The organism is Chryseobacterium sp. PvR013, from assembly GCF_017833095.1.
Lineage (GTDB): Bacteria > Bacteroidota > Bacteroidia > Flavobacteriales > Weeksellaceae > Chryseobacterium > Chryseobacterium culicis_A.
The window spans coordinates 2076171-2133841 of record NZ_JAFIBT010000001.1 but is presented as its reverse complement, the minus strand read 5'-3'; the positions used below and the strand labels follow the sequence as shown (position 1 = coordinate 2133841).

General features: G+C 37.2%; 39 protein-coding genes and 1 pseudogene (1 of these 40 only partly in view). 27 read left to right on the top strand and 13 right to left on the bottom strand.

What is annotated here, in order from left to right; genetic code table 11:
- Positions 1-88: 88 nt before the first annotated feature.
- The 9 genes and pseudogenes from JOE44_RS09375 (at position 89) to JOE44_RS09335 (ending at position 10118) form a co-directional block, all read left to right on the top strand.
- The gene (locus JOE44_RS09375) at positions 89-1093 is read left to right on the top strand and encodes a glycosyltransferase (RefSeq protein ID WP_209785352.1); all 1005 of its coding nucleotides are present in this window, start codon (positions 89-91) and stop codon (positions 1091-1093) included.
- A gap of 787 nt (positions 1094-1880) precedes the next feature.
- Positions 1881-2252, top strand: coding sequence for a hypothetical protein (locus JOE44_RS09370; protein WP_209785351.1), 372 nt, complete (start codon positions 1881-1883; stop codon positions 2250-2252).
- A 20-nt stretch (positions 2253-2272) separates the two neighbouring features.
- Positions 2273-5617 carry a DUF6443 domain-containing protein gene (locus tag JOE44_RS09365; protein WP_209785350.1) on the top strand — a complete coding sequence of 1115 codons (3345 nt, stop codon included), beginning with the start codon at positions 2273-2275 and terminating at the stop codon, positions 5615-5617.
- Entirely contained in the window at positions 5614-6456 is an 843-nt protein-coding gene (locus tag JOE44_RS09360) for a hypothetical protein (RefSeq protein WP_209785349.1), read from the top strand. The genes JOE44_RS09365 and JOE44_RS09360 overlap by 4 nt, the downstream gene beginning before the upstream one ends.
- A gap of 488 nt (positions 6457-6944) precedes the next feature.
- Positions 6945-7550 (top strand): hypothetical protein, encoded by a 606-nt coding sequence (locus tag JOE44_RS25145; protein ID WP_245169749.1) that lies wholly within the window; start codon positions 6945-6947, stop codon positions 7548-7550.
- A 5-nt stretch (positions 7551-7555) separates the two neighbouring features.
- Complete coding sequence (locus tag JOE44_RS09350; protein WP_209785348.1) at positions 7556-8227, top strand: hypothetical protein; 672 nt, start codon at positions 7556-7558, stop codon at positions 8225-8227.
- Between the two features lie 92 nt (positions 8228-8319).
- Positions 8320-8598 (top strand): annotated as a pseudogene (locus JOE44_RS25260) (RHS repeat-associated core domain-containing protein); the annotation flags it as partial.
- Between the two features lie 93 nt (positions 8599-8691).
- On the top strand, positions 8692-9312 hold the full coding sequence (locus JOE44_RS09340; RefSeq protein ID WP_209785347.1) for a hypothetical protein: 621 nt from the start codon (positions 8692-8694) through the stop codon (positions 9310-9312).
- 2 nt (positions 9313-9314) lie between these two features.
- Positions 9315-10118 carry a hypothetical protein gene (locus JOE44_RS09335; protein ID WP_209785346.1) on the top strand — a complete coding sequence of 268 codons (804 nt, stop codon included), beginning with the start codon at positions 9315-9317 and terminating at the stop codon, positions 10116-10118.
- 284 nt (positions 10119-10402) lie between these two features.
- On the opposite strand, the gene JOE44_RS09330 is transcribed toward JOE44_RS09335, so the two are convergent.
- Complete coding sequence (locus tag JOE44_RS09330) at positions 10403-11632, bottom strand: aminotransferase class I/II-fold pyridoxal phosphate-dependent enzyme (RefSeq protein ID WP_209785345.1); 1230 nt, start codon at positions 11630-11632, stop codon at positions 10403-10405.
- A gap of 157 nt (positions 11633-11789) precedes the next feature.
- On the opposite strand from JOE44_RS09330, the gene JOE44_RS09325 reads away from it, so the two are divergent.
- Positions 11790-12248, top strand: a complete 459-nt coding sequence (locus tag JOE44_RS09325) for an Lrp/AsnC family transcriptional regulator (RefSeq protein ID WP_105684683.1) — start codon at positions 11790-11792, stop codon at positions 12246-12248.
- A gap of 24 nt (positions 12249-12272) precedes the next feature.
- Here the strand turns inward: JOE44_RS09325 and JOE44_RS09320 are convergent, their stop codons facing one another.
- The 4 genes from JOE44_RS09320 to JOE44_RS09305 form a co-directional block, all read right to left on the bottom strand.
- Positions 12273-13364, bottom strand: a complete 1092-nt coding sequence (locus tag JOE44_RS09320) for a serine hydrolase (RefSeq protein ID WP_209785344.1) — start codon at positions 13362-13364, stop codon at positions 12273-12275.
- Positions 13365-13534: 170 nt separating this feature from the next.
- Positions 13535-14563, bottom strand: a complete 1029-nt coding sequence (locus JOE44_RS09315) for a bestrophin family ion channel (RefSeq protein ID WP_209785343.1) — start codon at positions 14561-14563, stop codon at positions 13535-13537.
- Positions 14564-14770: 207 nt separating this feature from the next.
- Positions 14771-16843: an alpha-ketoacid dehydrogenase subunit alpha/beta gene (locus JOE44_RS09310; RefSeq protein WP_209785342.1), complete on the bottom strand. Its 2073-nt coding sequence runs from the start codon at positions 16841-16843 to the stop codon at positions 14771-14773.
- A 75-nt stretch (positions 16844-16918) separates the two neighbouring features.
- Positions 16919-19060, bottom strand: a complete 2142-nt coding sequence (locus JOE44_RS09305) for a S8 family peptidase (protein WP_209785341.1) — start codon at positions 19058-19060, stop codon at positions 16919-16921.
- 260 nt (positions 19061-19320) lie between these two features.
- On the opposite strand from JOE44_RS09305, the gene dnaE reads away from it, so the two are divergent.
- The 3 genes from dnaE to JOE44_RS09290 all read left to right on the top strand — a co-directional run bounded on the left by dnaE (position 19321) and on the right by JOE44_RS09290 (position 30114).
- Complete coding sequence (gene dnaE, locus JOE44_RS09300) at positions 19321-23988, top strand: DNA polymerase III subunit alpha (RefSeq protein WP_209785340.1); 4668 nt, start codon at positions 19321-19323, stop codon at positions 23986-23988.
- 348 nt (positions 23989-24336) lie between these two features.
- The gene (locus JOE44_RS09295; protein WP_209785339.1) at positions 24337-27615 is read left to right on the top strand and encodes a fibronectin type III domain-containing protein; all 3279 of its coding nucleotides are present in this window, start codon (positions 24337-24339) and stop codon (positions 27613-27615) included.
- A gap of 174 nt (positions 27616-27789) precedes the next feature.
- Positions 27790-30114 carry a GEVED domain-containing protein gene (locus JOE44_RS09290; RefSeq protein WP_209785338.1) on the top strand — a complete coding sequence of 775 codons (2325 nt, stop codon included), beginning with the start codon at positions 27790-27792 and terminating at the stop codon, positions 30112-30114.
- A 172-nt stretch (positions 30115-30286) separates the two neighbouring features.
- Here JOE44_RS09290 and JOE44_RS09285 read toward each other — a convergent pair whose 3' ends face one another.
- Both JOE44_RS09285 and JOE44_RS09280 read right to left on the bottom strand, forming a co-directional pair.
- Positions 30287-30445, bottom strand: coding sequence for a hypothetical protein (locus tag JOE44_RS09285; protein WP_165791728.1), 159 nt, complete (start codon positions 30443-30445; stop codon positions 30287-30289).
- Between the two features lie 42 nt (positions 30446-30487).
- Positions 30488-31315 carry an ion transporter gene (locus tag JOE44_RS09280; protein WP_209785337.1) on the bottom strand — a complete coding sequence of 276 codons (828 nt, stop codon included), beginning with the start codon at positions 31313-31315 and terminating at the stop codon, positions 30488-30490.
- A gap of 250 nt (positions 31316-31565) precedes the next feature.
- Here JOE44_RS09280 and JOE44_RS09275 point away from each other — a divergent pair, with 250 nt between their 5' ends.
- From JOE44_RS09275 to JOE44_RS09265, 3 genes are all read left to right on the top strand, one after another.
- On the top strand, positions 31566-32414 hold the full coding sequence (locus JOE44_RS09275; protein ID WP_245169748.1) for a hypothetical protein: 849 nt from the start codon (positions 31566-31568) through the stop codon (positions 32412-32414).
- Between the two features lie 130 nt (positions 32415-32544).
- Positions 32545-33642: a Nif3-like dinuclear metal center hexameric protein gene (locus JOE44_RS09270; protein ID WP_209785335.1), complete on the top strand. Its 1098-nt coding sequence runs from the start codon at positions 32545-32547 to the stop codon at positions 33640-33642.
- A gap of 2 nt (positions 33643-33644) precedes the next feature.
- On the top strand, positions 33645-34421 hold the full coding sequence (locus tag JOE44_RS09265) for a hypothetical protein (protein WP_209785334.1): 777 nt from the start codon (positions 33645-33647) through the stop codon (positions 34419-34421).
- 321 nt (positions 34422-34742) lie between these two features.
- On the opposite strand, the gene JOE44_RS09260 is transcribed toward JOE44_RS09265, so the two are convergent.
- Positions 34743-36521 carry a long-chain fatty acid--CoA ligase gene (locus tag JOE44_RS09260; RefSeq protein WP_209785333.1) on the bottom strand — a complete coding sequence of 593 codons (1779 nt, stop codon included), beginning with the start codon at positions 36519-36521 and terminating at the stop codon, positions 34743-34745.
- Between the two features lie 357 nt (positions 36522-36878).
- On the opposite strand from JOE44_RS09260, the gene JOE44_RS09255 reads away from it, so the two are divergent.
- The gene (locus JOE44_RS09255) at positions 36879-38018 is read left to right on the top strand and encodes an acyl-CoA dehydrogenase family protein (RefSeq protein WP_209785332.1); all 1140 of its coding nucleotides are present in this window, start codon (positions 36879-36881) and stop codon (positions 38016-38018) included.
- Positions 38019-38040: 22 nt separating this feature from the next.
- Positions 38041-38406 (top strand): hypothetical protein, encoded by a 366-nt coding sequence (locus tag JOE44_RS09250; protein ID WP_105684698.1) that lies wholly within the window; start codon positions 38041-38043, stop codon positions 38404-38406.
- A 268-nt stretch (positions 38407-38674) separates the two neighbouring features.
- Here JOE44_RS09250 and JOE44_RS09245 read toward each other — a convergent pair whose 3' ends face one another.
- The 4 genes from JOE44_RS09245 to JOE44_RS09230 form a co-directional block, all read right to left on the bottom strand.
- Positions 38675-39619 carry a DUF4349 domain-containing protein gene (locus tag JOE44_RS09245; RefSeq protein ID WP_209785331.1) on the bottom strand — a complete coding sequence of 315 codons (945 nt, stop codon included), beginning with the start codon at positions 39617-39619 and terminating at the stop codon, positions 38675-38677.
- A 362-nt stretch (positions 39620-39981) separates the two neighbouring features.
- On the bottom strand, positions 39982-41577 hold the full coding sequence (locus JOE44_RS09240) for a peptide chain release factor 3 (protein WP_209785330.1): 1596 nt from the start codon (positions 41575-41577) through the stop codon (positions 39982-39984).
- A gap of 150 nt (positions 41578-41727) precedes the next feature.
- Positions 41728-42438, bottom strand: coding sequence for a hypothetical protein (locus JOE44_RS09235; RefSeq protein WP_209785329.1), 711 nt, complete (start codon positions 42436-42438; stop codon positions 41728-41730).
- 1 nt (position 42439) lies between these two features.
- On the bottom strand, positions 42440-43144 hold the full coding sequence (locus tag JOE44_RS09230; RefSeq protein WP_209785328.1) for a hypothetical protein: 705 nt from the start codon (positions 43142-43144) through the stop codon (positions 42440-42442).
- A gap of 108 nt (positions 43145-43252) precedes the next feature.
- Here JOE44_RS09230 and JOE44_RS09225 point away from each other — a divergent pair, with 108 nt between their 5' ends.
- The 8 genes from JOE44_RS09225 to JOE44_RS09190 all read left to right on the top strand — a co-directional run bounded on the left by JOE44_RS09225 (position 43253) and on the right by JOE44_RS09190 (position 55994).
- A complete protein-coding gene (locus JOE44_RS09225; protein WP_209785327.1) occupies positions 43253-44083 on the top strand; it encodes a type II CAAX endopeptidase family protein in 831 nt (276 codons plus the stop codon).
- Between the two features lie 34 nt (positions 44084-44117).
- Positions 44118-44699 (top strand): RdgB/HAM1 family non-canonical purine NTP pyrophosphatase, encoded by a 582-nt coding sequence (rdgB, locus tag JOE44_RS09220; RefSeq protein ID WP_209789153.1) that lies wholly within the window; start codon positions 44118-44120, stop codon positions 44697-44699.
- A 68-nt stretch (positions 44700-44767) separates the two neighbouring features.
- Positions 44768-45682 (top strand): ribonuclease Z, encoded by a 915-nt coding sequence (locus tag JOE44_RS09215; RefSeq protein WP_209785326.1) that lies wholly within the window; start codon positions 44768-44770, stop codon positions 45680-45682.
- Positions 45683-45692: 10 nt separating this feature from the next.
- Entirely contained in the window at positions 45693-46460 is a 768-nt protein-coding gene (locus tag JOE44_RS09210; protein WP_209789151.1) for a TIGR02757 family protein, read from the top strand.
- Between the two features lie 11 nt (positions 46461-46471).
- Positions 46472-47029: a DUF1003 domain-containing protein gene (locus JOE44_RS09205; RefSeq protein WP_209785324.1), complete on the top strand. Its 558-nt coding sequence runs from the start codon at positions 46472-46474 to the stop codon at positions 47027-47029.
- 204 nt (positions 47030-47233) lie between these two features.
- A complete protein-coding gene (locus JOE44_RS09200; RefSeq protein ID WP_209785323.1) occupies positions 47234-49594 on the top strand; it encodes a choice-of-anchor L domain-containing protein in 2361 nt (786 codons plus the stop codon).
- A gap of 168 nt (positions 49595-49762) precedes the next feature.
- Positions 49763-53347, top strand: a complete 3585-nt coding sequence (locus JOE44_RS09195) for a choice-of-anchor L domain-containing protein (protein ID WP_209785322.1) — start codon at positions 49763-49765, stop codon at positions 53345-53347.
- A gap of 289 nt (positions 53348-53636) precedes the next feature.
- Entirely contained in the window at positions 53637-55994 is a 2358-nt protein-coding gene (locus JOE44_RS09190; protein ID WP_209785321.1) for a choice-of-anchor L domain-containing protein, read from the top strand.
- A gap of 126 nt (positions 55995-56120) precedes the next feature.
- Here the strand turns inward: JOE44_RS09190 and rsmA are convergent, their stop codons facing one another.
- Positions 56121-56891 carry a 16S rRNA (adenine(1518)-N(6)/adenine(1519)-N(6))-dimethyltransferase RsmA gene (rsmA, locus tag JOE44_RS09185; RefSeq protein ID WP_105684709.1) on the bottom strand — a complete coding sequence of 257 codons (771 nt, stop codon included), beginning with the start codon at positions 56889-56891 and terminating at the stop codon, positions 56121-56123.
- Positions 56892-56982: 91 nt separating this feature from the next.
- Here rsmA and JOE44_RS09180 point away from each other — a divergent pair, with 91 nt between their 5' ends.
- On the top strand, positions 56983-57671 hold the 5' portion of the coding sequence (locus JOE44_RS09180; protein ID WP_034695324.1) for a permease-like cell division protein FtsX. It continues 211 nt past the right edge of the window; the window shows 689 of its 900 coding nt (coding positions 1-689); it begins with the start codon at positions 56983-56985; its stop codon lies off the right edge, out of view.

The window sequence follows — 57671 nt, the reverse complement described above, 5'->3', positions numbered from 1 at the left end:
AAAATAGAACTTCGTTAATTTCTCTGAATAAGCTGTTAAACTGTTTGTAGGTTGTTCTGCGAATAAGTAATTTTGAAAAATTTTCAATTTGAAGCCTACTATTTCCATTGTCGTTGCCATTTACAACCGAAAAGACGAACTTTTTGAGCTGCTGACTTCTCTTACCCAACAGACGGATAAGGAGTTTGAGATCATTATTGTAGATGACGGTTCTCTGATCGACCTGAAGCCAACCATCAAAAACTTTGAACAAGGGCTGGATATTAAATATTTCAGAAAGGATAATTCAGGACCTGGACTGACAAGAAATTATGGTGCAGCAAGAGCAGCCCATGAATGGCTGGTTTTTGTAGACAGTGATGTCATTGTTGAAAAAGATTATATTGAACATATTAAAAACGATATCCTGACGATTCCCTGTGATGCGTTTGGAGGAGCAGATAAGGCTCATAAAGGATTCAATCTGATGCAGAAGGCTATTTCCTATTCCATGACTTCTGTTTTTACTACAGGAGGAATCAGGGGAAGTAAGAAAGCCGTTTCTAAATTTCAGCCCAGAAGTTTTAATATGGGCGTGAAAAAGGCTGTTTTTCAAAAAGTAGGCGGATTTTCTGAAATGAGAATAGGAGAGGATCCGGATTTGTCTATGACACTTTGGGAAAACGGTTTTACCACTGTTTTTTTTGATGATATTGCAGTATATCATAAGCGCAGAGTTGATTTTGGGAAATTTTCCAAGCAGGTCTATCAGTTTGGTTGTGCAAGACCTATTCTTAACCAGAGACACCCTAATTATGTGAAGATTTCTTTTGCGTTTCCTACTTTATTTATGTTGGGATATGTGATGGGCTTTCTGGAGTATTTTATTATGCATAGAGGAATCATCCTTGCGTTCTATGGATTATATACCTTTTTGGTGCTGTTTCATGCTTTATTACTGACTAAAAATATCAGTATTGCCGGTATGGCAGTTGTTTCCACCTATATTCAAATGTTTTCTTACGGGTATGGATTCCTGAAATCCTGGATTTTGCTGAATGTTTTCAGAATGAAACCTGAGGATGCTTTTCCCCATCACTACTATAAAAAGTAACAGGGATATTGTCTGCAAAAGAAAATGCAGTAGGAACGGGCTTTAGCCCATTTAACCATAAATAACATCTTCTAACGGCTTTAGCCAAAACCTATAAAAAAGTATATACACCATTTACGATTCATTCACTGCTGCCTAAATAATACATTGTATGGGGTATTAATATGTAAATCGGGGAGGTAAGGTTATAATTTGAGGTTTCAGCATACTATTTCGGGGTCTACTTGCTTTCCGTTAAGGTCTGTTATATCAGATTTCCGGTTGTATAACCCCATCATTGAGATTAAAAACATATACGGAGAAGTTCAGAACGTCAGCGGAGGATTTCCCAACCGCAAAAGACAGGTTATATACTTTTTCAGCAGAATAAAATAACAAAAGATCCGGAACATTACTCCGGATCTTTTGTTATTTTATTCTGCTGCTTCACGAGAATATTTTTGCATACATCAAAGTAACATTCGTACAAATAGATCAGATTTTTACCATCCGGCAATTAGGGCTAAAAAGCAATAACTATGAAATTTTTATTCGGTTATACCCATTCGGTGGATATTCTTTAACGGCTTTTAAATTATTCAATATCAGTTTAATGTGTACACATTGAAGCCCGATTTTATGCACATAAATTACAATATTTTTCACCCCTAAAGAATTTTATTATAAATAGTTTTGAAATATTTCTGAGCCTATAAAAGCATCTGATTCTCAAAAGCAGAGTATAAAAAGGAATTGGATTAACCATGATCTATCAAGATAAACTATGTTAACTTAAAACAACACGAGAATGAAAAAAAATGATCTCCGTGCATTCACTCTATGCACAGTCCTCGGCGTATCCGCTCAGGAAGTAGTGTGGCGGAAAGACACCCAAATGGCCACCATTGTAACCCAATCCAATGAAGATGCAGCAGATCCCACCAAAGAAGCTGAGTTATTACAAGCTCTTGATGCCTTTCAGCCTGTGGGAATGACCACCAAGTATACTTACGACCCTTTGGTAGGAGTAACCACCATAACTCCACCGTCAGGAATCAGGGAACTCTATGTTTATGACAGCGCTAACCGATTAAAACAGGTTCAGGTAAGGGAAAGAGATAATGCCGGAACCAACAGCTATAAGGTGGTGAAAGAATTCAGGTATCACTATAAACAGTAAGCACCCATAAAAAAACACCCATGAAAAAAATACACCTATTAGGGCTGCTGTTGATCGCCATGCTGACCTCTGCACAAAGTACCACAGAAAACTATATACAGTCCCAAACCTGCCTGAGCGGAGACTGCAGCAAAAAGACAGAAACCCTTACCTATTTTGATGGACTGGGAAGACCCAAGCAAATTGTCAGCGTAAAAGCGACCACAACAGGAAAAGACCTGGTGACTCCTATTATTTACGATGCCTTCGGAAGACAGGTAAAGGATATTCTTCCAGTTCCTGCCAATACCCTCAATTCAGGCATTCATACCGGGATTATCGATGAAACTGCGGCTAATTCTTACTACGGAACAGCCAATGCCTATACGGAAAAGGAGATGGAGAATTCTCCATTAGACAGGCTAAAGCAAGTGGCTCAGCCTGGTGACCCCTGGAAAATGGCGGGCGGACATACACAAAAGCTTAAATATGAAGTGAACCTTGGTTCAGAGGTAAAGAAATTTATCACGAGTACAACCACGGCTACATCTGGAGCAGATAACAAAACCATTTCTTCCGTATCCATAGTACCAGGCAGTGAGTTTTATGCCCCGGGAACTTTATACAAGAATACGGTTACCGATGAAGATGGAACTCCCGTCATAGAGTTTCAGAACGGGCGTGGTGAAACTGTTCTTGTACGCCGGACTGATGGAACCCAAAATATTGATACCTACTATGTCTACAATGAATACGGGCAAAAGGCATTCGTAATCCCTGCCCTGGCAATAAAGAAAATTGAGCAGAATAACAATGTTGTTTCCACCGATATTCTAAACAGCCTTTGCTACCAATACCGCTACGACGGCCAGTACAGGCAGGTGGAAAAAAGACTGCCCGGAAGGGATGATTGGGAATCTGTAGTATATGATGCTTCTGACCGTCCGGTGCTTACCCAGGATGTCAACCTGAAAAATAAAGGACAATGGCTGCTGACCAAGTATGATGCTCTGGGACGTGTTGCCTATACCGGACTTATTGACGGAGGAAGCCGCGCAGATCTACAGGGACAGATTACCAATCTTGTTATCAGCGAAACCCCGACAGCTGCAGGTTTTAGCAAAAACGGGATTATCGTGTATTATACCAATACGCTTTTTACCAATTTCCAGACGCTTTTGTCTGTTCATTACTATGATTCCTATCCAAGAGATACCAAAGAATTTCCCCCTGCAAAAATCCTCGATCAATATGTAATTAACGAAGACAAATCGCTTAACGGAGGAGCCAGTACCCAAGGGCTGCCCACGGCATCTTATGTAAAAAACATTGAGGATGATAACTGGACCAAAACCTATTTCTATTATAATACCAAAGGGGAAAAAGTAGCAGAGAAAAGCTGGAATCACCTGGGTGGATATACAAAAAAGGAATTCAGGCTTGATTTTTCCGGTGCTGTGGATGAAAGCTATACCTATCACAAAAAAGGGGCTTCTGATGCTGAGGTTACCATCCAGGAAAGATTTGTATATGATGATCAGAAAAGACTGCTGAAACACTACCATAAGGTGAACAGCCAAATAGAAGAACTGCTGGCAGAAAACACCTACAATGACCTGGGACAGCTTATCAATAAAAAAACAGGGAATACCACGGGTACTCCTTTACAGTCGATAGATCAAACCTACAATACCCGTGGATGGATTACGAAAGTGAATGATCCTGCCAACCTGAACGGAAAGCTCTTTGCCTATGAGCTGAAATACCATAATCCCGCGTATTCTACGGTGTCTACAGGGAAATACAATGGGAATATTGCAGAAATAGACTGGTCAAGCGCAGATACCGGAACATTCAGAAGGTATAATTATCAGTATGATGCATTAGACAGGCTCAAAAGCGGAATCTATTCTGAACCCAATGCCACTGTACCTCAGAACAATTATTACAACGAATCCCTCACTTATGATCTCAACGGGAATATCCAAACCTTAAAAAGAAACCTGCTCTCCAACGGAGGAGCTGTAGTGATGGATAATTTGGGGTATACATACACCGGGAACAGACTTGCCAAGGTGAATGATACTTCCGGAAATTATGCTGGCTACCCCGACGTTTCAGGAAATGAGATTCCCTATGATGGTAATGGGAATATGACTACCCATTTGGATAAAGGGATATTAAAGATCAATTACAATTTTCTGAATCTTCCCAATCAAATAGAATTCAATTCTTTATATAAATCACGGGATTATTACAATCTGCTTTTCAATGTCAATACAAAATATGTATACAAAGCAGATGGAACCAAGCTTAAAAAGATCTATACCTTCGGTTCCGGCAAAACGAATATCGAAACCACCTCTGCTACAGACTATCTGGATGGATTTCAATATACCAATAATGTATTAAGCTTTGTACCTACTTCAGAGGGCTATTATGACTTCGTTCAGAATAAGTATTTTTACAACTATACCGATCAGGTAGGAAACATCAGGCTTGCGTATTACAAAGATGCCTCCGGAAATCCTACAATAGACAGAGCTACTCATTATTATCCTTTCGGGCTAGAGTTTGGAGGAGAGCTAGTTACTGCGACTTCAATATCTCCAAATTACAAATACTCTACACAAGGGCAGGAAAAACAAACAGAAACAGGCTGGAGTTCTTACCGATGGAGGAACTATGACCCTGCGATAGGAAGGTTCTTTAATGTTGATCCATTAAGTGAAAAATACGCATATCAATCACATTATAACTTCTCAGAAAATAGAGTTGTTGATGGGAGAGAACTGGAAGGGCTAGAATTTGTACCACTACCGATATTTGCTCCTAGTGCTTTAACACCTCCGCCTCTATACGCTGCAAAACCGGGAGCAGGATCAGCAGTGTATGAGCAGATGAAAAGTAATGCCATTAATAATTATAATGGCTTAATGCGGGGCTTAGGTACCCAAATTAATGTTCTTGTGGCGGTTTCCTATACCGGAATAAACCTTGCCAATCGTGTCTTAAATAGTGAGGGAGATAATAAAAGAAAGAGTAAAGATGGTGATTCTTCTAGTGGGAAAAAGAAAACAGGATCATACACAAATACTCATCAAAGCGGTAAAAAATATCATGGAAAAGGAGATGAGAAAAGAGCTGCAAAATCTGGTAAAGAAAAGGCAGAGAAGAATGATGATCCTTTAGAAAAGACAGATTGGACAGAAGCAAAAAATGATAGAGAAGCATTTAAACAGGAATCTGAAAGAATGGAAACAGATGCTGATAAGGATCAGGGGACTCCTGGTCACAAAAGTGAAAATAATTATAATCAAAGAAGGTCTCCTGGTGACAGATATAGAGAGCAAGACACAAAGAAATATAATAACAAGAAATTATGATAAATAATGGATATGCTATCGCAGAAGATGGTAAAACTTTGGCCATAGGGAGAGGCAACCGTAGTTTGTCTGAAGAAATAAAATACATTAAATCAAAAAAAATTCGTTCTATTTCTATCAATTCAGATTCTATTAAAGATTTATCTTTCTTAAAAGACATAACTTTTATTGAAGAAATTTACTTAAACAAATTTGATATTGATTGTTCAGGCTTATATGAATTAAATAATCTTAAAAAAATTACAGTTAATATTCATGACTCCCAATCTAAACCAAGTATAGACTATTCTCAATTTAAGGAGTTAGAGCACCTTTCAATTGATTGGTACAATGAACAAATTGATTTGTCAGAAAATATACATCTGAAAACATTAGTCATTTGGAAGTTTAAACCTAAAAATAAATCCTTTTCATTCATTAAGCTCCCTGGCTCACTAGAAAAAATACATATTACAGAAAGTAATATTCAAAATTTTGAGGGATTAAAACTCTCAAAGTTAAAAATTTTCGAAGGACATTATTGTAGTCAATTAAGTACTTTAAAGGGACTTGAGAATATTTGTGAAAATTTGGAAATTTTGATATTAGACTATTGTAGGAAATTAATTCAATATAATGAATTGAAAAATTGTTTAAATCTGGAAAAATTAATTTTAGGAGACTGCGGAGATATTCCTGACTTAAAATGGATCAAACTGTTGAAGAAATTAAAGCATTTTTCTTTTTATAATACAAAATTAATGGACGGGAATGTAAACCCTTGTTTTGGTATTCAGTATGTTAGTTTTAAAGATAATAAAAACTATAATCATAGAATTGAAGAGTTTAGAAATCAGTAATAAATCCACAAAAATTACCAAAACAACCATAAAATGGCTAATTTCTAAGAATCTTAATCTAGGATATTGAAATCAATACCCTAGATTTTAACAAAGCACTTTCCGATCAGGTAGGAAACATCAGGCTTGCGTATTACAAAGATGCCTCCGGAAATCCTACAATAGACAGAGCTACTCATTATTATCCTTTCGGGCTAGAGTTTGGAGGAGAGCTAGTTACTGCCAATTCAATATCTCCAAATTACAAATACTCTTCTCAGGGGCAGGAAAAACAGACAGAAACAGGCTGGAGTTCTTACCGATGGAGGAACTATGATCCTTCGATAGGAAGGTTCTTTAATGTTGATCCATTAGCAGAAACCTATCACTCCTGGTCAACGTATGCCTTCAGCGGAAACAGAGTTGTAGATGCGAGGGAACTGGAAGGATTTGAGCCTAAAAAAGTAAATGAAGTTAGTCTCCCGGATGATCCTATAGAGTTTGCGGAAATGATTGGCGGAGGGATTAACAGTCTAAGAGCTGCAGTCGCCAATAATGTAGGGAGAACAGCCAATTTTTTCTCGAATGATGCGGTAAGAAATAAACTTGTAGTTGGTGAAGATGGCGGGCTGACTTTGCTTACAGGAGTTCCTAAAGAATCTTTCAAAGAAAAGGTAGCAAACGGTGCTCTTGATTGGGGTACTATGGTTCTATCTGTCGCTAGTGGACCTGAAGGAATATTAACTGTTCAAGGAGGGAGATCGCCTATTCTTAAGGGCGTAGAAGAAGTGAAAAGCAGTGTACAGAAACTACATTCTTCTGCAAGAATAGGCCAAGAAGCGCATCGTCAAATACAAAAAGGGCTTAAAAGTGAAGGAGTAGCTATAGAAGTACCTAAAATACTTAAGGATGGTACTCGAGTACGAAAAGACGGGGTACGAAAAGATGGAACTAACATTATTATTAAATCTAATACGCCTTCAGGAATTAAGTCTGCAACGAAAAGAGAAAACCTTTTAAAAAGAAATGGGGAAAAATCTGAAACTATTTTGTACAATCCAAAAGATCCTAAATATTTACCGAATTCTCCAACATATATTGGACCAAGAAAATAATAGAAATGAATTTAAATAAAAAGAAATTAATAAATGAGCTAGAACGTGGATTAACCAAACAAGGATTTGTTGAGTTTAAAGAAACATTTTTAGGAGCTGATGGTTTTTTTGTTAAAAAAATTCAACCTAATTTATATTTAAGCCTTGGGTTGGTAATCTCAAGGTTTGAAAAGGAAAATTTTACTGGAAGTTTTTATTTATCAAAAACCACATGTTGGTCATGTACATGGGGAGATATTCCGAAGAATTCATATCAAAGAATAGGATTTCTATTAAATGACAGAAAGAAAACTAGTTTGTTGGGTGCTGATTATGAAGTTGTGGAGGATAATTGGTGGAATGCTACTTCTCCAAACGCATTTGATAACTTTATAAATGCTGTGCAAGTTGCCGAAATAAATTTTATAACGCCTGAATTAATTCAAGATATCGAAAAAAGCTCTGATGTTACAAATCTTTATGAATTGGCTAGTAAAGTGATTACTAAGATAAAGGAGAAAAAAGATAATGAAGATTTAGAATTTCAATTCACACCCTTAAAGGAAGTCGATAATGTCCCTAGAGTATGGTTTCAAAAGGCAGAAATCATCTTAAAAGAAAATAAGCAGATTGTAAATCAAAATAAAGTGAGACTACTGGCTTCTGATGCTTATAGAATGTATTCATTGAATAATTGATCAGTGGTAATGTTACTAAGTCATTAAATTTAGGATATTGAAAACAATATCCTAAATTTTAAAAACCATACTATACAGATCATGTAGGAAACATCAGATTAGCGTATTACAAAGATGTTTCCGGAAATCCTAAAATAGACAGAGCTACTCATTATTATCCTTTCGGGCTAGAGTTTGGAGGAGAGCTAGTTACTGCGACTTCAATATCTCCAAATTACAAATACTCTACACAAGGGCAGGAAAAACAAACAGAAACAGGCTGGAGTTCTTACCGATGGAGGAACTATGACCCTGCGATAGGAAGGTTCTTTAATGTTGATCCTTTAAGTGAAAAATACGCATATCAATCACATTATAACTTCTCAGAGAATAGAGTTGTTGATGGAAGAGAGCTGGAAGGCTTAGAATGGCAAAGCACAAAAAGAGAACAAGATCTTCCTGGTGATCCTGCAGAATTTGCAGAAATGATTGGTGGCGGAATTAACAGTCTAAGAGCTGCAGTAGCCAATAATGTTGCAAGAACAGCTAATTTTTTCTCGAATGATGCGGTAAAAAATAAACTTGTAGTTGGTGAGGATGGTGGTTTAACTCTGTTAACTGGAGTTCCTAAAGAATCCTTTAAAGAAAAGGTAGCAAACGGTGCTCTTGATTGGGGTACTATACTTCTATCAGTAGGTGGCGGACCTGAAGGAATGTTAACCGCTCAAGGAGGGAGATCACCTGCTGTAAAAGGGTTTGAAGAGGTAAAAGATGCGGTAAAGTCGGTTCATGGAAATTCTAAGCTAAGTACAAAGCCGCAGCATACTTATGACATAGTCAATACACATTCTAATAATGATGTTGTAAAAACAGGTATTAGCGGTAGTAAACTCAACCAAAACGGAACTTCAAGAAGAGCCAACTCTCAGGCTAACAAATGGAATAAAAATGAGAATTCTCCGGGGAAATATAAAGGGGTTGTAACGGGTATACAATCAGGAGGAACAGGCGCAAGACAAAAGGCTTTGAGAGCAGAAAGAGAAAATGCCGATAATTTGAGAGACCAAGGACAGTTAAACGATAAAAAATATCATAAAAGACCATAAATATGAAATTAAGATACGTATTATTATTGCTTGAAAATGAAGTAGCAGGAAAAATATATTCTTCACATTTTCTATACCATACTCGTTTTATTAGTAATTACTTTTCAAAAGCTATCAGAAAGTATAAATTTGATACAGATGGTACTTTTAATATGGTTTCTATTGCGTTACTGCCTGAAAATAAATTAGAGCCAACTAAAATAACTGCCATAGATGTACTTGAAACTTATCTTCCATTTGATCAAAACCGTTATGAAAAAACTAAGGGAACTGAAGACTGTAATTATTATTTAGAAGTACTAGAAGAAGGATTTAAAAAAGCGGCTGTATTTAAACCAATACCTCTCGAAGATCTTCTAAGCTTAATTACTGAATTTAAAAAAGGAGGTTGTAAAAATGAATGGGTGCACAAAAAGAAACGTTTTAAAGAAATTGATATAGAAGTTGTTTTGAAATGCGAATTTACTACAAATTATTTTCAGTTAATAGCGACAATCAATCAAATTTCAACTAAAAAAGAATTAACCAAAGGAATTGTGATAAAAACAAAACCTGATGAAATTCACTTTGATAAAATGTTTAAAGATATTGTAGTGTATAAAAATTTTATTGTTATTACTGATGCCAGTGATAGTGCAATGGCTTTAATTAATATTAAAGAAGCACAGAAATGCAAATTTGAGAAAACATTTGCTCCTTATATTTATAGTGATGATTATACCCAAGAAGAAAATGAAGAGTTTGAAAAAACTCACAACAGAGTAATAGAAATATTATCTTATGATGATAGTGGTTTTTCAATATAAAAAAAACTGCTGGCGCGAGCATGCTGCTCGTGTCCACATTAATCCTTACAACAAACCCATCTTATTCCTCTCAAATTCTTACTGCAGATCAAAGTGGCAGTCTGGATTCCTACGGAATGACAAAGACACCATATATATAATCTGCATTAATTATTCAACATTTATAATTCTAACGATGCATTTATCTTACCCACATAGTTGTCATTCCGTATGAATCTTAACAACCCCTTTGATAACTTAAGAAAAAAGGCTGTTCCAAATGAAACAGCCTTTTTACAATAAATTTAGATGATAGAAATGTTTTCATGGTGGTTAAGAACTCCAACTTTCAGCATACACTCTTTCATTTTATGGTAAGTTCTTTTGATATCGTGGTCAAGACCGATGGAGAATCTGATCAGTCCGTCTGAAATACCGATGGAAGCTCTTTCTTCTTCCGGGATCTCAGATGAGGTAGATTTTCCTGAGCATGAGAATAAGGTTTTATAAAATCCTAAGCTTACTGCAAGATAACCCAGGTTTTCTGTCTGCATTAATTCCATCAGTTCGTTTGCTTTTTCTGTGGTTCCGGCATCCAGCGTCAGGAGCCCGCCGTATCCGTATTCTTCATGAAGCATGCTCTTCATGAGTTCATGGTTTTTATGAGACGGCAATCCCGGATAAGATATTTTTAATCCGTCTTTTTCGAATCTTTCAGCCAGATACATCGCATTGTGGCTGTGTTGTTTGATTCTGATGTGCAATGTTCTCAGGTTTTTTAAGATACTTGATGATCTTAGGCTGTCCATCGTAGGTCCCAGAAGCATACATGCTCCGGAATTGACATTTTTGGTGTCATCAATAAATGCCTGAGTTGCACAATATACTCCTCCAACCGTATCACTGCTTCCGTTGATAAACTTCGTGAGGCTATGAATCACCACATCTGCTCCGAATAAAGTAGGAGAGATAGAAAGGGGGGAGAATGTATTGTCTACAATAAGCTTCAGATTGTGTTTTTTACAGATTTCAGAAAGCTTTCTAAGATCTGCCACTTCAAGAAGCGGGTTGCTCACACTTTCGCAGTAAATAACTTTAGTGTGAGGTGTAATGGCTTTTTCGATCGATTCAAAATTGTTGATATCAACAAAAGTCGTTGCAACATTAAACTGAGGCATGAAGTTTTTAAGAAAAGCATAGGTTCCTCCGTAAATGGTTCTGCTTGAAATAATATGGTCTCCACTTTTGCACACCTGCATCAAAACGGAAGTAATAGCTCCCATTCCGGATGCTGTAACATTGGCAGACTCTGTATTTTCCATCTTGGCAAGGGCCTGAGCCAGATACAGATTCATTGGAGATGAGTGTCTGGAGTACAGGTAGCATCCTTCGGCATTTCCTTCGAAAGTATCAAACATGGTCTTTGCAGAAAGGAATGTATACGTAGAGCTATCGGAGATAGAAGGATTCACTCCTCCGAATTCACCAAAATACTGAAGATCCTGGATCTCGTTGGCTGCGTTAAAGTTTTCCATAAATATTGTTTTTATTTTATCGTCCCAATTTGCATTAATTTGCTAATTATTACAATATAAATTTGAATTTATAGAAAATAAAACTGTAAAATATTGTTTATTTAGAAAATTTATTTAGTATCTTCGGGATTGCTAAATTTTTACCAAAAAATTATCTATGGAACTTGACGAAACTGATAAGAAACTCTTATTTTTTTTACAGGAAGACTGTAAGCAAACCACCAAAGAACTGTCCGGCAAACTTGGATTGTCTGTTACAGCTGTTTATGAGCGTGTAAAAAAGCTTGAAAATGCAGGGGTTATTTCAAAATATGTAGCCTTGCTTGACAAAAGTAAAGTTAAGAAAAATTTCATTGTCCTGTGCCACGTAAAACTGAGCCAGCATAAAAAAGAATTTGTATTGCAGTTTGAAAAAGAGGTGATGGATCTTCAGGAGGTTACAGAATGTTTCCATGTAAGCGGAGATTATGATTATATTCTTAAAATAGGCGTTAAAGATATTGAAGACTACCGCAGCTTTATGCTGACGAAATTGACGACGCTTCAGCACATCGCAAGTACGCACAGCTCATTTATGATTTCCGAAGTGAAAAACACCACGGCGATTGTATTGTAGCGTATTAAAAAATTCCGGATTGGGTTATTTGATGTGATCTTCCTTTGTTATTTTATCAATGAAATAATGAAGCCTTTTAATATCGGATCTCCCTTTGTTTTTATCATTCAAAAAGCAAGTGGTTACAATTACCATTTTTAAATCAGGAATCACACAGATAAGCTGACCTCCATAACCGGTTGCTACGAAAGCCTGATGACCGTTGGTTTTTCTTCGCCACCAGTAGTAGCCATATCCGTTGGCATCCGGCATGACATCCCAGGAATCCAGTTTTACATGTTCAGCTGTAGATTCCTGAACCCATTTCTGTGAGACAATCTGTTTGCTGCCCAATTTTCCATTGTTAAGGATCATGGAACCAAATTTCAGCATATCTTCAGGTTTCATGAACATCTCTGAGCCTGCCAGATTTCTGTTCATGGAATCCGTATCCCATCGGGTAACATTCATCTTTAAAGGTCTGAAAAGATTTTCTGTCGCGAACTGTTTCAGGTTTGTCTTTACAATTTTTGCCAATGCAGCCCCAAAAAGATGGGATTCACCACTATTATAATTGAAAACAGTACCCGGATATTCTTCGAATGGCAAATCCAGAACAAACTTCACAGGGTCGCTGGAAAATGACATTGCCGTTGAGATTTTTGAATTTTCAACCCAATCAAAACCACCCTGCATGGTCAGGATATTTTTTAACGTTAAGGTATTTCTGATGGAATCATGAACCACTTTTCCTTCAATATTGGAAATATTTTTAAAACTGGTCCTTGAGACATTGTATTCCGGAAGGATTTTTAAAACCGGAGTATTGAGATTGGGAAGCAGGTTTTTATCTTTTGCAATTCCTGCCAGAACAGAGACAATGCTTTTGGTAACAGATTTTATGCTGAAAACAGATTCTTTGTTGGCTCCATGAAAATACTGTTGGTACAGAAGCCTGTCGTTTTGGGAAACAATAAAAGATCCCAGAGAGGGAATACTGTCATTGATTTCTTTGGTGAACTGGTCTGTAAATTCTTTGGGCAGTTCTTTATTGAATGCTGCCTGTGATTTCACTGTAGGGCAGAATAGGGTAAGACATAGCATTGTCAAAACCTGCAGTACTTGCTTGGATCTCATTGTTTAAAAAAGAAGGGATAAATTATTAGTTGATCAAAAATATAAGCTCAACCGAACCAGTATGGAGTGACTTAGCTTATACTTTCAATACCTCTAAATTATGAAAAACAATGAGATGTTAAAATTATTTTACCGAATATTTTTTGATGTAATTCTGATATCAGGTGATGTTATACGAGAACCCCGTTTTTAGAAGAAATAGGATCCGGAAGATCTGTTTCTCCGCTCATCTGAAGAAGATCAATTTCAATCGCTCTGCAGATAGAAAGCATAGGAACATCAAACATTAATCCTGCAAAAGGGTTTTCAGAATAATCTCCCACCAGTTCCATGATGATATAGATCCATCCAATGATGATACAGAAAGGAATAGAAGTCCATATTCCCCAATCACCAAGCTTTGCAAATTCATTTACCAATCCCAGTGGAAGAAGCATAATAAACAGGATGTTAAAAACAAAGGCTGTGCTGGCAAACTGTCTTGGAGAAGGGAATTTTTTGATTCTTTCTGCCTGGCCCTGAAAATTATAGAATTCATTTAAACTATTCTGAAGCTGAGTCTGGTTGAAATCGGTAATCGCATTCATATTTTTCAGCTCATTGATATCTTTTGCCTGTTGGGAAACCAGATAAGTGGCAAAGTTTTTATAATCATCCTTAAGCTCATATTCTTCCTCCGAAAGGTATTTGTGAAGGAAAATAGGGGCTCTGCCGTAGTCCGGGAATCCCGCTTTAATCAGTCTGTTTCTTCTCAGGTTGATATTCCCGAATTTTTTTTCTGTGCTGATGTGTTCCCATTCAGTAGGTACCAGAAGCTGCTCACGGAAAGTATATAACCATGCAATATGACGATAAACAATTCTTCTTTTACGGTCTTCAAGATCAAAAACACCAATTTCTTCATTTTTAGTATCAAAAGCATATACCATAGAAGCAAATGAGCGGCTTGAATTCACAATGCCACCCCAGATTTTTCTGGCTTCCCAAAGTCTGTCATAAGCCTGGTTGTTTTTGAAACCCACAAGGAAAGCTTCTGCTGTACCAATCAGTGCAACAGGAACCCAGGGAATCGTCATCCAGTGCCAGTTGAAGAAATAAAAGAAAACAGCAATTAAGGTACACCAGATTGATATAAAGATAAGATGTACACCGGCCAGATTGAGAACCTGTTTATAATTGACGTATTTGGTTGTGATCATAAAGATGGATGTGTTTTGCGTGTACAGACAAAATAAATACCAAACTATAATAGATTTTAATTTGTAATGCCTGTCAGATAATGGGTAGTCAAGTTTTTTTAGTTTATAATGAGCTAGAATTGAGATTGATAATCTTAATTAAAAGTAGTGAAAAAAATGCATAAAAAAACCTCTAAAAATTTTTAGAGGTTTTAAGTTGATATAAAATTAATATTTCAGCATTTCTTCGATCTTATTGCTGAGCTTTTCAGCATTGGGAAGCATTTCTTTTTCCAGAACCAGATTGATAGGAACGGCTGGTACATCCAGTGATCCCATTGTCTCTACAGGCGCATCAAGATATTTGAAGCAGTTCTTAGAAATACGGTGGGCAAAAGCTTCTGCAAAAGAGTTGTTAAGCTGCTCTTCCGTAAGAACAATACACTTTCCATGCGCTTTTACTCTTTCATAAACAAGTTCTTCATCAAGAGGAATTAATGTTCTCAGATCAATCACCTCAACTCTTCCATTGAAATTCTTAGCGGCTTCTTTAGCCCAGTAAACTCCCATACCATAAGTAACCACTAATAAAGTTCTGCCTTTTTCAGTTTCATCTTTATCAGCCTCAATGATTACTTTACCTTTTCCAAATGGAAGCACATAGTCTTCAGCAGGCTCTATTGTTTTAGCATCTTCAGTTCCCGGAACTTTACTCCAGTATAACCCTTTGTGTTCCAGCATTACTACCGGATTCGGGTCATAATAAGCTGCTTTTAATAAACCTTTAAAGTCTGCAGCATTACTTGGGTAAGCTATTTTGATTCCTTTGATATTGGCGAGTATACTTTCAACACTTCCACTGTGGTAAGGACCGCCGCCGCCATAGGCTCCGATAGGAACACGGATGATATTGCTTACAGGGAATTTTCCCCCACTTAAATAGCTGGATTTTGAAATCTCTGTGATTAACTGGTTGATTCCCGGATAGATATAGTCTGCAAACTGAACCTCAACGATGGGTTTCAATCCCACAGCGCTCATTCCGGCTGTAGATCCAATAATATAAGCCTCCTGAATGGCTGTATTGAAAACTCTTTTGCTTCCGAATTTTTTTCCTAAAGTAACCGTTTCACGGAAAACACCACCGATTCTTTCCCCCACATCCTGTCCGTAAAGCAGAGCTTCAGGATGTTTCCACATCAATTCCTGTATAGCATGGATGGCTGCATCTACCATTACAATTTTTTCTCCGTTAGCAGGCTCACGTGTTCCTGTTTCCTCAGTAATTGGAGTAGGAGCAAAAATGTGCTGCATTACAGTTTCAGGCTTTGGATCTTCTGCATTTTTAGCTTTTTCGAAAGCCTCTTCTGCCTCAAGACGGGCCTTTTTGGTGATTTGCTTTAAAAGATCCTCATCAACACCTGTTTCCAGTAAATGTTTTCTAAGGATTTCTCCCGGATCTTTAGCTCTATGTTTTGTTAAATCTTCTTCGTCTCTATAGAATTCTCTTCTTACTCCTGAAGTATGGTGGCCAATCAGTACTGTTTTTGCACAGACAACCAAAGGTTTTCTTTCTGTTCTTACAAAATCTACAGCTTTTTTCATGGCTTCGAAACTTTCCACGAAATCAGTCCCGTCTACTCTCATTCTGCTTAATCCCGTGAATCCTGCTACAAAATCATAAGCATCACAGGTTCTTGCTTCATCCTTCGTTACGGAAATTCCCCATTCATTATCCTGAACCAAAAATATGATAGGAAGTTGGTGTAATGCTGCAAATTGTAGCGCTTCACTCACTTCACCTTCTGTAACCGAATTGTCTCCAAGGCTGCATACAACCACAGGGTTATTTTCAAAATTCTGAAGATTGAAATCCTGAATATATTTAATTCCCTGTGCTACTCCTGTAGTAGGGATGGTTTGCATTCCGGTTGCGGAGCTCTGATGAACGATCTTCGGTTTGTTTTCATCCCTACTTGAAGGGTGAGAATAATAAGATCTTCCTCCTGAAAAAGGGTCGTCAGCTTTAGCCAGTAATTGAAGCATTAATTGGTAAGGTTCAAAACCAATTCCTAAAAGAATACTTTCGTCTCTGTAATAAGGAGAAACCCAGTCTTCTTTCTTTAGCTGATAGGCTGTTGCCAGCTGAATGGCTTCATGGCCTCTTGAAGTACTATGAACATATTTGCATATGTTTCTGTTTTCTTCATAAATATCAGCCATTGCCTTGGCCAGCATCATATGATTATACGCTTTGAGTAATATATCCTGAGAAACTTTTTCGTGAAGTGCATTTTCCATAGGAAGCAAATATACATAAAAAAACAAAATACTAACAACTGTTAGTATTTTGTGAAAAATCTTTGTTTATATAGGTTATTCCTTGATCACTTTTTTAGAAATAACATCTTTGTCTGTTTTTACTTCAATGATGTAGATTCCTTTTGTGTAAGCAGATAAATCTATCGTTTCTTTATCATTATTTATAGTGCCGCTTTGCAGTTTTTTACCTGTAAGGTCATACACATTGAAGGTAGATTTCTTAGGTGCTTTTAGAATGTTTGTAACATCTTTTGTGATCGTTGGGGAGATAGCGAGATTGTTAAGAGGATTTGAAAGGTCTTTAGTTCCTAATAGCTCGGTAAATCCTGTTACGATGACAGAATAGTTCTGAGGAGCATTGCCTCCTGAGTTATTTTTCAATATGCCTTTGTTGGTGATCTCAATTTTATAAGTTCTTCCGGCAACCGGAGCATCAATTACAACCTGTTCTACGTTGTCTACAGTATTATCTCCTTTTGTGGCAGGAGTCATAGGATTGTTGGCATCCAGTTTCCACGGATAATACACGGTGTTGGTAGTTGTATCTGTAATTTTCAGATCCAGATCATTAATCAGCTTGGAGCTTCTGTTATTGTAAATATTGCTCCATTGATTGGTGAAGTTGGTGAACTCAGGATCTATCCAGGATATGGTCACTTTTAACGGCTCTGAACCTGATGCTTTTACTGTTTTTACATTGGCAACTCCGCTGTTTAAAGTTTCATCATTGAAAATAATAGTGTTATTTGATTTTCCTACAAGAAGTTCCGCTCCCTTTTTCGAGTCAATAAAGCCCCATCCAAACTGTGGGTCAGGGCCTATGTTTCCTGCTTCTTTAGCTGAGTGAACCATTAAGGTTTTTGCTGATGCAGCATTTAAAACATTTCCTCCAAACAACTGTTTATTGATCTGTGTCCAAAGTCCCACAATACCTGTTACGACAGGGGCAGAATAAGAAGTCCCGTCTCCAATAGTAATTTTACTGCCTCCTGTTGCGTTATTATCAGTCCATGCACTCGCAACACTTGTTCCTACAGCAGTAATATCCGGTTTTATACCTCCGTCATCCCTTGGTCCTGCGCTGCTGTAACTGGAATGGATAACATCTGAAGAAGCTGTATATCTTCCATCATTAGTTGTAATTCTGTCTGCAGCACCTACCACAATGATATTCTTTCCAAGAGAACCAATCCCGATACAGTCGTATCCCTGTGCGCAATTGCTGGGAGGAAGTGTATCTGTTGCTGCAAATTCTACTAAATTTCCAGTGTTATCTGTATAATATTTTTTATAAGTACTTGTAGCAGCGCTAGGTCCATCGCCAAAAGAGTTTCCAGCAGATTTTATAATAATGTAAGAAGGGTTATTGTATACAATTTGATCATAATCACGATCATTTGTGTGATAAGTTCCCTGAGCGTCAAAAGAAGTGCCTGGGCTGGTAAAAGCTCCATTCCAGACCCATGACGGTTCGTTGTTAATCAGCTGAGGATCTGCCCATCCCTGGTTACTTCCATAGGAGTGATTTGAAATATTAGGTTGTGCCTTGATGATTTTTTGAAATACCGTGCTTTGGGTAGTTTCTCCATCCAGAACAGAGGTTCCAAAAGCATAGGCTACAATGGTAGAGTTAGGTGCAATACCTTTGAAATTGACTTGTCTGGTTGTTCCGTTCGTAAAGGTTACGGTGTATGGATAGTCTTTCGCTCCAATAAAGCTGGAAACGGCTGTTGCGTGGTCTCCATAATTAACGGTGCTGCTTTCTTTGTTTGTGATTCTGTTAGGAAGGTTGTTAAAAAAAACGTGTCCGGCAAATACTCTCGCAACACTGGAGGAAGTACTGCCGTCAAAAATAGTAAATTTAATACCTTCTCCATTGAATGAACCTGTTAAGCCCGTAATGTTTCCTCCCTGTAAAAAATCAGCATTGGAATTTTTAATCTGGTCCATATCATGAGCCTTGAAAAAATACGGTTTGTTGCCAGGTAAAAAACCTGCCAGATTGGTTCTTTGCTGTTCAATCTCTTTTAAAACTTCAGGAGTTCTGTTAGCGTTATATCGTTTAGATATATAAGCCTCAAATTTTTCATTGTTGTCTATTCTCTGACGTTCAAATGATCGGTTTAATTCTTCATTGTTTTGTGCATTTATTAGCGTAATAGCTAAAACACTGAGTAAAAGTAATTGTTTCTTCATTTTGAGTAATAAATTGTTAAAAATACAGTTGATCAAATCTATGGTAAAAAACTGATACCTAGTTGGTTTTAGTATATAATTCTAATTTTTTTAATGAAATTTTAATATTTTATTTCATGATTGTTTGAATTGTTTATTTTTTTAATAAAATCACGTTATTTTGTTGTTGGGGCTAGGGTTGATTCTTTGTGTTTTTGATATGAAATTGGAAAAAATGAAGTAACTTTACATTCTCTTTTATAAAAAAGTTAGAACATTATATGTATTTAATTTTTGACACAGAAACAACCGGTTTACCAAAAAATTTCAACGCTCCGCTTTCAGACTCGGATAACTGGCCAAGAATGGTTCAGATTGCATGGCAAGTGCACGATGATGATGGGAACTTAATTGAAAACCAGGATTATATAATAAAACCTGAAGGGTATGATATTCCCTTCAATGCCGCACGTATTCACGGAATTACCACCAAGATTGCCAATGAAGAAGGACGAGATCTCCAGGAGATTCTTGAAGAGTTCTCTAAAGTCCTTGAAAGGGTAAGAGTGGTTTCCGGGCATAATGTAGAATTCGACTATAATATTGTAGGAGCAGAATTTTACAGAAAAAACCTGAAAGATAATCTTCAGGAAAAACCCAAAGCAGATACCATGATTTTGGGAACCGACTACTGTCAGCTTGGCGGAGGTCGGGGAGGAAGATTCAAACCTCCGAAATTGGAAGAGCTTTATGAAAAACTTTATGGGAATAAATTTGATGAAGCCCATAATGCTGCTGCCGATGTAAATGCTACAGCCAGAGCTTTCTTTGAGATGGTAAGAATCGGAGTTGTGCCTGCTGAAACCTTAAAGATTTCAGAAGATCAGCTTGCTTATTTCAGAAGTCTTTATCCTGATCCGATTAAGCCTTTTAATATTGTTATCAGAAGGCAGGTTGCAGATTTTCATAATAAGAAAAAGCAACAGGATTTCGGGAGTATTGATGAAATTGATTTAGGGAAATATTTCAATTTTAATAGTCACAGTGTTTTCTCGACATTGACGGCTACATCGAGTATCAATGATTTGATTAAAAAAGCTTCTGACGAAAATTTCCCGGCTGTCGGTATGGTGGACCTTGGAAATATGATGGGAGCTTTTAAGTTCGTATCAGCAGTGGAAGGTGCCAATGGGGACAGGGCAAAGAAGCATAAAGAATATTTAGCAAAAAAACAGGAAGCAGAAGAAAACGGAACGGAGTTCAATGAAGAAGAGCCTGTTTCTGAACCGCTTATTCCTGTGGTTGGCTGTGAATTCTATATTTCGGAACGTTATGAACAAAAGCAGTTTACCAAAGATGATCCCGACAGGAGAACACAGGTAGTACTTTTGGCAAAAGATTTTAACGGGTACAAAAACCTGGCAAAACTTTCCAGTATCGGTTTTCTGAAAGGATTCTATTTTGGGGTTCCGAGGGTGAGCAGAGAACTGATAGCACAATATAAAGAAGGAGTGATTGCACTCACCTCCGGAATTATGGGTGATATTCCTGATGCCATCTTAAATACCGGTGAACAGAAAGGAGAGGAGCTTTTCAAATGGTGGAAAGATACTTTTGAAGATGATTTTTATGTTCAGATCCAAAATCATAAACTGCCTGAAGAAGAGCATTTAAATGATGTTTTACTCCATTTCGCGGATAAATATAATGTTAAAATTTTAGCGCAGAATGAGACTTTTTATACCAATAAAGATGATGCCAATATCCAGGATATTGTAAGCTGTATCAAAGATGGTGAAAAGCTGACAACGCCTATTGGGAAAGGGTTTGGTAAAAGAAGAGGGCTGGCAACAGGTGAATATTATATCAAGAATTCCGATGAAATAAAAGAGGCCTTTTTAGCATATCCTGATGCATTTGATGCGTATGAAGAATTTACAGCAAAGTTTAAACCCTATACCTTAAAAAGAGATGTTCTCCTTCCGAAGTTTGATATTCCGGAAGAATTTATCCATGCTGAAGATGAGGTAGACGGAGGAAAAAGAGGAGAAATGGCATATCTTACCTATCTTACGTATGAAGGAGCAAAGAAAAGATATGGTGTAGATGGTATTACAGAGGATATTAAAGAACGTCTTGACTTCGAGCTTGAAGTAATTGCCAATACCGGTTATCCGGGGTACTTCCTTATTGTACAGGATTTCTGTAATGAAGCCCGTAAAATGGGGGTTTGGGTAGGTCCGGGAAGGGGTTCTGCTGCAGGTTCTGCTGTAGCTTACTGTATTGGAATTACCAATGTAGACCCTATTAAATATGACCTGCTTTTTGAGAGATTCCTTAATCCGGAAAGGGTATCCATGCCCGATATTGATATTGACTTTGATGATGAAGGAAGAGATAAAATTATCAAATGGGTAGTTGAGAAATACGGAAAAACTCAGGTAGCACAGATTATTACGTACTCGGTTTTGGGTGGGAAATCTGCTATTAAAGATGCCGGAAGAGTACTGGATGTTCCAATTCCTGATACAAACAATATTGCTAAGCTGATTCCTCCGAGTCCGGGGATGAATATCGCGAAAGCTTTAGCAAAATATGATAAATTAAAACCGGAAGAACAGATGCTCGTTGATGAGATGAGGTATGTTCTTAACAGTCCTGATGATGCACGGCATGGAGTTTTGGCAAGTGCTAAAAAGATGGAAGGCTGTATCAGAAATACGGGAATTCACGCCTGTGGGGTAATCATTACGCCGGAAGATGTGAGTAATCTGGTTCCGGTAACCATTGCAGCAAAAGATGCTGATATCTTAGTGTCACAGTTTGACAACTCCGTGGCGGAGAGTGCCGGTCTCTTGAAGATGGACTTCCTGGGGTTGAGAACTCTGACTATCATTAAAGATGCATTGAAGCTTGTGAAGGCAAGATATAATGTAGATATTGATCCGGATCTTATTCCGCTTGATGATACCAAAACATATCAGCTATTTAAAGAAGGAAGAACAGTAGGGATTTTCCAGTATGAAAGTCCCGGGATGCAAAAATACATGAGGGAACTTAAACCCACTGTTTTTGCTGACCTTATTGCCATGAACGCCTTGTATCGTCCGGGTCCGATTAAATATATTCCAAACTTTATTAACAGGAAGCATGGGATTGAAGAGATTGTTTATGATTTACCGGAAACAGAAGAATATTTAAAAGAAACATACGGGATTACCGTTTATCAGGAGCAGGTAATGCTTTTGTCCCAGAAATTGGCCAATTTTACCAAAGGTGAAGCCGATACGTTGAGAAAAGCGATGGGTAAAAAGCAGATTGACGTTCTTAATAAAATGTACCCGAAATTCATTGAAGGAGGTAGAAAAAACAACCTGAATGAAGAAAGACTTGAGAAAATCTGGAATGACTGGAAGGCCTTTGCAGAATATGCCTTCAACAAATCTCACTCCACGTGTTATGCATTTATTGCTTATCAAACGGCTTATTTAAAAGCAAATTATCCGGCTGAATATATGGCGAGTGTGATGAGTAATAACATTAACAATACGGATTCAATTACCATGTTCATGGAGGATTGTAAAAGTATGGGCGTGGATGTATTAGGTCCGGATGTGAATGAATCCCAATATAAATTCTCAGTAAACGAAAAAGGGCAGATCCGTTTCGGATTGGGAGCTATCAAAGGAATTGGGGAAGGACCAAGTGAAGCAATTACAAGAGAAAGAGCAAACGGAAGGTTTAAAAATATTTATGATTTCTTTGAAAGAATATTGCCTTCACAGATGAATAAGAGAGTAGCGGAAAGTTTGGTGCTTGCCGGTGGTTTTGATGAACTGGACTCTTTTCACAGAGGACAGTATTTTGATATTGACATGGCCGGAAAAACCAATCTTGAACGGTTGATCAGATATGGACAAAGCTTTCAGGAAAGTAAAAATGAGATGGAACATTCATTATTTGCTGATTTTGCGGAAGAAGTTCAGATTGAACAGCCTAAACTGCCACCTTGCCCGGAATGGCCGAATATGCATAAGCTTAACAAAGAAAAGGAAATCATTGGCTTCTATCTTTCTGCGCATCCGCTGGATGAGTTCAAGTACCAGTTCAAGTTTATGCAGGGGCAGCTTTCCAAAAAATCTGTTCTTGAAAAAAATGAGGAAGAGAAAGTCGTGACAGATGAAGCGCCTGTCTTGGAGCAGGATGCTCAGGATGACGCTGTAGATCTTACAGAAATTATATCCGATGATGTTGTGGCAGGTGAAGAGGAAGTAGTGGAAGAAGTGACTAAAAAGGCTGAGCCTAAAGGTAACTTCATGTTCCTGAATCTGGATGAGGTGGATGCTTACAAAGAGCAGGCTTTTGCAAATAAGCAGGAAGAGCTGTTTGAAGAGAAAAAGAAAGACTGGAAAACCATGCAGAAAGAAAGAGAAAACGGTGGCGGCGGAAAAGAATATACTGTTGCTGGTCTGATTACGGAATATGTAGTAAAAGATGGTTTCAGAAGTGGTGAAAAAGTGGCTTTTGTTACGCTGGAAGATTATTCCGGATCTTATTCATTCAGATTGGGTGACAGAGATTATATGAGGTTGAAAGAGAAGCTGGAGGTTCAGAGATTTGTTATTTTTAAAATAAAATTTGCTCAGGTTAAAGATGGAAGAGTCTTTGTGAATGTAAATGATGTGATAGAGCTTCAGGAAGCTTTCGAAAGATTTGCAAAAAGTATCTCGTTAGTCATGGATGTGATGGATGTAAGACCGGAAGATCTCGACTTCTTCCGAACGGTTCTCGACAGAAATAAAGGAAATCAGAAACTGAAATTCTTTATTAAAAACCTTGAGGATGATTCCCATATCGAAGTACAGTCTATGAAACATTCAGTGGACCTGAATGGAGATCTGATTAAGGAAATTCAACTTCTTAATAAGTATGAGTTTTATTTAAACTAGAAAAAATTACCTATACAAAAAAGAGTGGCTTATGTCACTCTTTTTTTTTTGTTTGTATATTTTCAATATTGATGAAAAATTTTAAATAATTTTTTATGTTAAATAGAAAAATTTTCTGAAGTCTATTTTAATTATATGCTAATTTAAATATTTGATTTTCAGTGTTTTGTTATTTTTCCATGAATTATGAAATAGTTATTAAAATTAAATAAACGTTTGGTTTTATTGGGTTTTACTGTTGATTTTAATTGTTTTTGTTTAAAATTTTATGATATTTTTTAATTTTTCATTTAAAATTTAAATTAATATTTATAAATTTACCGCCCTAACTTTTATTATTACTATTTTATGAAGAAATTACTACTATCGTGCTTGGCTTCCTTAAGTATGGGAGTTTTTGCACAAACTAATGTCGCCAACTATACTTTTTCGAAAAGTACCGGGGTGGCTTATACCTCAATTACGGGAGGTACAAAATTATTCCCTACCGGAACTAATACAACGTATGACAATGAGGTATCTGCCGCAATTCCTCTATCATCGCCTTTTAACTTTGGCGGTGTTGCCATGACAACATGCTATGTGAGCGCCAATGGATTTATAACATTTGGAGCGGCACCTTCAGGAACAAACTATACTCCAATGTCAAGTTTGGGATCAACTACAGGAGCAATTTCTGCTTTTGGACAGGATGGAGGATTTTTATCAACAGATTCACCGCAGCCAGCAGGAAACCATGAGGTGAGATATGAGGATCTTGGAACTGAATTCGTGGTACAGTGGCAGGATCATGCTAACTACCATAACAGATCTACTGAAAAATTAAATTTTCAGATCAGGTTGGTTTACGCTACAGGTGAAATAAAGGTGATCTACGGAAACTGTACAGATCCGGGTACCAGTACTTCAGGCAGTACACCACAGGTAGGGATAAGAGGAAACAGTACTACTTATGCATCCAATGTAAATTCCCTGATGATTGGAAATGTACCATCTGGAACTACCTGCGATTGGTCTAAAGCTGTTACAGCGAGTGCTAATAACAGTACTATGATTTTCTCAAGCACAACCAATGCAAGTGTTAAAATCCCGGCTGGGCTGCAATATTCATGGGCGCCTGGTACGCAAGCTCCGGTAAGAACTTTTGCTGCTGCAACCGCAATAACCAATAATGCAGCAACGATCAATTGGACTGCTCCGACAGATGCAACGACTTATAATGTTCAATATAGAGCGATTGGAAGCTGCGACTGGACTAATTACAGTGGTAACCCGGTATCCGCTGCTACTGCTACCATTAATGGACTGACTCAGAATACAACTTATCAGGTTCAGGTTCAGGCTTTAAATGGGGCAGCTCAATCTATTTACTCTCATATTCCAAATGCTGCCGGATCAGGAAGTGGATATGCATCCGCAGGATCTTTTACCACTACACCAAACTGTGCAAGTACAGTAACCGGTCTTTCTTCCTCAGCTTTAACTCCTGAGTTTGCAACGATTAGCTGGACAGCTTCAACAACGCCTCCAGGGAATGGATATGAGTATTATTATTCTACATCTTCAACTACCCCTAATGCAACGGTGACGCCTTCAGGTTCTGTAGGTGCAGGAGTAACAACTGCAGATTTATCCGGTTTGACTCCTTCAACTCAGTATTATTATTGGGTAAGAGGAAATTGTAACGGAACAGATAAAGGGATATGGTCAAGTTCAGCAAACTTCACAACATTAGGTCTTTGTCCTACAGTTACAGCGCCTGCATCCAGTGCTACAGGAGTAAGTGTAACGCCTACCATAACTTGGACTGCAATAAATGGGGCTTCAGGTTATAAATTAAAAGTAGGAACAACTTCAGGAGCAAATGATGTTTTAGATATGGATATTGCTGGTGGAACTAGCAGCTCTTATGTTTTCTCTACACCTTTGAATTATTCCAGTACCTACTATTATTCTGTAACAGCCTATACAGCTAATATTACAGGGCCTGCTACAGCGTGTACAGTGAGATCTTTCCAAACAGCGTGTACATCATCTAATTTACCATATGCTTTAGATTTTGATAGTGTTACAACACCAGCTTTACCAAATTGTACAACTGCTATTAATAGTGGTTCAGGAAATGTATGGAAAACTGCAACGGCTCCAACTGGCTTTACAGGGAAAGTGCTTAACTATTCATATAACAGTAGTAATGCTGCCAATACATGGTTCTTTACACAAGGTTTAAATCTTACTTCCGGAGTTAGCTACAGAATCAAATATAAATATGCTAATGCAACCGGAACAACACAGTACCCAGAAAAAGTAAAAGTTGCTTACGGATCTTCAGCTACAAGTGCTGGAATGACAAATACTTTAGCGGATCATGCGAATATTATCGGAGGAACTGCTGTAATTACTTTTGTAGACTTTACACCAAGTGCAACCGGGGTTTACTATTTTGGATTCCAGGCGTATTCTGCTGCTAATATGAATCAAATCTATGTTGATGATATTAATATAGATGTTACTCCTACTTGTTCAGAACCATCAGGAGTTACGGTATCTGCAATTACTACCAATGGAGCAAGTATTTCATGGACTGCACCAGCTGCTGCTCCTGGAAACGGATATGAATATTATTATTCGCCAAACAGTACGGCTCCTACTGCCTCTACTACAGCTTCAGGAACAAGTACTACCACCTCAGCTCCTTTAGCCGGGCTGTCTCCTTCTACTACATATTATGTATGGGTAAGATCAGTATGTAGTGGTTCTGATAAGAGTGCATGGAGCATTGCTGCTACATTTAATACACTTTGTGGAACTGCTATGGCACCTTTTACTCAAACCTTTGATAATGGAGCAGCACCAAACTGTTGGAATAATGTAAATCCTACAGCAACAACTACTGATGCAACCCTTTTCTGGAAATTTGCAGGATCTGCAGACTATGGTGCAAGCCCTGCTAATAACGGAAAAGCTGCAGGTACCTATGCATGGGTAGATGCTAGCTCACCTTATGCAGGAGCTGGTACAAATACTGTACAATTGGTTACTCCTTCTGTAAATTTAACAGGTTTAACAGCACCGCTTGTTTCTTTTGATTGGTTTAAAAATCATTCTACAGTATCTACTACTACAGTTTCGCCTTCAAGTTATGATAATAATAAACTTACCGTAGAGGTAAACGATGGGAACGGTTGGGTAGTTATTTTTACAGATAACACAAACTTAAATCAATGGAGAACAGTGAGTGTTCCTTTAGCTGCTTCTTATATCGGAGCTACTATTCAGGTGAGATTTACTGTTGATAAAAATGTAAGTGGTAACGGATATTACTATGATGATCTTCTTTTGGATAATGTTGAAATCAAACAAAATCCTAATTTAGCGACTTCTGAAACTTCTGTGAAAGCAGATAAGATTAACGTATATCCTAATCCATTTATTGATACATTAACGATCTCGGATGTGTCTAAAGTGAAATCTGTTTCAATCATTGATGTTTCCGGAAGATTGATTAAAACTATTGAAAAACCTTCTTCTGAACTTCAATTGAGAGATCTTAAAGAAGGATTGTATTTAGTCGTTTTGAATATGAAAGACGGATCTAAACAAACCGTTAAAGCAATTAAGAGATAAAAATAATTTCTTAAAAATAAGAAGAAGAGGCTGCTCAATTTGAGTAGTCTCTTTTTTTATAGGTGAAATTATCTTTTGTTAAAGGAAAAGTTTAATTCGTTATGAGATAATTAAAAAAATATTTTTTTTATTGCTGATTTTCACTAGATTTGATTAACTAATACTGTTTTTTATATGAGAAATTTTTTACTTGTTGGTTTCTTAATGGCCGGCTTTTTATCCTCCGCACAGACATACTGTACGCCAGCGTTTGCTAGTGGGTGTAGTGGAGGAGATGTGATAGATTCTTTTGCAATTCCGGGTGCCGGATTTGATCATCCTGATACAGGCTGTTCTACTGATGCATATGGAGATTACACTTCTATGACAATTAACCTTAGTGCAGGTTTAAGTTATGATTTTAGTGTTAAACATGGCTACAGTGATCAGAATGTACGTGTTTGGATAGATTTTAATAACGACGGAACTTTTGATGATGCAGCTCCGGAACTTGTAGCTTCTGCGAGTAGTACTCTTGTAGGGGCAAACAATATTACCTCAGGGCTTATCACAATTCCTTCTACCGTTACTCCTGGTACTTACAGAATGAGAGTGGGAGACAGGTTCTCCAGTGATCCTATTCCTTGTAATACTGATGGATATGGAGAAGCTCATGATTATACAGTAGTTATTGGTGCGGTTCCAACTTGTTTTGCACCATCTGCATTAACGGTATCCGCAGTTACAGCAAATTCTGCTCAGGTGGGATGGACTGCTCCGTCTTCTGCTCCGGGCAGCGGATACGAATATTATTATTCAACCTCCAGTACATATCCTGCTGCTTCCGTAGTGGTTTCCGGGACAAGCAGTGGATTAACTGCCGATCTGCCTTCACTTGCAGCAGCCACTACTTACCATGTGTGGGTGCGTTCTGTATGCAGTACTTCAAATAAGAGCGCGTGGTCTCAAATGGCAACATTTATGACATCCTGTGTTTCTGTAGGGGTGCCATATGCATTGGACTTCGAAAGTATAACTCCACCTGATATGCCGAGCTGTACTTCAGTAGTGAATGACGGTTCAGGAAATCTGTGGGAGACAGGTGATCTGGATGCTCAAGGATTTACAGGAAATGTCCTTCAATATTCTTATGACTATGCCGATAATGCTGATACCTGGTTTTTTACCAACGGTATTAACCTTACTGCAGGAGTAACCTATAGAATTAAATATAAATATGCAAATGCAGAAGGAATGGTATACGTAGAAAAGCTAAAGGTAGCCTACGGAACTTCAGCTACAGGCGCAGGAATGACCAATACATTAGCAGATCACTCAAATATTGTTTCCAGTACAGCAACAAGTGCTTTTGCAAACTTCACACCCACTACCACGGGAGTTTATTATTTTGGATTCCAGGCATATTCTGATGCGAATATGAATCAATTGTATGTGGATGATATTAATATAGATGTAGCACCAGCTTGTAGTGAACCTAATGCCTTAGTTGTTTCAAATATTACGGCCGGAGGAGCTACAGTTTCATGGACGGCAGCTACTCCTGTACCTGCAAACGGATATGATATTTATTACAGCACAACCAATACAGCGCCTACAGCTACAAGTACACCTAATTTTACAGGAATTACGGCGGCTACTTATAATATTCCTGGCTTAGCGCCTTCCACTGCTTATTATGTGTGGGTAAGATCTGCATGTAGTGCAACAAGCAAAAGTGTATGGAGTGATTCTGCTACATTTATGACATTGTGTTCAAGTGTGAACCTTCCTTATACGGTAGATTTTGAAAACGTTACCGTTCCAGCTCTTCCTGGCTGTACAATCAATGTTAATGCAGGAACAGGAAATAACTGGGAAACAATGGATCCTCCTTCTGATAGTCAAGGATTCACTACCAATGTGTTAAATTATCATTATAACTCTTCCAATTCCGGAAATGCATGGTTCTTTACCCAAGGGTTGAATCTGACAGCAGGAGTGCAGTATACAATCAGTTATAAGTATGGTAATAACTCTTCAACTTATGTTGAAAAATTGAAAGTTGCCTATGGAACATCACCTGATGCATCAGCGATGACAGGATCTATAGCAGATTATCCTTCAATTAATGATGAAATGGCTCATACAGAATCTATAACATTTACAGTTCCTACAACAGGAATATATTTCTTTGGATTTAATGCTTATTCAGATCCGGATCAGTATAATCTGTATATAGATGATATTAGTATTAACAACGCGAATCTGGCAACAGCTGAAACGGCTGTAGCGAAAAACACTATTCAGGTTTATCCTAATCCGTTTACAGATGTATTGAATATCTCAGATATTAAAAAAGTGAAAAATGTATCAGTAACAGATGCTACAGGAAGATTGGTAAAAACAATTGCAAACCCTGAATCTGTGATTCATTTAAGAGATCTAATGCAGGGTGTTTATTTAATAACACTGGAAATGAAAGATGGATCTAAACAGACGATCAAGGCAATTAAAAAATAATTCATCATTTAAATAAAAAGAAGGGGACGGGTCATTATGATCCGTCTTTTTTATGGGAGTTGGGATTTTGACTTTGAAAGTATTTATAAAAAAAGAAGAACAGAATATTCTGCTCTTCTTTTATATTTTATCCTGTGGCCATCACTGATGATGGAGTATTACCCATTGTTCTTTATTTATTGGGTACCGGTTGTATATCTCCCTTATTCATAAGATCAAAAACAGTAGGGAAGAACATGACTAATATAAAGTAGATGATGATCATCAGCACAATCAGTGCAAAAAGAATAATCACTAAGCTATTGGGTTTGTTTTTCTGTTTCGGTTCCATGATTTTGTGGTATTTGGTGAATAAATTTTATTTATACTAATATTAAGCTAATTTCTTGCCACATTTCTTACAATACCTTGCATCATCATCAATATCTTCATTCCCGCAGCGTTCGCACACCAGTTCAAGGTTTTGTCTTTTGTTTCTCATTTCTGCGGTTACAATACCAGTGGGAACTGCGATGATGGAATAACCGGCCAGCATCAGAACAACCGCAAAAAACTTCCCTAAAGGCGTAATAGGCGATACATCACCATATCCTACAGTGGTTACCGTAACCACTGCCCAGTAAATGGATTGGGGGATTGTTTCAAAACCTTGTCTTCCGCCTTCTACCATAAACATAAGGGAGCCTACAATGACTGAAAAAATAATCAGGAACAAAAGGAAGATATAAATTTTTCTGGAACTGTTTTTTAAAGCCCTTACAATTAAATAGCCATCATTCATGAAATCCAGCAAATTGAAAATCCTGAAAATCCTCAGCATTCTCAACATTCTGAAAATCAGAAAGTATTTGGTAATAGGGAAGAAAAAGCTAAGGAAAAAAGGAACCAGCGCCAGAAAATCAATAACTCCGAAAAAACTGAATATATAACTCCGTTTATTCTTTACCACCGCAATCCGCATAGAATATTCCAGGGTGAAGAAAACAGAGATTACCCATTCAAGAATCAAAAAAGTATAATGGAATCTTTTATCAAGCTTTGGGACACTTTCCATCATAATAATAGCAGTACTTGCCATAATTAAAGACAATAATATGATGTCGAACAGTTTTCCAAGCTTCGTATCAGAGCGATAAATTATCCGGTAAAGGAATCTTTTCCAAAGAGTGTCCTCAGGAACAAGATTATGTTCTCTTTCCATTTATATAAGGTTATTTCACAGCGAAGTTAATAATTTCTATAAAGTATAGGGTAAATATATGACTGTTAAAAGAATCCTGCAAATGTTAAAATAAAATTCGTCATCGAAAAGTGAATTATTGCGACTTAATTGTATGTATTTCAGGTTGTTATATTTAACAAAATACGAATAAAATATGACATATAAAAATGTTTTTTTTAACATTCTTATAAGCTGTATTCGTAATTTTATTCTACAAAAGCTTTATATCATGAGAAAAATTTTAACCTTGTTTATTCTGTTTTTCATAAGCAGTTTTGTGCATGCTCAGGTTGGGATCAATACTTCATCACCGAATGGTGCTGCAGTGTTGGATATAGTTTCCAACCAGAAAGGAATCCTCATTCCTCGCCTTACAGATACTGACCGGGATACCAACCTGGCTGATAATGACGTTTCCACAGTACCTCCTGCAGGTGTCGTAAACGCTAACCTTACCGCAGGAACCCTTATTTTTAATACGACAACGAATAACTTCCAGTATTGGGATGGTACCCTCTGGAGACAGCTTTTTGTTCCCACATCTTCTCAGGCTGGTAACGACGGTGTCGTTAAAATAAATTCTGGAAACGCAAATGTAAAACCCTCATTCAGTTTAAGTGCTGCAGGTAGCGGTTACGGCCCAAGACAACAAGTTCTCTATGCTGTACCATTAGTCTTTGCTGCAAGCCCTACGACAAGCTGGCCGGAAACAACTGTTCCCTTTCCTGGAGTAACCTCCAATATTTATATTTCGGCTACGGGTAAATGGAGAGAAAATGAAATTAACGGTCAGGTCCATGTCTGGAGAGTAATCTCTACGATCACTCCTGGCTCCAACTCTTCAGGATCAGTAAAAGCTACTTTTAAAAATCCTGATTCCGGTTTTGAAGTTAACTCCATCCAGTTGGTTCCAAGTGGATCAAGTGGAACAGGTAACATTCTTACTTTTTATTTCTATACCATTGCAGACCCTGCAAGTCTTGATCCGGGGAAAGGGTATCAGCTCTTTATGGAATCCGATATAAGCTGTAGTGTGGTGATAGATTCCTTTACAAGGGTATCACTGTTCAAAGATTAACAGTCTTATTTAATTCTTTCTAATATCAAATTAAGCCGGCCGGAGAAAGCCGGTTTTTTTATTGCTGTAGAAATTTTTCCGGATTTTTAGTAAAATTAATATCTTCGCTGTAACCGTAAAATATAAATTAATGAAGCTAAAAACTGTAATTGCAAAAATTGAAGAAGAGATCAGTATCAGACAGGCTGAAGATTTTGATAATGTAGGATTGTTGTGTGGTGTTTATGACCGCGATGTATCCGGAATTCTGGTTTGTCATGATGCTCTGGAAAATGTAGTAGAAGAGGCCATTGAGAGAAATTGTAATCTGATTGTTTGTTTTCATCCCATTATATTTTCCGGACTAAAATCTTTAACGGGAAAAAACTATGTAGAGAGAGCTGTTTTAAAAGCTATTGAAAATAAAATAGCCATCTATGCCATCCATACCGCATTTGATAATGATTTCTTTGGGGTAAACCACGGAATATGCAGTCAATTAGGACTCAGCAATATGAAGATTCTTCAGCCTAAAGAAAATAATTTAAAACAGTTAACGGTTTTTGTTCCTAAAGAATATTCGGAAAAGGTAAAAGAAGCCATGTTCTCTGCCGGAGCAGGAAATATCGGATTTTATGATGAATGCAGTTTTACAGTGAATGGGAACGGAACCTTCAGGCCGGTAGAAGGTTCAAATCCATTTTCCGGACAGCAGGGAATTCGTGAAAATGCAGATGAAGATATGATTTCTGTGATTTTTGAAAGCTTTAAACAGGGACAGATTGTAGGTGCCATGAAGGCTGCACACCCTTATGAAGAAGTAGCGCATCAGGTGTATAGTCTTGATAATAAAAATCATCATGCCGGATTGGGAATGTATGGTGATCTGGAAGTGGAAATGGATGAAAAGGATTTCCTTGGATTGGTAAAAGAAAAATTTGGGCTGGAAGTGATAAAACATTCCTCCTTCAATAATAAAAAAATTAGAAGAGTAGGGGTTTTGGGAGGCTCCGGAGCCAGTGGAATACGATCGGCAGCAGCCAAGAAATGTGATGCTTATCTTACCGGAGATCTTAAATATCACGACTATTTTTTAGCGGAGTCTAAAATGTTGATCTGTGATATAGGACATTACGAGTCAGAACAATTTGTTACTCAACAATTATTTGAAATTTTATCACAAAAATTTAGTACATTTGCAATTTCAAAATCTATTGAAAAAACAAACCCAGTAAATTATTTCATTTAAATATGGCAAAAACCAACGATATTTCAGTTGAAGAAAAATTAAGAGCTTTATACGATTTACAGATCATTGATTCAAGATTGGATGAAATCCGAAATACTAGAGGAGAATTGCCAATTGAAGTTGAAGATCTTGAAATCGAGATTGAAGGTCTTGAAAAAAGAGCTGAAAAATTTCATGCTGATATCAAAGATCAGGACGATCAGATCAAAACAAAGCATGAAGTAATTAACCATGCTAAAACTTTAATTGAGAAATACAAATCTCAGCAGGATAATGTAAGAAACAATAAAGAGTTTGAAGCATTAGGGAAGGAAATGGAATTCCAGGATCTGGAAATTCAGCTTGCTGAAAAAAGAATTAAAGAATTCGGAGCTAAAATTGCTCACAAAAACGAAACTTTAAGCGAACTGAATGCTAAGATCGACGATTTGAAAAGCCACTTGAAATTCAAGAAAGAAGAATTGGATGGTTTGATCTCTGAAACTCAGAAAGAAGAAGAATATCTTATAGAGCAGTCTAAAGAATTCGCAGGTAAAATCGATGAGAGATTATTAGCTTCTTACAACAGAATCAGAACAAACTCTATCAACGGTCTTGCTGTAGTAGGATTAGAAAGAGGAGCTCCAAAAGGATCTTTCTTCACAATCCCTCCTCAAAAGCAGATGGAAATTGCTCAGAGAAAGAAAATCATTATTGATGAGCACTCTGGGAAAATCCTTGTTGATGACGAATTGGTAATCGAGGAAAACGAAAAAATGAAATCTGTAATTAAATTCTAATTATTGATTTTTAAAAATATAAAAGCTGTTTCAGAGATGAGACAGCTTTTTTTATTTGATCTGAATATAAATCTGCCTCTCTTGGAGTAAAGCAACTTTAATAGGGGCTTTGTCATTCCGTAGGAATCTCTGCACATTCTTTTAACATGATAAAGATTCCTTCGGAATGACAAAGGTTGTGTTGTAATTGGATTAAAAAACTTAATGAAGAGTCATCCATAGAAACGGGCTTCAGCCCGTTTAATCAAAAACAAACTTTCCTTATCGGCTTTAGCCAAAACATAAAAAAAACCGCTTCAAAATGAAGCGGCTGATCGTATTTTAATCCTGATGATCGTACATCTTATTATACAAAGCAATAAATTTCTCTTTTACCGCTTTTCTTTTCAGTTTTAACGTTGGAGTAAGCAAGCCGCTTTCAATGCTCCATATTTCAGGAGTAAGCTCAATTTTTTTGATTTTCTCCCAGTTTCCAAGATGCTCGTTGATGCCGTCAATCTCTTTTTCAATCCTTTGCTTAAGTTCTGGGCTTTTCGCAATCTCTTCCGGTGTGGAACCGATATTCAGGTTGTTTCTCATAGCCCAGCTTTTTGCAAATTCAAAATCAGGCTGTACCAAAGCACACGGCATCTTTTCACCATCACCCACAACCATGATCTGCTCTATGAATTTGGAGGCTTTTGCTAAATTTTCAATCGTTTGAGGAGCAATATATTTCCCACCCGATGTCTTGAACATTTCTTTCTTACGGTCCGTGATCTGTAAAAATCCGTCACCATCCAAATGTCCGATATCTCCGGTTTTGAAGAAACCATCTTCTGTGAAGGCTTCTTTTGTCATTTCTTCATTTTGGAAATATCCTTTGAATACGGAGGGTCCTTTTACCGTAATTTCACCGTCTTCCTGAATTTTAACTTTTAAATTATCCAATGGAATCCCTACGGTTCCCACTTTCATCTTATCAAAGCTGTTGACAGAAATTACCGGAGAGGTTTCTGTTAAACCATACCCTTCCAAAATAGGAATTCCTGCATTCTGGAACATTAAGTTGAGCCTGGTAGACAATGCCGCAGATCCTGAAACCAATGTCACAATCTCACCTCCTAAACCTTCTCTCCATTTGGAAAATACCAATTTATCTGCAATGATTTCCTGAAGTCCGGATGGCTTTGAAATGGTTTTCTTCTTACTGATTAAGTTCAGTGCCCAGAAGAATATTTTTGATTTTAATCCTCCTGCAGAAGATCCTGTATTGTAAATTTTGTCATATACTTTTTCTACCAGCCTTGGTACTACCGTCATATAATGAGGCTTCACTTCTTTTACGTTTTCACCCATTTTCTCAATGCTTTCCGCAAAATAAAGAGAAAAACCGTTGTACTGATACAGATAAAACAGCATTCTTTCAAAAATATGGCAGATAGGAAGGAAGCTTAATGCTCTTGTTTCCTTATAATCCAGACTTCTTTTCTTGGGAATTCTCGGAATGGCTCCCAATACGTTGGAAACAATATTATTATGAGTAAGCATTACTCCTTTCGGTCTTCCGGTAGTTCCGGAAGTATAAATAATGGTTGCAAGATCTTCCGTATTGATCGCGTTAGAAAGGTCATCCACTTCAATTTGTGTAGATTCATCTTTACCCAGATCAAGAATTTCTCTCCAGTTGGCAGCGCCACTAATATTATCAAAAGTAAAAATGCCCTGTAAACTCGGGATATTGTGTTTTACTTTCATTACTTTATTCAACAGTTCTTTATCAGAAACAAAACAGTATTGAATTTCAGCATTATTGAAGATGAATTCGTAATCTTCCGGAGAAATACTTGGATAAACAGGTACTGAAACAACTCCGATCTGAGAAAGTCCGAAATCCATTATAGCCCATTCTGTACGGGAATTGGTGGTAATCAAAGCGATTTTATCACCTGGTTTTATACCAAGCTTCAATAATCCTCTGGATATCTTATTTCCCTCATTAATAAACTCCTGGGTAGAAGTTTTTTTCCACTCACCATGATATTTCGTTACAAACATATCCGTTTTAGGATATTTTTCTAAAGCGTAGTGTGGAATATCGAATAATCTCTTGATCGTCATGATTTTTTACGTAATTTATAAAGAAATTTAAATATAAGCATTTTTTTTAATTGAAAACATTTCAATGTAATAATTAGGAATTAGTTAAATGCTTACCATAATATATGGAATCAAAAAGGAGGCCGGAAGCCCTGAAAAAGGGATTTTATATTTTGAACTGATCATTTGTGAATGTTTATGGTTCTGAAGGTATCCGGTATTGTTTTTATCTCTCACCATTTCGAATCCCAAAACACGCATTCACTGGCATTAAACTCGCTCTAACTTCCATTTTCTGTGCCTTTTTTCTGCTTTCAATTTAATTTTTTCAGATTTGCTTAAAAAGTGTAAATTTACGGCTATCTAATTATTTTTTTTATGGACTTTAATTTATCGGAAGAACAGCTGATGATTCAGCAGGCAGCAAGAGATTTTGCACAAAATGAACTATTACCTGGAGTGATTGAAAGAGACCGTGACCAGAAATTCCCTACAGAACAGGTGAAGAAAATGGGAGAAATGGGACTTTTAGGAATGATGGTAGATCCAAAATACGGAGGTGCAGGTATGGACAGCGTTTCTTACGTGCTTGCGATGGAGGAGATTGCAAAAATAGATGCTTCTGCAGCTGTTGTAATGTCTGTAAACAACTCATTGGTTTGTGCCGGTCTTGAAAAATTTGCTTCTGAAGAGCAAAAAGTAAAATATCTTACCCCATTGGCAAGCGGACAGGTAATCGGAGCATTTGCATTATCTGAGCCGGAAGCAGGTTCTGATGCTACTTCTCAGAAAACAACTGCTGAAGATAAAGGAGATTACTACCTTTTAAACGGGATCAAAAACTGGATCACCAATGGTGGTACAGCTACTTATTATATTGTAATTGCACAGACAGATCCTGAGAAAAAACACAAAGGGATCAATGCTTTCATCGTAGAAAGAGGATGGGAAGGTTTTGAAATCGGATTGAAAGAAGACAAATTGGGAATCAGAGGAAGTGATACACATTCTTTGATCTTTAATAACGTAAAAGTTCCAAAAGAAAACAGAATCGGTGCTGACGGATTCGGTTTCAACTTTGCAATGGCCGTATTGAACGGAGGAAGAATTGGTATTGCTTCCCAGGCTTTAGGGATTGCTTCAGGGGCTTACGAACTGGCTTTGAAATATGCTAAAACAAGAAAAGCTTTCAAAACTGAAATCATCAACCACCAGGCTATTGCATTCAAATTAGCTGATATGGCTACTCAGATCACTGCGGCAAGAATGCTGTGTTTCAAAGCAGCTTGTGAAAAAGATGCAGGAAAAGATATTTCTGAAAGCGGAGCTATGGCAAAATTATACTCTTCTCAGGTAGCAATGGATACTACTATTGAAGCAGTACAGATCCACGGTGGATATGGATACGTGAAAGAATACCACGTAGAAAGATTAATGAGAGATGCAAAAATCACTCAGATCTACGAAGGAACTTCTGAAATTCAGAAAATCGTGATCTCAAGAAGCATCGCAAAATAACATTTTATAAAACACATTACCTATGAAAAAATCTTTGTGGATCACCCTTGGTGTTGTACTGCTGTTACTGGGCGTATTTGTCTGGTATAAATACTATTTCGTTTTCGGAGAAGGAGTGAAATCCGGATATCTGAACTACGCTATGAAAAAAGGCTATGTCTTCAAAACATATGAAGGTAAGCTGATTCAGGAAGGCTTCGGAAGTGGAAAAACAGGAACCATTACAAGCTATGAGTTTGAATTTTCTGTAGATGACCCTGAAGTTTTCAAACAACTGGAAACGAACAGTGGAAAAACCTTTGATCTGCATTACAAAGAGTACAATGGTGCTCTTCCGTGGAGAGGAAACACAAAGTTTGTCGTAGACAAAGTAGTGAATATGAAATAAAAACAAATAAGGCTCTCAATCTGAGGGCCTTATTTTACACCAAATCACAAAATATTAATATATGAAATAAAATTTCCAATTTTATTTTTGAACCCTGTTTGATAACGAAGATTCATTCTCTTTTGCTTATACTTAAAGTTAAGAGGAATTTTTGTAATAAACAAATACTTCCGTTGAATGTTTGATAAAATTAAAAATAAGAATCGAACTTTAATTCTAAACCTCATTAAAAAAATATTAAAAAATCTATCCAAAGACGGATTGAAATCTAATGAGAGTCGTTATTCGGAATGTTTTTATTTCTCTTTTTATAAAAATAATATCCAATACCGGCAATGAGAAACAAAGGCCATAACGGAAGAATAAACAGGAAGATAGAAGTAATCACATCCCAGCCTGATTCGATGGCTGCTAACGATTTTCCACCGAAAGTTTTAGGTTCTGTTTCTGTTTTCTCTTGATCACGGATATTTATATTGATCGTACAGATGGTATTTTCGGCATAGTTTCGCCCTGAAACCTGAATGTCTTTCGTATCAATATCCCCGATATTACTGCTGATAGCATCCATTAAACCATCAAAATGCTGGAGAGGAACTTTGATATCCAGGCTGTAGACTTTTTGATCTTCTCCGTGAGGACTTGCAGATTCCACGTAAGAAAGATTTTCACTTTTGATATAGCCATTATTTTTATGGGCTTCTTCTCTGATAATTTCCTTCACTGTTTCTGTATTTTCTGCTTGTATGGTAAGGTATCCTGATTTTACCATATTATCTTTAGGCATATTCAGCTCATAACTGTCATTTTTAGGTTTGTCTTTATAGATGATCTTGGTTTCCTTAATAATCTTTGGAGCCGGAGCTTTTGCAGCCACTTTTTCAGGTTTCTTCTCCGTGGAATCCCTTTTCTCTATTTTGGATTCCAGTTTTGTTGTTGCTATTTTTTCAGATAAAGAATCTACCATCTTTGAGGTATTTTCTATTTTTTGCTGAATATCGTTCTTAGTATTTTCAAAATCTTTTATTCTGATACTGGCAGAGTCCAGAACTTTATCCGCTGTTTTATTGGCATTATCAATAGCTTCCGTTGCAACTGTTGCAGCGCTGTCAGCTGAGTGGATCGCTTCATGTATTGTATCCTGTGCAACTTCTCCTTTTTTACACATAATGAAAGTGCTTGATATAGCAACGAGTAAGATGAACTTTTTCATAAGTTTAATTTTTTTGATGAAGTAAAATTAGAAGGGAAGTTCTTGTAAAGATTGTAAATGAAATGTATTGTACTGGTAAAATAGTAACTGTTATATTTTCAGTATTTTGTATTTGATTTACAAAAGATTTACAAAGAGTTTTTCTGAGTTTGCAGTATTGAAATGATTTTAAAGCTTTGTCTTTTTACTCAATAGGAGTTTGGGAAACTGAAGATTCCCATCCTCCGGAGGGGTGGCGAAAATTCAACGAATTTTTGACGGGGTGGTTTCAAACCCTATCATAAAAAAATCCGCAGAAAATTTCTGCGGATCTATATTTAAAACAATTTCGGCTTTTTGCGATTTTGCTCTTTTATTTCAGATTAATTTTCTCTGAACTCACTAATGAAGTGTAGCTTCACATTCGGGAATTTTTCCTGGGTCATATGAATCGTGAAAGAAGAATCTGCAAGGAATACCAATTGATTGTATTTATCTCTTGCCAGGAATCTCTGTTTTAATCTTGCAAATTCTTTGAATTCTTCAGACTTTTCATCAGCTTCTACCCAACATGCTTTGTGCATGGATAGAGGTTCATACGTACATTTTGCCCCATATTCATGTTCCAGACGGTATTGAATAACCTCGTACTGAAGCGCTCCCACAGTTCCGATGATCTTTCTTCCGTTCATCTCAAGCGTAAATAGCTGTGCAACCCCTTCATCCATCAACTGATCAATACCTTTTGCCAATTGCTTAGCTTTTAACGGATCATTGTTGTTGATATAACGGAAATGTTCAGGAGAGAAGCTTGGAATTCCTTTGAAGCTTAATTTTTCTCCACCAGTTAATGTATCCCCAATTCTGAAACTTCCGGTATCATGTAAGCCCACGATATCACCAGGGAAACTTTCTTCCACTACTTCTTTTTTGTCAGCAAAGAATGCGTTAGGAGAGGAGAATTTCATTTTTTTACCTTCTCTTACCAATAAATAATTTTCGTTTCTTTTGAAGGTTCCGGAAACAATCTTTACAAAGGCAAGTCTGTCTCTGTGTTTAGGATCCATATTCGCATGGATTTTGAAAACGAATCCTGTGAAAGTGTTTTCTTCAGGCTTTACCAGACGGGTATCACTTTCTTTTGGCTGTGGCATTGGTGCAATATCAATGAAAGCATCCAGTAACTCACGAACTCCAAAGTTATTTAAAGCCGAACCGAAGAATACCGGTTGAAGATCACCTTTCATATAATCCTCACGATTAAACTCAGGGTAAACAGACTGGATCAGATCAAGCTCTTCTCGTAAAGTTTTTGCTGCTTTTTCACCAATAACATCATCAATAGAAGTATCATTAATGTCGTCAAACTTAATAGAATCCCCAACTTTCTGTTTTTTCTCTTCTAAGAATAGCTGAATATTGTTTTCCCAGATATTGTAAATTCCCTGAAAGTCACTTCCCATACCAATTGGCAAAGAAAGTGGGCAGACTGTTAACCCTAATTTTTGTTCTACTTCGTCTAACAGATCGAAGGCATCTTTACCTTCACGGTCAAGTTTATTGATGAAAACCAACATTGGGATGTTTCTCATTCTGCAAACCTTAACCAGTTTTTCAGTTTGTTCCTCAACCCCTTTTGCAACGTCAATCACAACGATTACTGAATCTACAGCCGTTAATGTTCTGTAGGTATCTTCAGCAAAGTCTTTGTGACCCGGAGTATCGAGAATGTTGATTTTGTGGTCTCTATATTCAAAAGCCAATACGGAAGTCGCTACAGAGATTCCTCTCTGTCTTTCAATTTCCATAAAGTCGGAGGTAGCTCCTTTTTTTATTTTGTTGGATTTTACCGCACCTGCTTCCTGAATCGCACCCCCGAAAAGAAGTAACTTTTCTGTAAGGGTTGTTTTTCCGGCATCCGGGTGGGAAATGATCCCGAAGGTCTTTCTTTTTTGTATTTCTTTGATTAAGTCTGACATATCGTATTTTGAAGTTGCAAAAATCGGGATTTTTTGCGAGGTTTTCAAATTTTAATTAAGACAATGTTAATTAAGCAGAAGAATAGATGGATAGTCACGTTTGATAATAATACATGCGGTTGCGAACCCATGAATAGTTGGGCTTATCTGTCAAACAAGCATTTTTATTAATAATATGAAGACGTAGATCAATCCGGCAGCAATCATTATAAAAAAGGCAGACATAACGTATTCAAATATTCCAAATTCAGTTTTTTGCGGTGCTGAACTAAGGTTATACTGCTCAATAGTCTGCAGACTTATTTTCAGATCAGGACGAAAATGTTGGATTCCTTTTAGAAAATGACGGTACAAATCATATTGGTTGCGTAGAATTACCAATTCAAAATTAAAGTCTACACTTGAAGACACAATTTCTCCTGTTTTATTTTTCAGATAGATCTGTAATGTTGTTTTGCCGTATTTTACAGTCTGAGTGTTTCGGACATATACATCGTCAGATGGATTTTTGGCTGGCTGAAGATCGATGTATAGAATGGCTTCAATAATGGTATTTTGATTGTTGTAGAAAGTAATTCCTCTTTCATCTACAAGAACTTTTCTTGCTTTTTCTTTTTTTCGGTACGTTAAAGCCACTATCAAGGCTATACAGCAAAATATAAGAAGAAGCTGGGCAATAAGAAGTGTGAAAAAAATACCAGGATCATTCTCTAAATATTGTCTGAAATTATTGTACATAAGATCGAAAACGACCCCGATTACTACCATAATCAAAATGACAGCTATCCAGATAATCCCCATTAAAAAATAAGTAATGGGTTTATTGATTTTGGATTCTATGGTCTGGAATTTTTCTGTCATATTAATTGTGAGTTTCAGATAATAAAAAAACAAGTCCGCATATAAGTGCTGTAATACTAAGAGTGGCCAGAATTAAAAGCCAGCCTCCCAAAGAAACCCCTTTGCTATTCACCTTCCATGTTTCTGTATCAATAGAATAGTTACGAAAAACAAAAGGATCTACTGTTAAGTCAGGGCGGAAAGTCACAATGCCGTGCAGGAAATGTGCATACAAAGTATATTTATTTTTTACCACCTTTAAAGGGAGATTCATATCAATACGTTTTGTAATTTCTTCTTTTTTCTCTGATTGGATCGTAAGTTCTAGTAAAGGAGAAATACCCGATCCTACAGGATTTACAGTATAAATATCAAAGTTTTGTTTTGAAGGGCGAAGATCTGTATAGAGAATCTGGTCTGCAATTTCATCTTTTGCATTATAAAATAAAAGTCCGGTTTCATCAACTACAATTTTACTTTCTATTTTCTTTCTTTTTCTACTATAATGATGGACTGTGGGGATTAAAATAAGTGCCGAAATTCCCCAACCTACCAATGCGGGAAAAATCATTGCCTCAAATCCTCTTTTATAAATTCCGTAAACAGGCCCCAGAACGAAAAGTATAGTGAAAGGAATAAAGATCACAAAGAAAAGCCCATTCAGAACAGCAGTCATTAATTTGTTGGTTGTAGACTCAATTCTTTGAAACGGAGATTCTGTATTCATTTTGTGTTGTTCATGGATAAAGGAACGAAAATAAGAAAATCCTTTTTTAGTTGCCTGTAGCAGTCAAAAAAATTATCTTTGTTTCTCATAAACTTTTACAGAGAAAGGATGGAAAATAGCAAATATCCAAAGTTTACGTTTACATGGTTTGGCGGTGTCGTTTTGGTGGTTGGATTATTCGTGGGAACAATGGCTGTTTCCTTATTCAGCACTTTTTGGAAAGTTGTTTTCCGGGAAAATCTTGAACTGAAAGACTGGTTTCTGATGCTAGCGAATTCTGTAGGATTCCTTACGGCTATTGCCTTTTTCGACTTTTTCATCGTAAGGCGCACCACTCAAAAGAGGCTTAACTTCAATTTGTCATCGGTTAATTTCTCTACCTATCTCCTGATCTTTCCCATGATGGCAGGAATGATGTTTATTTCTGAATTTATTGCCGCTCAGATTCCGACTACCGGGCCTTTTTTTGGTGATTTTTATGAATATTTTACCCAATTAATGAGTCAACTAACGGATAATCCTGTTGTAATGATTATCATGACGGTAATTATGGCTCCCATTTTTGAGGAGATTATATTCAGGGGAATTATTCAGAAAGGATTGATTAATAAAGGAGTAGAACCATGGAAAGCAATTTTATATGCTTCCATTATTTTTGGGGTGGTTCACGGAAATCCATGGCAGTTTATCAGTGCAGTGATGCTGGGCTGTGTACTGGGATTGGTATATCATAAAACAAAATCTTTACTGATGCCGATATTGCTGCATGCATTTAATAATTTAACCCTATCACTATTGGTGCTTTACGGTAAAGATGAGAGTTTTGCAAAGGTTCTGCATGTTTCAGAATGGCTTATTCTGGCTGCTGGAATTGTACTTTTCTCTTTGTTCTATTATCTTTTTATGAAAAAGTATAAAGTACATTATGCTGAAATGTAAGAAACCCGATTAAAAAGTAAAATTGAAAATGAATATAGAAATGGAATTATTAGTAGCTACACACAACGAACATAAAAAAGAAGAAATCCAACAGATCCTGGGAAGTGATTGTGTTGTGAAAAGTCTTACCGATTACAACATTCACGAAGAAATTGTAGAAGACGGAGATTCTTTTCATGCCAATGCTCTCATTAAAGCCAAATACTGTTTTGAGAAAACCGGAATTCCAAGTTTGGGAGATGACAGTGGTCTGGTAGTGGAATCGTTGGATGGAAGACCTGGAATTTTTTCTGCACGTTACGCCGGAGATCATGATTTTGCCAAAAATATCGAAAAGGTATTGGAAGAAATGCAGGGTATCGAAAATAGAAAAGCTTATTTTGTGACAGTTCTGTGCTATTATGATGAAAATGGGGCTCAATATTTTGAAGGCAGAGTTCATGGGAATTTACTGACTGAAAATAAAGGTTTCAAAGGATTCGGATATGATCCGATTTTTGTTCCTGAAGGTTATGAAAGAACCTTTGCTGAAATGAATCCTGAAGACAAAAATAAAATCAGTCACCGTAAACAGGCATTAGACCTATTTATGGATTTTTTAAAAGTAACTGATTAAGTTTAAATATCAGGGCAAACCACCCATTTAGATTTTCTGTTGTACATTTGTTATCATAAATTATTGATTTGAGTACGTATTTAACAATATTAGGTTTTAATTCTGCTATCCCAACCATCAACACATCGCCTACAGCACAGCTGCTGGAAATGGAAGAAAGACTCTTCCTGATTGATTGTGGAGAAGGTACACAAGTACAGCTTAGGAAAGCAAAAGCAAGATTTTCAAAGATCAATCATATTTTTATCTCTCATCTTCACGGAGATCATTGTTTCGGACTTCCGGGACTTATTGCTTCTTTCCGTCTTCTGGGAAGAGATACACCGCTGCATGTCTACGGGCCGAAAGGAATAAAAAAGATGCTGGAAACTATTTTCCAGATTACAGAAACCCATCGTGGTTTTGAAGTGGTTTATCATGAACTGGACAAAGATTATTCTGAAAAAATATATGAGGACAACAGGATAGAGGTATATACTATTCCGTTGGATCACAGGATTTACTGTAATGGCTATCTTTTTAAAGAAAAGCAGAAAGACAGGCATCTTAACATGAAAGAAATTGCCAAATACAGTGAAATTGAAACCTGTGATTATCATAATATAAAAGCAGGAAAAGATTTTGTACTGAGTGACGGTTATGTTCTTAAAAATGAAATTCTGACTCTTGAGCCTGCTCCGTCAGTGTCGTATGCATTTTGCAGTGATACCCGTTATCTTGAAAGTGTTATTCCGATTATTAAAAATGTAACGGTGCTCTATCATGAATCCACATTTTTACATGATTTGAAGGAAATGGCAGATTATACAGGACATACCACAGCATTGGAAGCAGCAACAATTGCTCAGAAAGCTCAGGTGGGAAAATTGATCTTAGGACATTTTTCAAACAGGTATGGAGATTTGACTGTATTTACCGATCAAGCCAGAGAAATTTTCCCTAATACATTTTTGCCCAAAGCATTGGAAAGTGTAAAGATTTAGAATGAATATGCTGAAATTTGAAGAACTTAGAGACTTTCTCAACGAAAAGGCAGATCAGTATAACGCTCCCGATTTTATTGAAAATGATCCCATCCAGATCCCACACCGTTTTTCTTTAAAACAGGATATTGAAATCGCAGGATTTCTGGCGGCTACAATCTCCTGGGGAAACAGAAAATCAATCATTAATTCTGCGGATAAAATGCTTGATATTATGGGAAATTCTCCCTATGATTTTGTGATGAACTATTCTGAAAAGGATCTGAAGGAGATTCAGGATAAAAGTATTCACAGAACTTTCAACGGACAGGACTTTTCCTATTTTATAAGACAGTTCAACAGAATTTATAAAGAAAATGAAAGCCTGGAAAGTCTATTTGACGTAAAAAAAACGGAGCATAACTTTCTCCATGCCATAGAACGATTCAGAAACGGATTTCTGGAAACAGAAAAACACAGAAGCCATAAACACGTCAGTTCTCCTTACAAAAACTCCTCTGCAAAAAGGATTATTATGTTTTTGAGATGGATGGTACGTCAAGACAAAAGGGGAGTAGACTTTGGGATTTGGGAAAAAATAGATCAGAAGCATCTTTCCATTCCTCTGGATGTACACACTGGAAATATTTCCAGAAAACTGGGATTGGTTTCCAGAACACAGAATGACTGGAAAACGGTAGAGGAGCTGGATGTTGCCATTAGAAAATTTGATGAAAAAGATCCTGCAAAATATGACTTTGCCTTGTTTGGATTAGGGGTAACCAAAGAACTGTTGTAAAAATATAAAGGATGAAAAAATATAACGAAAAAAAAGAAGTTCTTGAAAAAATAGCAGACAGTATTACTTCATGGATTGGATCTATTCAGTCCCTGATTGTTCATACGCTGCTGTTCCTTACCTCGTTTTTGCTGCCAATGCTGAATATCGTTGATTTTGACAAAATGCTTCTTATTCTTACTACGGTACTTTCTCTGGAAGCTATTTATCTGGCCATCTTCATTCAGATGTCAGTGAATAAAAGCCACGAGAAAATTGAAGATATTCAGGAAGATATTGAAGAGATCAGTGAAGACATTGAGGATATTCAGGAAGATCTTGAAGAAATCAGCGAAGACATTGAAGAGATCAATGAAGATATAGAAGATATCCAGGAAGATATTGAGGAGATCAGTGAGGATATTGAAGAAATTAATGAAGAGGAAGATGAAGAAGATCACAATGAAAGAGCAAAAAATGTAATACTGAAGAGTAATGTAAGCTCGAACAAGAACGAGATAAAAGCTTTAAAAGACATTATCTCTCAGCTGCAGAATGAAATTGATCAGTTGAAAAACGAGGATAAATAACAGAAATACTGAGAATAAAAATATAAAACAGATCAATGCTATTGGTCTGTTTTTTTATGCTTGAATTTTAATATTCAATAATTTACGGAAAATGTAACGATAAGAAAAAATTATTGTGAATGTGGATGTGGAATAAGAAAATAGTAATATACAATGGTGAATTAGTATAATTATTTTTGCTACATTTGAACAAATGAAAACAAAATGTTAATTTATAGACTAAAAAACTATTTTTTCCTTTTTTCTTTTTTATTGATTTCTGCTTCTGTATTCTCTCAAACGAGACCTGTCAGAAAATCAGAAAAGATAAAACCTTCTGCGGCAAGTCTTAGAGCTGGAGCATTCATTGATGTGAATGTACCTCCCTATACACCTTCAAACTATACGCCGGAGCAGTTGGTAAAGAATATTTTGATCAATGGAGGTACGAACTGTACAACAGCCAATGTTACCAACGTTACGGTATCTCCTGATCATGAAGTGACAAACAGCAACAGATTCTGGGGATATTTTCATAAAGGAACAACGAATTTTCCTTTTACAGACGGGATTGTTCTGACTACTGGATATGCTTCCGAAGCAGGTAATAATTATGTATCAGCGGTTGGACAATCAGTAGGAACAGGAAGTGATGCAGATCTTGTAGCAGCTACCGGAGCTAATGTGAGCTTAACGGATGCCGTGGCCCTTGAATTTGATTTCGTTCCGAATTCAAACCAGGTAAAATTTAATTACATATTCGTTTCTGATGAATATACTTCCAATTATCCTTGCTTAGGCTATTCCGATGCCTTTGCCCTTTTATTAAAGAAAGTTGGAGATCCTACCTATACGAACCTGGCAGTATTGCCCGGAGGTGCAGGACCTGTAAGTGCAACCAATATTGTTCCTGCAGGAAATGGATTCAGCTGCGGACCTATCAATGCAACCTTTTTTGGAGCTTTAGCAAACCCGCATCTGGTTATTAATTATTTTGGAAGAACAACACCTCTAACAGCTGTTGCAGATGTAATTCCAGGGCAGACGTATCATTTTAAAATGGTATTGGCTGATGCAAAAGACCCTTCCCACGACTCTGCGGTTTTCTTAGAAGGAGGATCTTTTGATGTGGGGATTAAAATTGTAGACGAAACCGGAGTGGTTTTACCGGGAAGTATCAATATGTGTGATAATACTCCAAGGCAGTTGAAAGCTCAGGTAGCAGCAATTCCGGGAATGACTTATCAATGGTATAAAGATGGAGTCGCTATTCCTGGGGCAACAAGCGCTATTTATATTGCTACCCAGGCGGGAGTTTATACTGTAAAAGTAATGGTTCCGGGAAATCAATGTCCTAGTGAGGCAACCATTACGATCGTCGGAGGAACGAGCCCTACTGTACAGAATGCTGAACTTAAACTCTGTACAACCCCTGCAATTACCAGTTTTAACTTGGAAACAGCAAAACCATTGATCAGTACAACACCAGGTGCAGTATTCCGTTTTTATGCCAACCAGGCTGATGCACAGGCTCAAAATAACAGTTATATCACCAATCTGACCAACTATGCTGGAACAGATGGACAAATATTATATGTTCTGGTTTCCAATGGAGCTTTCTGTAGCAAGATTGCAACATTAACCTTAAGAAAAGAAGAAACACCAACAGCTTTACTTACCGCTCCGAGATTGAAAATTTGTGCCGGTGAATCTGTTTTATTAACAGCTTCTGGCGGTGTTACCTATGAATGGAGTGATTCTGCAAGTACTACCGGAGGAATAAGAACGGTAAGCCCCACTCAGACTACCACCTATACGGTATATGCTATCGGAGCACAGGGATGTAAATCTCTTCAGCCGGCACGTATTACCATTGAAGTAGTACCGGCTATTGTTTCAAACTTAAAAGGTGGCCACATCTGTCAGGGTGATAAAATTGTTCTGGATGCAGGCTCAGGCCCTGGATATACCTATCAGTGGAGTTCTGGTGAAACAAGTCAGAGCATTACAGTAGCTACTCCTGGAGAATATACGGTAATGATCAGTAACGGAGTTTGTTCAAAAGAGTTCAAGACTCAGGTTATTAAAGCCGTGATTCCTGAAGTGATAAAAGTGGATTATAATGAGAGCGGAACAATGATTGTCACAGCAAGTAATCCAAGTAATGGTATCCTTGAATATTCAGTAGATAACGGGGTTACATGGCAGTCTTCGAATATATTTAATAATGTCCCTAAAAATAAAATCATTTCGATCAGAGTTAGGGTTAAATTTACAAGCTGTGTAGGTTTCCTTGAATTCTTTACATTCGTGATGAAAAATGTAATTACTCCAAACGGTGATAATATTAATGATATCATTGATTTCAGCGGGGTGGTTAATTATAAAGATTTCAGTGGACAGGTTTTCGACCGATATGGAAGAGAAGTGTTCAAAGCTGCGAAGATCAATCCATATTGGGACGGATATTTTCAGGGCAAAAAGCTTCCTACTTCTACCTACTGGTATCAGGTAACCTTCGAAGATCCTGCAAGTAAAGAACTTACTGTAAAAACAGGATGGATATTACTTAAAAATATAGAATAATTTAAACTTTAACTGAAAGACTGACTATTTTGTCAGTCTTTTTTTATTATTTTAAAATAAACAGAGTTGATATTCTAATATAAATAAATTTGCGTTAGTAATAATGTAAATTGTGTTAACTTGAATTTCAATCAAAAAAAATAGTATTTTTGTTCAAAATAATATAAAATGTTAAATAGGAGGAGAGGAAATTTATTTTTAGCGTTATTTTTAGCTTTCATGGGGAACTTTGTTTTGGCTCAAAATAAAGGAAGGGTAGAAATTGCTGCAAAACCTAAAGCTGCTTCCTTGAGAGCAGGTGTTTTTATCGATGTAAACGCACCAAGCTACCCGGAATCCGGCTATCCTATAACTCAGCTGATAAACGATGTTCTTATATCGGGCGGTACCACTTGTACCAGTTCAACGGTAAGCAATGTGACAGTATCTCCAAACTTGTCTGCCACCAATCAGAACCGTAGCTGGGGATATTTTAATAAATCAAATACAAACTTTCCTTTCAGTAAAGGGATTATACTTTCAACAGGATATGCCAATAAAGCCGGGAATACTTTCCAGGGAACTTTAAGTGATGACCTTGGAACCGGTGGAGATGTAGATCTGGCGAATGCCTTAGGGATTGCTAACAATAACCTGACCAATGCAACATCTATAGAGTTTGACTTTGTAGCTGCTTCTACTGAAATTACTTTCAGATATTTATTTGCTTCCAAAGAATATCAGCAAAACTTTCCATGTACTATTACAGACGGTTTTGCCTTACTGTTAAAAAAAGCATCTGATCCTACTTATACCAATCTTGCAGTGCTTCCGGGAGGAGCAGGGCCTGTAAGTGTAACGAATATCCACCCGCAATATCAAAACTGTGGGCCTAAAAATGAAGCCTATTACGGAGGTACCAATACTGCTCAGGTTGAAACCAATTTCAATGGACGTACTATTCCGCTTACTGCAAAAGCAACGGTAATTCCTGGGCAAACCTACCATTTTAAAATTGTGCTTGCAGATTATCAGGATCCCAACTTTGATTCAGCCGTATTTCTTGAAGCCGGATCATTCGATATCGGGGTGAAAATCCTGGATCCGGCAGGTGTACAACTTCCTGCATCTGTAAATATGTGTGATAATACGCCACAGACTTTTACAGCTTCGGTTCAGGGACCTAACATAACCTATCAGTGGTATTTGGGAACCAATGCAATTCCAGGAGCTACTAATGCAAGTTATACTGCAACACAGCCTGGTGTATATACCGTTAAGGTTTTTATCCAGGGAAATAGCTGTCCGGGAGAAGCTACCATTACTGTGGTTGGCGGAACATCTCCTACAGTACAGAATGCTACACTGACGGCCTGCTATGCCGCTGGGAATGCAACTTTTAATTTAACATCAGCACAAGCCTCAATAAGCACTACTCCGGGAGCTGTGTTTTCATATTATACCACATTGGCAGATGCTAATGCTGGAAATGCAAATACAGTTCCTAATCCAACAGCTCATCAGAGTGCAGGCGGAACAGTGTATGTAAGAGTCGCAAATGGTTTCTGTGCAAAAGTAGCGCAGCTGCAATTAGTAAAAGCCCCACAAATGGTACCTACTATTGCTCCACCGATAGTGCTTACCTGCGCTAGCTCTCAGACGACACTGGATGCTTCAGCTTCTGTTTATCCGGCTGGGGCTACATTCAACTGGACGACTACCGGAGGAAATATTGTTTCAGGAGGAACTACCTTAAATCCTGTGATCAATGCTGCGGGAACCTATACTTTAACCATTACAAAAGTTTATCAGCCTGGCAATATCAGCTGTACAGCTATAGGAACTGTAACCGTAACAGGAAACAGCGCTCCGCCAGTTACCGGGCTTACGGCAAACAAAATAAAAATCTGTAAAGGAGATTCTGCAACCCTTACTGCTTCAGGAGGTGCTACCTATAACTGGGGGAATGGCCTTACCGGAAACGGAAGCACACAGGTTGTTTCACCTACTGTTACAACAACCTACACTGTAACAGCAGTGGGAGCGAATGGTTGTGTGTCTCAAAACCCTGCCACTTTAACAATTGAAGTGTCAGAACCTTTTACAGCCCAAAACGCAACATTACATAAGTGTTATCAGCCGGGATTAACTTATAATCTTACTGAAGCTCAGCCTCAGATTACAACTGCTGCAGGAGTTACTTTTACTTACTATATCAATCAGGCTGATGCTAATGCTGCTAACGGAAACTTTATTGTAACCCCTACAACATATACACCTCCGGGAGGAAGCCAGACTATTTATGTATTAGCAAGTAATGGAGGTTGTAGCTATGTAGTGTCTCTGCAATTATTAAGTACAGCTCAAACGACTCTTACCATTGCTGCACCGCAAACAATTACCTGTACAACTCCACAGATTACACTCAATGCTTCAACATCTGTAGTTCCTGCGGGATCTACTATTGCATGGACCACAACCGGAGGAACTATCGTATCAGGAGGCAATACACTTACACCAGTTGTAAGCGCCGGGGGAACATATACTTTAACGGTTACTAATATATCACAACCAGGAAACTTAAGTTGTACATATACTGCAACAGTAACAGTACAGGAAGATAAAGTACAGCCGATAGCTGCACTTGTTTCATCACAACCCCGTATTTGTGTTGGAGAATCTGTAACATTGACAGCTTCTGGAGGAGTAACCTATAACTGGGGCAATGGCCTTACCGGAAATGGAAATACTCAGGTTGTTTCACCTACAACAACAACTGTGTATACCGTATTTGCTGTTGGAGCTAACGGATGTATTTCTGCAACACCAGCAACAGTAACAGTTCAGGTAGGTCCACCTATAGCAGGACTTACCGCATCAAAATTAAAAATTTGTGAAGGAGAATCTGTAACATTAACAGCTACAGGAGGAATTACTTATAACTGGATAGGGCTTACCGGTAATGGAAATACACAGGTTGTTACTCCAACAGTAACAACAGAATATTCGGTATTTGCATTGGGAGGAAACGGATGTAGTTCTGTGAATCCGGCTAAAGTTACCATTGAAGTAGTTCCTGCAATTGTTTCTACATTAAAAGACGTATTTGTCTGCGCCGGAGATAAAGGAACGCTGGATGCCGGGGCAGGACCAAACTATACTTATGTATGGAGTACAGGAGCAACCACTCAAACGATAACAACTAATATTCCCGGAACGTATTCTGTGATCATCAGTAACGGAGTTTGTTCAAAAACTTTCTCTGCACAGCTGATCAATCCTGATTTACCACAGTTTACGAATATTGTTTATGATAACCATATCCTTACCCTTACGGCAAGCAATCCTACTGGTGGAACTTTAGAATTCTCCATAGACGGAGGATTGACATGGCAGTCATCAAACGTATTTACAGGAGTTTTAAATAATACCATGTATTCTGTAATGGTAAGAGTGAAAGGTGCTAAATGCGGTACTTCACTGGATTATTTTACATTCGTTATCAGCAATGCTATTACCCCTAATATGGATGGTATTAATGATACTATAGATTTCTCCGGAATCAGCGGGTACAAAGATTTTGCAGCTTCTATCTTCGACAGGTATGGAGCAGAGGTATTCAAAGCGGCTAAAGGTGATGTGATATGGACAGGATCTTTAAAAGGGATCAATCTTCCTACTGCTACTTACTGGTACAGGGTACAATGGGAAAACCCGGCCAGCAAGAAACTGGAACAACGTTCCGGATGGATACTTCTGAAGAACAGAAACTAGACATTTATTAAAAATAAAATAGTAACAAGAAAATCTTTCAGCAATGAAAGATTTTCTTGTTTTTAGGGGTAAGTGTTATCATGATTTGTGAATTATTTGAAATGAGAAGGAAATATGTTAAAATAATTTGTAATTCAATGCTACCACATCATTTATGGTTTCTTCGGGTAGGGATTGATTAACGAAAATTTACTGTAAAAGGTTCTTATTTTGTTTTTTTGTAGTAAAAAATATAAATATGTATATGAGATATTTAAAAAAAAATTAAATTTGTTGAAACAAAAATATTATGAGAAGATATCTACCGCTTTGTTTATTTTTTTTAGTCATCTCGACTTTTTTATTTTCACAAAACCTGCCACCTCGAAAACAGGCAAAAGAAATTCCTTCCAATCTATCCAGAAGAGCTGGAGCTTTTATTGATGTGAACGCTCCGCAGTATCCTGAAACCGCTTACACTATTGAGAAAATGGTTAAAGATGTATTGATCTCATCCGGAACCAATACCTGTCTTACTCCCAATGTAACCAATGTGAAGATTACTCCTAACCATGCTGCAAGTAATGCAGACAGAGCATGGGGATATTTTCATAAAGCTACAACCAATTTCCCTTTTAAAGACGGTCTTATTCTTTCCACAGGTTATGCGAGAAGAGCAGGTAACACTTTTGAAGGCGGCCTTAGTGATGTCAACGGTGGAGGATCAGATGCTGATCTTGCACAGGTGATTGGGGTAGTGGAAAGTAGATTGAATGATGCTGTTCTTTTGGAGTTTGACTTCGTTCCAACAACCTCTCAGATTAAATTTAATTATCTGATTGCCTCAGAAGAATATACAGGCTCATTCCCTTGTACCTTTGCAGATGCCTTTGCAATCTTATTGAGACCTACTTCAGGTGGACCTTATGTAAATATGGCTGTGCTTCCTGGAGGAGCCGGACCAGTAAGTATTACGAATATTCACCCTGAAATACCAGGGAGTTGTGGTGCTGTAAACGAACAATATTTCGGAGGATATAACACGGGTAACGTTGAAACCAACTTTAATGGAAGAACAATTCCATTAACTGCTACAGCAACAGTAGTAGCAGGACAGGAATACCATTTCAAAATGGTAATTGCCGATTACAGTGACCATAGTTATGACTCTGCGGTATTTCTTGAAGGAGGATCTTTCAACATCGGGGTAGACCTTTTAGATCCTGCAGGAACGAAATTACCTTCAGATATCAATGTATGTGATAATGTACCTCAGGTAATTACAGCTTCTGTAAATGACCCTAATCTTGTATACCAATGGTACTATAATGGTGCTCCGGTACCTAATGCCACTACCAATACAATTACCGCTATCCAGCCTGGTACCTATACTATCGAAGTAAGCGTTCCTGGTAATCCATGTCCGGGTAAAGCCTCCATACAGATTCACGGAGGTACAACACCACTGGCTCAGGATGCAACCTTGCTGCTTTGTACTACACCGGATATTACTACTTTTGATTTAAGTACTATTACATCTACTATCAGCCCTACACCGGGAGCGATTTTTAAATTCTACGTTAATCAGGCTGATGCAATTGCTCAGAATGATAATTATATTCAGACTCCATTAAACTATAATGGTAATGATGGTCAGATTCTTTATGTTGTTGTTTCCAACGGAGCATTCTGTAGTAAAATGGTTGAACTGAAATTACTGAAGGAAGTAACGCCAACGGCTAAAGTAAAAGCTTCCAGAATAAAAATATGTCCTGGAGAGTCTGTAACCCTTACTGCTGAAGGAGGAGATACTTATCTATGGAGTAATTTCATGGGAACAGGTAATATGCAGACGGTTACTTTATATCAGACGACAACATTTACAGTATATGCCATCGGACAAAAAGGATGTAAATCTCTGAATCCTGCAACCATAAGAATTGAAGTTACACCGGAAATCACATCACCATTAAAAGATGTTGAAATGTGTATTGGTGACATAGTAACCCTTGATGCAGGAGCAGGACAAGGCTTCAAGTATCTTTGGAGTACAGGGGCTACAACACAGAAAATTAATGTAGACCAATGGGGGATTTATTCAGTAGAAATTGATAATGGTATCTGTAAGAAGGTTTTCGAAGCTAAAGTAATGGGAGCTGCTACTCCTTTTGTTACTGCTTTAAATTATGAAAGCATCAAGAAAACAGTTACAATTACTGCAGAAAACCCTCCGATGAATAATACACCAAGTACGTTAGAGTATTCTATAGACAACGGAATCAGCTGGCAGGAATCCAATGTATTTACTAATCTTTTAGACAATACAAACTATACTGTTTTAGTAAGAAGAGTAGGAACACATTGTGTGGGATCTCTTGAATTCTTTACCCTTCAGATCAACAATATTATTACTCCGAACGAAGACGGAATCAACGATGTACTGGATCTTAAAGCTCTTGGAGACTTTAAAAACTTTAAAGGTTCTATATATGACAGATATGGAGTAGAAATGTTCAGATTCTCAAAAGAAAATCCTATCTGGGACGGAACAGTGGGAGGTAAGAGACTGCCTACAGCTACCTACTGGTATAAGTTTAATTTTGAGTATCCAAAATCAAAAGCTCAGATGAACTGGTCAGGATGGATTATGCTGAAGAACAGAAACTAAAATTGATAATGTAATATAAAAGAAAGCCTTTCAAATGTATTTTTGAAAGGCTTTTTTTAACAAAGAATGTTACTGTATTTTGTTCAACAAAAAGCTCCCGGCAAAGAAGCTTTTTTAATGATTTCTTTATTGATTTTCTTTCCAGAGGTTAGCAAAGTGTATAAAATCTGCAACACTAAGTTCTTCTGCTCTCTTATCTAAAAATTCGTGTCCTTTTAAAGCTTCAGGAATATTTAATGATTTCAATGCATTAGAAAGTTTTTTCCTTCTTTGATTGAATCCTGTTTTTACAATTTGTTTAAACAAAACTTCATTTCCCGAAAGCCCTTCCTTAGGGTTTCTTGTAAGCCTGATTACTCCCGATTTTACTTTCGGCGGAGGATTGAAGACGTTTTCATGTACCGTAAACATATAAGATACATCATAATAAGCCTGTATCAGGACAGAAAGAATACCGTAATCTTTAGTTCTCGGAACAGCAGCCGTTCTTTCAGCTACCTCCTTCTGGAACATTCCTACCATTTCCGGAATCAATTGGTAATGATCTACAATCTGAAACAAGATCTGAGATGAGATATTGTACGGAAAATTACCAATGATCGCAATCTCATCGTCTTTGATAAAACTGAAATCCTGCTTCAGGAAATCTCCTACAAAAGTTTCTTCAGTTACTTTCGCATAATTCTTTTTCAGGTATTCGATAGATTCTGTATCGATTTCTGCAAGGTAAATCTTCTGCTCCTTTTCAAGAAGATATTTGGTAAGAACTCCCATTCCGGGACCCACTTCCATAATATTATTATAGTTCTCAAAACTAAGACCTTCTACGATTTTTCTTGCGATATTTTCATCTGTCAGAAAGTGCTGACCCAGATGTTTTTTTGCTTTTACACTCAAAGTTTTTTATGATTTTATTAACAATGATTTTCTTTATTTCGTCCCAAATTTCGGAAGATTTTTTCTATTTTAGCCAAAAATTTTAATATTAATGGCTAAATCTGTAGATGAATTTAATAAGAAAAGGCTTCGGTCCAGCAATATTACAGTAGTGATAAGTATTGCCTTAGTGTTATTTTTGTTAGGATTAATGGGGCTTATTCTGATTAATGCCCAGAAGTATTCTGACTATATCAAAGAACAGTTGGTGGTGAACGCCTACTTTGATGAAAACTATGACGCTAAAGATTCTGTAAAAATTGCAAAACTTGAGGAAGAAACTTTTAAAAAGGTACAGTTATTAGCTCCTGTAAAAAAAGCGACTTATATTTCAAGAGATATGGCGGCAAAAGAAGCCAAGAAAACTATGGGAATCGACAGTGATGCATTGTTCGAAGAAAATATTTTCCCTTCTTCTATTGAAGTTGCTTTAAAACCGGAATTTGTAGATCCTGCAAAAATTGATGAAGCCATTAAAGAGATTAAATCCGTTCCGGGGATTATTGATGTTAAAAATGACAGTACTTTGATGGTAGATGTTTACAATAACCTGAGCAGAATTCTGAAGTGGATCTTAGGATTTTCAGTGCTGTTCCTGATATTGGCAGTTGTATTGATCAACAACTCTATCCGTCTGAAAATATTCTCGAAGAGATTTATTATTAAAACGATGCAGCTGGTAGGGGCGAAAAGAAGATTTATCCTTAAACCTTTTATTGTAGAAGCTATTATTTTAGGAGC

Bases quoted from the DNA above. Each gene is read 5' to 3' on its own strand.
- JOE44_RS09205 (WP_209785324.1), top strand. From the start codon at position 46,472: ATGAAAAAATATAACGAAAAAAAAGAAGTTCTTGAAAAAATAGCAGAC.
- JOE44_RS09235 (WP_209785329.1), bottom strand. From the start codon at position 42,438: ATGACAGAAAAATTCCAGACCATAGAATCCAAAATCAATAAACCCATT.
- JOE44_RS09280 (WP_209785337.1), bottom strand. From the start codon at position 31,315: ATGGAAAGAGAACATAATCTTGTTCCTGAGGACACTCTTTGGAAAAGA.
- JOE44_RS09365 (WP_209785350.1), top strand. From the start codon at position 2,273: ATGAAAAAAATACACCTATTAGGGCTGCTGTTGATCGCCATGCTGACC.
- JOE44_RS09305 (WP_209785341.1), bottom strand. From the start codon at position 19,060: ATGAAGAAACAATTACTTTTACTCAGTGTTTTAGCTATTACGCTAATA.
- JOE44_RS09290 (WP_209785338.1), top strand. From the start codon at position 27,790: ATGAGAAATTTTTTACTTGTTGGTTTCTTAATGGCCGGCTTTTTATCC.
- JOE44_RS09325 (WP_105684683.1), top strand. From the start codon at position 11,790: ATGGAACTTGACGAAACTGATAAGAAACTCTTATTTTTTTTACAGGAA.
- JOE44_RS09200 (WP_209785323.1), top strand. From the start codon at position 47,234: ATGTTAATTTATAGACTAAAAAACTATTTTTTCCTTTTTTCTTTTTTA.
- JOE44_RS09350 (WP_209785348.1), top strand. From the start codon at position 7,556: ATGAATTTAAATAAAAAGAAATTAATAAATGAGCTAGAACGTGGATTA.
- JOE44_RS09240 (WP_209785330.1), bottom strand. From the start codon at position 41,577: ATGTCAGACTTAATCAAAGAAATACAAAAAAGAAAGACCTTCGGGATC.
- JOE44_RS09285 (WP_165791728.1), bottom strand. From the start codon at position 30,445: ATGGAACCGAAACAGAAAAACAAACCCAATAGCTTAGTGATTATTCTT.
- JOE44_RS09195 (WP_209785322.1), top strand. From the start codon at position 49,763: ATGTTAAATAGGAGGAGAGGAAATTTATTTTTAGCGTTATTTTTAGCT.
- JOE44_RS09230 (WP_209785328.1), bottom strand. From the start codon at position 43,144: ATGAATACAGAATCTCCGTTTCAAAGAATTGAGTCTACAACCAACAAA.
- JOE44_RS09370 (WP_209785351.1), top strand. From the start codon at position 1,881: ATGAAAAAAAATGATCTCCGTGCATTCACTCTATGCACAGTCCTCGGC.
- JOE44_RS09245 (WP_209785331.1), bottom strand. From the start codon at position 39,619: ATGAAAAAGTTCATCTTACTCGTTGCTATATCAAGCACTTTCATTATG.
- JOE44_RS09265 (WP_209785334.1), top strand. From the start codon at position 33,645: ATGGCAAAAACCAACGATATTTCAGTTGAAGAAAAATTAAGAGCTTTA.
- JOE44_RS09260 (WP_209785333.1), bottom strand. From the start codon at position 36,521: ATGACGATCAAGAGATTATTCGATATTCCACACTACGCTTTAGAAAAA.
- JOE44_RS09295 (WP_209785339.1), top strand. From the start codon at position 24,337: ATGAAGAAATTACTACTATCGTGCTTGGCTTCCTTAAGTATGGGAGTT.
- JOE44_RS09315 (WP_209785343.1), bottom strand. From the start codon at position 14,563: ATGATCACAACCAAATACGTCAATTATAAACAGGTTCTCAATCTGGCC.
- JOE44_RS09335 (WP_209785346.1), top strand. From the start codon at position 9,315: ATGAAATTAAGATACGTATTATTATTGCTTGAAAATGAAGTAGCAGGA.
- JOE44_RS09360 (WP_209785349.1), top strand. From the start codon at position 5,614: ATGATAAATAATGGATATGCTATCGCAGAAGATGGTAAAACTTTGGCC.
- JOE44_RS09340 (WP_209785347.1), top strand. From the start codon at position 8,692: ATGATTGGTGGCGGAATTAACAGTCTAAGAGCTGCAGTAGCCAATAAT.
- JOE44_RS09225 (WP_209785327.1), top strand. From the start codon at position 43,253: ATGGAAAATAGCAAATATCCAAAGTTTACGTTTACATGGTTTGGCGGT.
- JOE44_RS09255 (WP_209785332.1), top strand. From the start codon at position 36,879: ATGGACTTTAATTTATCGGAAGAACAGCTGATGATTCAGCAGGCAGCA.
- JOE44_RS09190 (WP_209785321.1), top strand. From the start codon at position 53,637: ATGAGAAGATATCTACCGCTTTGTTTATTTTTTTTAGTCATCTCGACT.
- JOE44_RS09320 (WP_209785344.1), bottom strand. From the start codon at position 13,364: ATGAGATCCAAGCAAGTACTGCAGGTTTTGACAATGCTATGTCTTACC.
- JOE44_RS09270 (WP_209785335.1), top strand. From the start codon at position 32,545: ATGAAGCTAAAAACTGTAATTGCAAAAATTGAAGAAGAGATCAGTATC.
- JOE44_RS09330 (WP_209785345.1), bottom strand. From the start codon at position 11,632: ATGGAAAACTTTAACGCAGCCAACGAGATCCAGGATCTTCAGTATTTT.
- dnaE (WP_209785340.1), top strand. From the start codon at position 19,321: ATGTATTTAATTTTTGACACAGAAACAACCGGTTTACCAAAAAATTTC.
- JOE44_RS09310 (WP_209785342.1), bottom strand. From the start codon at position 16,843: ATGGAAAATGCACTTCACGAAAAAGTTTCTCAGGATATATTACTCAAA.
- JOE44_RS09275 (WP_245169748.1), top strand. From the start codon at position 31,566: ATGAGAAAAATTTTAACCTTGTTTATTCTGTTTTTCATAAGCAGTTTT.
- JOE44_RS09250 (WP_105684698.1), top strand. From the start codon at position 38,041: ATGAAAAAATCTTTGTGGATCACCCTTGGTGTTGTACTGCTGTTACTG.
- JOE44_RS25145 (WP_245169749.1), top strand. From the start codon at position 6,945: ATGATTGGCGGAGGGATTAACAGTCTAAGAGCTGCAGTCGCCAATAAT.